The 57,671-nt window shown below is 70.9% G+C and carries 41 protein-coding genes, 2 tRNA genes and 3 pseudogenes; 35 read left to right on the plus strand and 11 right to left on the minus strand.

Going from position 1 to position 57,671, the window contains the following annotated elements:
• Positions 1 to 36: 36 nt before the first annotated feature.
• A complete protein-coding gene (locus tag ACFWR9_RS00005; protein ID WP_383832992.1) occupies positions 37 to 1,494 on the minus strand; it encodes an amino acid permease in 1,458 nt (485 codons plus the stop codon).
• Between the two features lie 207 nt (positions 1,495 to 1,701).
• Between ACFWR9_RS00005 and ACFWR9_RS00010 the strand changes: the two genes are divergently transcribed.
• A complete protein-coding gene (locus ACFWR9_RS00010) occupies positions 1,702 to 2,187 on the plus strand; it encodes a ribose-5-phosphate isomerase (protein ID WP_383832995.1) in 486 nt (161 codons plus the stop codon).
• A 264-nt stretch (positions 2,188 to 2,451) separates the two neighbouring features.
• Positions 2,452 to 3,270, plus strand: coding sequence for an Fpg/Nei family DNA glycosylase (locus tag ACFWR9_RS00015; protein WP_383832997.1), 819 nt, complete (start codon positions 2,452 to 2,454; stop codon positions 3,268 to 3,270).
• 10 nt (positions 3,271 to 3,280) lie between these two features.
• Here the strand turns inward: ACFWR9_RS00015 and ACFWR9_RS00020 are convergent, their stop codons facing one another.
• Positions 3,281 to 4,543 carry a GNAT family N-acetyltransferase gene (locus tag ACFWR9_RS00020; protein ID WP_383833000.1) on the minus strand — a complete coding sequence of 421 codons (1,263 nt, stop codon included), beginning with the start codon at positions 4,541 to 4,543 and terminating at the stop codon, positions 3,281 to 3,283.
• A 163-nt stretch (positions 4,544 to 4,706) separates the two neighbouring features.
• On the opposite strand from ACFWR9_RS00020, the gene ACFWR9_RS00025 reads away from it, so the two are divergent.
• Positions 4,707 to 5,897 (plus strand): PP2C family protein-serine/threonine phosphatase, encoded by a 1,191-nt coding sequence (locus ACFWR9_RS00025; protein ID WP_383833003.1) that lies wholly within the window; start codon positions 4,707 to 4,709, stop codon positions 5,895 to 5,897.
• A gap of 22 nt (positions 5,898 to 5,919) precedes the next feature.
• Positions 5,920 to 6,444: an HD domain-containing protein gene (locus tag ACFWR9_RS00030; RefSeq protein ID WP_383833524.1), complete on the plus strand. Its 525-nt coding sequence runs from the start codon at positions 5,920 to 5,922 to the stop codon at positions 6,442 to 6,444.
• Here ACFWR9_RS00030 and ACFWR9_RS00035 read toward each other — a convergent pair.
• A complete protein-coding gene (locus ACFWR9_RS00035; RefSeq protein WP_383833006.1) occupies positions 6,441 to 7,619 on the minus strand; it encodes an acyltransferase family protein in 1,179 nt (392 codons plus the stop codon). The genes ACFWR9_RS00030 and ACFWR9_RS00035 overlap by 4 nt on opposite strands.
• Before the next feature lie 675 nt (positions 7,620 to 8,294).
• On the opposite strand from ACFWR9_RS00035, the gene ACFWR9_RS00040 reads away from it, so the two are divergent.
• The gene (locus ACFWR9_RS00040; protein ID WP_383833009.1) at positions 8,295 to 8,489 is read left to right on the plus strand and encodes a hypothetical protein; all 195 of its coding nucleotides are present in this window, start codon (positions 8,295 to 8,297) and stop codon (positions 8,487 to 8,489) included.
• Positions 8,490 to 8,607: 118 nt separating this feature from the next.
• Here the strand turns inward: ACFWR9_RS00040 and ACFWR9_RS00045 are convergent.
• Together ACFWR9_RS00045 and ACFWR9_RS00050 are read right to left on the minus strand one after the other, a co-directional pair.
• Positions 8,608 to 8,802, minus strand: a pseudogene (locus tag ACFWR9_RS00045) (hypothetical protein); the annotation flags it as partial.
• A 109-nt stretch (positions 8,803 to 8,911) separates the two neighbouring features.
• Positions 8,912 to 8,985 (minus strand) — tRNA-Gly (locus ACFWR9_RS00050).
• Between the two features lie 163 nt (positions 8,986 to 9,148).
• Between ACFWR9_RS00050 and ACFWR9_RS00055 the strand changes: the two genes are divergently transcribed.
• From ACFWR9_RS00055 to clpX, 5 genes are all read left to right on the plus strand, one after another.
• Positions 9,149 to 9,225: transfer RNA gene (locus ACFWR9_RS00055), tRNA-Pro, on the plus strand.
• 202 nt (positions 9,226 to 9,427) lie between these two features.
• Positions 9,428 to 10,834 carry a trigger factor gene (gene tig, locus ACFWR9_RS00060; protein WP_383833012.1) on the plus strand — a complete coding sequence of 469 codons (1,407 nt, stop codon included), beginning with the start codon at positions 9,428 to 9,430 and terminating at the stop codon, positions 10,832 to 10,834.
• Between the two features lie 353 nt (positions 10,835 to 11,187).
• Positions 11,188 to 11,793 carry an ATP-dependent Clp protease proteolytic subunit gene (locus ACFWR9_RS00065; RefSeq protein WP_383833527.1) on the plus strand — a complete coding sequence of 202 codons (606 nt, stop codon included), beginning with the start codon at positions 11,188 to 11,190 and terminating at the stop codon, positions 11,791 to 11,793.
• A 50-nt stretch (positions 11,794 to 11,843) separates the two neighbouring features.
• Entirely contained in the window at positions 11,844 to 12,524 is a 681-nt protein-coding gene (locus ACFWR9_RS00070; protein WP_122620117.1) for an ATP-dependent Clp protease proteolytic subunit, read from the plus strand.
• A gap of 191 nt (positions 12,525 to 12,715) precedes the next feature.
• Positions 12,716 to 14,002 carry an ATP-dependent Clp protease ATP-binding subunit ClpX gene (gene clpX / locus ACFWR9_RS00075; RefSeq protein WP_122620118.1) on the plus strand — a complete coding sequence of 429 codons (1,287 nt, stop codon included), beginning with the start codon at positions 12,716 to 12,718 and terminating at the stop codon, positions 14,000 to 14,002.
• 75 nt (positions 14,003 to 14,077) lie between these two features.
• Here the strand turns inward: clpX and ACFWR9_RS00080 are convergent, their stop codons facing one another.
• Positions 14,078 to 15,079, minus strand: a complete 1,002-nt coding sequence (locus ACFWR9_RS00080; protein ID WP_383833016.1) for a hypothetical protein — start codon at positions 15,077 to 15,079, stop codon at positions 14,078 to 14,080.
• Between the two features lie 137 nt (positions 15,080 to 15,216).
• Between ACFWR9_RS00080 and ACFWR9_RS00085 the strand changes: the two genes are divergently transcribed.
• The 10 genes from ACFWR9_RS00085 (at position 15,217) to ACFWR9_RS00130 (ending at position 29,422) form a co-directional block, all read left to right on the plus strand.
• On the plus strand, positions 15,217 to 17,868 hold the full coding sequence (locus ACFWR9_RS00085) for a valine--tRNA ligase (RefSeq protein WP_383833019.1): 2,652 nt from the start codon (positions 15,217 to 15,219) through the stop codon (positions 17,866 to 17,868).
• Positions 17,869 to 18,052: 184 nt separating this feature from the next.
• Positions 18,053 to 19,576 carry a bifunctional folylpolyglutamate synthase/dihydrofolate synthase gene (locus ACFWR9_RS00090; RefSeq protein WP_383833022.1) on the plus strand — a complete coding sequence of 508 codons (1,524 nt, stop codon included), beginning with the start codon at positions 18,053 to 18,055 and terminating at the stop codon, positions 19,574 to 19,576.
• 6 nt (positions 19,577 to 19,582) lie between these two features.
• Positions 19,583 to 19,939 (plus strand): DUF4233 domain-containing protein, encoded by a 357-nt coding sequence (locus ACFWR9_RS00095; RefSeq protein WP_376348902.1) that lies wholly within the window; start codon positions 19,583 to 19,585, stop codon positions 19,937 to 19,939.
• A gap of 128 nt (positions 19,940 to 20,067) precedes the next feature.
• Positions 20,068 to 20,481 (plus strand): nucleoside-diphosphate kinase, encoded by a 414-nt coding sequence (ndk, locus tag ACFWR9_RS00100; RefSeq protein ID WP_383833025.1) that lies wholly within the window; start codon positions 20,068 to 20,070, stop codon positions 20,479 to 20,481.
• Positions 20,482 to 20,799: 318 nt separating this feature from the next.
• The gene (locus tag ACFWR9_RS00105; RefSeq protein ID WP_383833027.1) at positions 20,800 to 21,819 is read left to right on the plus strand and encodes a rod shape-determining protein; all 1,020 of its coding nucleotides are present in this window, start codon (positions 20,800 to 20,802) and stop codon (positions 21,817 to 21,819) included.
• A 201-nt stretch (positions 21,820 to 22,020) separates the two neighbouring features.
• Entirely contained in the window at positions 22,021 to 23,094 is a 1,074-nt protein-coding gene (mreC, locus tag ACFWR9_RS00110; protein ID WP_383833030.1) for a rod shape-determining protein MreC, read from the plus strand.
• A 13-nt stretch (positions 23,095 to 23,107) separates the two neighbouring features.
• Positions 23,108 to 23,779, plus strand: coding sequence for a rod shape-determining protein MreD (gene mreD, locus ACFWR9_RS00115; RefSeq protein WP_383833033.1), 672 nt, complete (start codon positions 23,108 to 23,110; stop codon positions 23,777 to 23,779).
• 104 nt (positions 23,780 to 23,883) lie between these two features.
• Positions 23,884 to 26,181 carry a penicillin-binding protein 2 gene (gene mrdA, locus ACFWR9_RS00120; protein ID WP_383833036.1) on the plus strand — a complete coding sequence of 766 codons (2,298 nt, stop codon included), beginning with the start codon at positions 23,884 to 23,886 and terminating at the stop codon, positions 26,179 to 26,181.
• Positions 26,178 to 27,377 carry a rod shape-determining protein RodA gene (gene rodA / locus ACFWR9_RS00125; RefSeq protein ID WP_383833039.1) on the plus strand — a complete coding sequence of 400 codons (1,200 nt, stop codon included), beginning with the start codon at positions 26,178 to 26,180 and terminating at the stop codon, positions 27,375 to 27,377. The genes mrdA and rodA overlap by 4 nt, the downstream gene beginning before the upstream one ends.
• Before the next feature lie 86 nt (positions 27,378 to 27,463).
• Positions 27,464 to 29,422 carry a TIGR03960 family B12-binding radical SAM protein gene (locus tag ACFWR9_RS00130; protein ID WP_383833042.1) on the plus strand — a complete coding sequence of 653 codons (1,959 nt, stop codon included), beginning with the start codon at positions 27,464 to 27,466 and terminating at the stop codon, positions 29,420 to 29,422.
• Positions 29,423 to 29,667: 245 nt separating this feature from the next.
• Here the strand turns inward: ACFWR9_RS00130 and ACFWR9_RS00135 are convergent, their stop codons facing one another.
• Positions 29,668 to 30,261 carry a hypothetical protein gene (locus ACFWR9_RS00135; protein ID WP_383833045.1) on the minus strand — a complete coding sequence of 198 codons (594 nt, stop codon included), beginning with the start codon at positions 30,259 to 30,261 and terminating at the stop codon, positions 29,668 to 29,670.
• Between the two features lie 195 nt (positions 30,262 to 30,456).
• Here ACFWR9_RS00135 and ACFWR9_RS00140 point away from each other — a divergent pair.
• The 8 genes and pseudogenes from ACFWR9_RS00140 to ACFWR9_RS00175 form a co-directional block, all read left to right on the plus strand.
• Positions 30,457 to 30,964, plus strand: a pseudogene (locus tag ACFWR9_RS00140) (IS5 family transposase); the annotation flags it as partial.
• Between the two features lie 366 nt (positions 30,965 to 31,330).
• Positions 31,331 to 31,675: pseudogene (locus ACFWR9_RS00145) on the plus strand (hypothetical protein); the annotation flags it as partial.
• Between the two features lie 48 nt (positions 31,676 to 31,723).
• The gene (locus ACFWR9_RS00150; RefSeq protein ID WP_383833048.1) at positions 31,724 to 32,500 is read left to right on the plus strand and encodes a TIGR03936 family radical SAM-associated protein; all 777 of its coding nucleotides are present in this window, start codon (positions 31,724 to 31,726) and stop codon (positions 32,498 to 32,500) included.
• Between the two features lie 274 nt (positions 32,501 to 32,774).
• On the plus strand, positions 32,775 to 36,779 hold the full coding sequence (locus tag ACFWR9_RS00155; RefSeq protein ID WP_383833051.1) for a ribonuclease E/G: 4,005 nt from the start codon (positions 32,775 to 32,777) through the stop codon (positions 36,777 to 36,779).
• A 273-nt stretch (positions 36,780 to 37,052) separates the two neighbouring features.
• Complete coding sequence (rplU, locus tag ACFWR9_RS00160; protein ID WP_003976204.1) at positions 37,053 to 37,373, plus strand: 50S ribosomal protein L21; 321 nt, start codon at positions 37,053 to 37,055, stop codon at positions 37,371 to 37,373.
• A gap of 14 nt (positions 37,374 to 37,387) precedes the next feature.
• Positions 37,388 to 37,642, plus strand: coding sequence for a 50S ribosomal protein L27 (gene rpmA, locus ACFWR9_RS00165; protein ID WP_003976205.1), 255 nt, complete (start codon positions 37,388 to 37,390; stop codon positions 37,640 to 37,642).
• Positions 37,643 to 37,752: 110 nt separating this feature from the next.
• Positions 37,753 to 39,189, plus strand: a complete 1,437-nt coding sequence (gene obgE, locus ACFWR9_RS00170; RefSeq protein ID WP_383833055.1) for a GTPase ObgE — start codon at positions 37,753 to 37,755, stop codon at positions 39,187 to 39,189.
• A gap of 190 nt (positions 39,190 to 39,379) precedes the next feature.
• Complete coding sequence (locus ACFWR9_RS00175) at positions 39,380 to 41,419, plus strand: glycosyltransferase family 4 protein (RefSeq protein ID WP_383833058.1); 2,040 nt, start codon at positions 39,380 to 39,382, stop codon at positions 41,417 to 41,419.
• A 74-nt stretch (positions 41,420 to 41,493) separates the two neighbouring features.
• Here ACFWR9_RS00175 and ACFWR9_RS00180 read toward each other — a convergent pair whose 3' ends face one another.
• Entirely contained in the window at positions 41,494 to 45,057 is a 3,564-nt protein-coding gene (locus ACFWR9_RS00180; protein WP_383833061.1) for a CDP-glycerol glycerophosphotransferase family protein, read from the minus strand.
• Positions 45,058 to 45,080: 23 nt separating this feature from the next.
• Positions 45,081 to 47,315 (minus strand): CDP-glycerol glycerophosphotransferase family protein, encoded by a 2,235-nt coding sequence (locus ACFWR9_RS00185; protein WP_383833064.1) that lies wholly within the window; start codon positions 47,313 to 47,315, stop codon positions 45,081 to 45,083.
• Between the two features lie 343 nt (positions 47,316 to 47,658).
• On the opposite strand from ACFWR9_RS00185, the gene galE reads away from it, so the two are divergent.
• Entirely contained in the window at positions 47,659 to 48,630 is a 972-nt protein-coding gene (gene galE / locus ACFWR9_RS00190) for a UDP-glucose 4-epimerase GalE (RefSeq protein WP_383833066.1), read from the plus strand.
• A 112-nt stretch (positions 48,631 to 48,742) separates the two neighbouring features.
• Here the strand turns inward: galE and ACFWR9_RS00195 are convergent, their stop codons facing one another.
• On the minus strand, positions 48,743 to 50,896 hold the full coding sequence (locus tag ACFWR9_RS00195; protein ID WP_383833068.1) for a hypothetical protein: 2,154 nt from the start codon (positions 50,894 to 50,896) through the stop codon (positions 48,743 to 48,745).
• 209 nt (positions 50,897 to 51,105) lie between these two features.
• On the opposite strand from ACFWR9_RS00195, the gene proB reads away from it, so the two are divergent.
• The 5 genes from proB (at position 51,106) to ACFWR9_RS00220 (ending at position 56,063) form a co-directional block, all read left to right on the plus strand.
• Positions 51,106 to 52,212: a glutamate 5-kinase gene (gene proB, locus ACFWR9_RS00200; protein ID WP_383833530.1), complete on the plus strand. Its 1,107-nt coding sequence runs from the start codon at positions 51,106 to 51,108 to the stop codon at positions 52,210 to 52,212.
• Positions 52,213 to 52,355: 143 nt separating this feature from the next.
• Entirely contained in the window at positions 52,356 to 52,877 is a 522-nt protein-coding gene (locus tag ACFWR9_RS00205) for a hypothetical protein (protein WP_383833533.1), read from the plus strand.
• An 82-nt stretch (positions 52,878 to 52,959) separates the two neighbouring features.
• Complete coding sequence (locus ACFWR9_RS00210) at positions 52,960 to 54,246, plus strand: glutamate-5-semialdehyde dehydrogenase (protein ID WP_383833071.1); 1,287 nt, start codon at positions 52,960 to 52,962, stop codon at positions 54,244 to 54,246.
• Between the two features lie 79 nt (positions 54,247 to 54,325).
• Complete coding sequence (locus tag ACFWR9_RS00215) at positions 54,326 to 54,895, plus strand: hypothetical protein (protein ID WP_383833074.1); 570 nt, start codon at positions 54,326 to 54,328, stop codon at positions 54,893 to 54,895.
• Between the two features lie 97 nt (positions 54,896 to 54,992).
• Complete coding sequence (locus ACFWR9_RS00220; protein ID WP_383833076.1) at positions 54,993 to 56,063, plus strand: hypothetical protein; 1,071 nt, start codon at positions 54,993 to 54,995, stop codon at positions 56,061 to 56,063.
• A gap of 34 nt (positions 56,064 to 56,097) precedes the next feature.
• Here ACFWR9_RS00220 and ACFWR9_RS00225 read toward each other — a convergent pair whose 3' ends face one another.
• Positions 56,098 to 57,252: a M48 family metallopeptidase gene (locus ACFWR9_RS00225; RefSeq protein WP_383833079.1), complete on the minus strand. Its 1,155-nt coding sequence runs from the start codon at positions 57,250 to 57,252 to the stop codon at positions 56,098 to 56,100.
• Between the two features lie 141 nt (positions 57,253 to 57,393).
• Here ACFWR9_RS00225 and ACFWR9_RS00230 point away from each other — a divergent pair, with 141 nt between their 5' ends.
• Complete coding sequence (locus tag ACFWR9_RS00230; protein WP_181849443.1) at positions 57,394 to 57,555, plus strand: hypothetical protein; 162 nt, start codon at positions 57,394 to 57,396, stop codon at positions 57,553 to 57,555.
• The last annotated feature ends 116 nt before the right edge of the window (positions 57,556 to 57,671 follow it).

Consider the following 57,671-nt stretch of genomic DNA (forward strand, 5'->3'; position numbering starts at 1 on the left):
GGCGAGCCTCTTTCGTGTCCCGGGTTCGGGCGGCGGTCAGCCCTTCTCGGCGACGGCCTTGTCGGCGACGTCCTTCCGCCCGGTGATCCGCTGCTTGACGAGGGCGACGGCGATGACGAGCGCCGCGACGAGCAGCGACAGCAGCACGGTCGTGCGCCCGCTGTTCTCCGTGTCGGTGAGCATGTAGCCGAGCACGAAGACGATGACGGCGGCGGCCACCCAGGTGAGGTAGGGGAACAGCCACATCCGCACCACCAGCTTCTCCGGCGCCTCCGCCTCGATGATCTTCCGCATCCGCAGCTGTGAGAGGCAGATCACCAGCCAGACGAAGAGGGCCACGGCGCCCGAGGAGTTGACGAGGAAGAGGAAGACGGAGTCCGGGAACTCGTAATTGAAGAAGACGGCGACGAATCCGAACACCACGGACACGAGGATCGCCGTCCGCGGCACGCCCTGCGAGGTCGTCCGGGCGAACGGCTTCGGTGCGTCACCGCGTCGGCCGAGCGAGAAGGCCATGCGGGAGGCGGTGTAGAGCCCGGAGTTCAGGCAGGAGAGCACCGAGGTCAGCACGATGAAGTTCATGATCTGACCGGCGTTCGCGATGCCGAGCGAGTCCAGGGCGGCCACGTACGAGCCCTTGTCGATGATCGACTGCGAGTCCCACGGCAGCAGCGCGACCACGACGAAGATGGAGCCCAGGTAGAAGACGCCGATACGCCAGATGATGCTGTTGGTCGCCTTGGTGACGGCGCGCTGCGGGTCCTCGGACTCACCGGCGGCCAGCGTGGGGATCTCGCTGCCCATGAAGGAGAAGACGACGAGCAGTACGCCGGTCAGGATCGCTCCCGCCCCGTTCGGCAGGAACCCGCCGTGCTCCGTCAGGTTGGCCAGCCCCGCCTGGTCGCTGTCGGCGCCGGGCAGCAGGCCGAAGACGGCCAGCCCGCCGACGACGATGAACGCGGCGATGGCGACGACCTTGATCCCCGCGAACCAGAACTCGAACTCGCCGTAGGAGCCGACGGAGACGAGGTTGGTGGCGGTCAGGATGACCATCACGATCAGGGCCCAGCCCCACTGGGGCACGGCCGGTATCCAGCCTTCGAGGATCACGGCCCCGGCGGTCGCCTCCACGGCCAGGACGACGACCCAGAAGAACCAGTAGAGCCAGCCGATGGTGAACCCGGCCCAGGGGCCGATCGCCCGGTCGGCGTGCGCGGAGAAGGAGCCGGAGGTGGGGTTGGCGGCGGACATCTCCCCGAGCATCCGCATCACCAGCACCACGAGCGTGCCGACGAGGGCGTAGGAGAGCAGGATGCCGGGACCCGCGGTGGCGATTCCCGAGCTGGAGCCGACGAAGAGTCCGGCTCCGATGACACCGCCGATGGCGATCATCGACAGGTGGCGGTTCTTGAGCCCTGCCTGAAGCCCGGGCCCGGGTTCTCCGGGCCCCGCGGGCCCGTCCTCGGGCTTGGTCAAGGTCGGCTGCGAAGTCATGGGGGAGGTTTTCCTTTGCGCCGGTCGTGCACTTTCCCGTACGAGCGGTGTACGAGCCGGACCAGTGAAACGGAGGTGAACGGATTGGGGAACCTCTGAATCCGGATCGTTACTTGAGCTTTGCCTGAGGTTCCATAGTTTCACTCGGCGATTTCAAGGCTGACACCCGACAGGCTCCTCCCCTAGGGCGCATGTCACACTCGTCGCATGCGCGTGTATCTCGGCTCGGACCATGCGGGCTTCGAATTCAAGAACCACCTCGTCGAATGGCTCAAGGCGGCGGGCCACGACCCCGTCGACTGCGGCCCGCACATCTACGACGCCCAGGACGACTACCCGCCCTTCTGCCTCCGCGCCGCCGAGCGGACGGCCGCCGAGCCCGGCGCCCTCGGCATCGTGATCGGCGGCTCCGGCAACGGCGAGCAGATCGCCGCGAACAAGGTGAAGGGCGTGCGCGCGGCGCTGGCCTGGAGCGAGGAGACGGCCGCCCTCGGCCGCCAGCACAACGACGCCAACGTCGTCGCGGTCGGCGCCCGCATGCACACGCGGGACGAGGCGACGAAGTTCGTCGAGACCTTCCTCGCCACCCCGTTCTCCGGCGACGAGCGCCACATCCGCCGCATCGACATGCTCTCGTCCTACGAGACCACGGGCGACCTCCCGCCGGTCCCGGCGCACCACCCGCAGCAGTAGCGCGGGGCGCCTCCGGCGGTGCCTTTCCCCGGCGTGTGTGCGTCGGGGCGGGCACGGCCCGGGGTCAAGATGACGCGCGGCTCCGGGGCGCTGGAACGTGCGCCGGGGCGCTGGAACGTGGGGCCCGGGCAGGTGCTCCAGGGGTGCAGGGGACGGAGTCCCCGCCGGGGGCCGGGGCGGAGCCCCGGGGTGAGTCCCGCCTCTCGACCGACCGAGTCGGGTGGGCAGGTGGGCCAAGGCAAGGAAAGGAAAGGAAAGGACACCGTGCCAGAGGGGCACACCATCCACCGGCTGGCCCAGGACTACGCCGCCGCCTTCGCCCGGACGGCAGTCCACGTCACCAGCCCCCAGGGCAAGTTCGCCGACTCCGCCGCCCTCCTCACCGGCACCCCCCTCGCCCGTACCGAGGCCCACGGCAAGCACCTCTTCCTCGGCTTCGGTGCCGCCGAGCCCGCCGACTGGGTCCACATCCACCTCGGCCTCTTCGGCAAGGTCACCTTCGGCGTGATCCCCGCGCCCCCGCCCACGGACACCGTCCGCCTCCGCCTCGCGAACGACACCGCGTACGTCGACCTCCGCGGCCCCACCACCTGCGCCCTGATCACCGACCCGGAGAAACGGGCGATACACGACCGCCTCGGCCCCGACCCCCTGCGCCCGGACGCCGACCCGACCGCCGCCTACCGCCGAGTCTCCCGCAGCCGCACCACCATCGCCGCCCTGCTCATGGACCAGAAGGTCATCGCCGGCGTCGGGAACGTCTACCGCGCCGAGGTCCTCTTCCGCCACGGCATCGACCCGTACCGTCCCGGCAGGGCCATCACCCCCGCCGAGTGGGACACCATCTGGCACGACCTCACCGCCCTCATGCGCGAGGGCGTCCGGAACAACCGCATCGACACCGTCCGGCCCGAGCACACCCCCGAGGCCATGGGCCGCCCGCCCCGCGTCGACGACCACGGCGGCGAGGTCTACGTCTACCGCCGGGCCAGCCTCTCCTGCCATCTCTGCGGCGACGCGATCCGCACCGCGGACCTCGCCGCCCGCAACCTCTTCTGGTGCCCCACCTGCCAGAAGCGGTAGGGCCCCGCCCTCAGAACCCGTACGGCAGCCACGGCACGACGGCCGACCCGAACCCGACCGACGCCTCCGTCAGCGCCCCGGACCGCACCTCCCGCACCCGCCCGGCCGCGGCCAGCGAGGCCAGGCTCACCCCACCGAGGTAGGCCGCCCCCAACTCCCGTACGGACAGGGCGAGATCCGCCGCTTCGGACGTACGCTCGCAGGACGCGCCCTTGCCGTCGCCGCTCAGCCGCCAACGCCCCGCGTTCCAGGGACAGAAGGCGTCCTCGACCTCGAACACCACGTCCACCGGCGCCTGGTAGGTCCGCGCCGCCAGCGCTGCACCCACGTCCACCAGCCGCACGTACAGCGCGTCCCGCAGCGTCGGCCGGCACCGCCGGATGTCCGACACCTGGTACTGCCACGCCTCGTCGACCGGCCGCCCCCGCGCCGCCAGCGTCGAGGTCAGGTCGATGTCGAACAGGAAGCGCCACAGCGCCGCCTCGGTCGCCGCGTCCAGCCCCGCCAGGTCGTCCAGCACCACCGTCCCCTTGGGCCCCGCCGGCTCCCAGTCCGGCCGCACCCGGAACCGCGCGTACCCGGTGACCTCGCCGTCCCGCCGGGCTACCACGCACTGCAGGGGCGAGGCACCCTCCCGGTCCTTCTCCGGATCGAGCAGCGCCAGCCGGTCCCAGCCCGGCAGCCGGGCCAGCATCCCGGGCCGCCCCGGCACCTGCCGGGCGTACACCGCCTCGCACGCGTCGAGCACGTCGGCGGGCGCCGCGTACGCGAGCCGTACGTCATCCGTGCCCGGCGGCACCGACAGCCGGACCCGGTCCGTGTCGATCTCCGCGTTGACCTGGAAGGTCGCCGCGCCGTACCCGAACCGGCCGTAGATCGCCGGTTCGGAGGCGGTCAGTACGGCCAGCGGCTCGCCCCAGGACCGTACGTCGTCCAACTGCCGTCGCATCATCGACGTCAGCACGCCCCGCCGCCGGTGCGTGGCGGCGACGCTCACCATCGTCACGCCGGCCGCGGCCACCGCCGCACCGCCCGGCACGGTCAGCCGGAAGTCGAACGCCCCCGCCGTACCGACGCACGCGTCGCCCTCCCACACACCGATCGAGCGCTCGACCCGCGTCAGCTCCCGGTACATCGCCGTCTCCTCGGCGGATTCCGGGATCCCGCCGAAGGCACGGATCAGCGATCCGTACCAGATGTCCCATTCGTCGCGCCGCAGTACCCGCGGCCCGGTCGCCATGTCGTCGCCGTCGTTGCCCGTGGAGCGTCCCATGCAGCATGCGTACCAGGGCGGGACGGAGCGGAGCGAGGGAATTTCCGCGGGGTTGCGGTGCGAAGGCCGTTCGTGAAGTTCACTGCGAAGTCGGGCCTCGGACGGGGGACAAGTGGGACCTCCCGTGCCAAGCGGCCGGTCCGATGGATAGGGTCCCGAACTAATGACAGCAGGACGACAGCGGCGCGCGGCCGCCGAGACGTTCCCGGCCCGGTGGAAGAAGCAGTGGCACCGGGCCCGCGTCGGCGTGCGCCGGTCCGCCGTCGACTACTTCCGTGGCGACGGCTCGGACTGGATCGCGCTCGCCGGACTGCTGCTCATGATCCCCGTCATCGCGGCCACCACGATGATGAACTCCGTCTGGTGCGCCCCCTCCGCACTGGTCCTGCCGATCGTCGCGGGCGGTCTGCTGCTGCGCCCGGCAAGCCTGCTCGGCCTGTACGCGGCGGCCGCCACGGCGCTGATCGTGGAGTCGGTGCAGCTCGGCCCCTACACCGAGGGCCCCTCCCGGGTCACCCCCGGCGTGGTCCTGGTCGTCGCGGCCTGCGGTTTCTTCGGGCTGCTCGTCGCCCAGTTCCGCAGCCGGGTCGGCGTGCCCTGGCGGCGCGGCGGCACCATGCTCTTCGACCTGCGCGAACGCATCCGCGTCCAGAGCAAGCTGCCCCAGCTGCCGACCGGCTGGCACCGCGAGATGGCGCTGCGCCCGGCCGGCGGCCAGTCCTTCTCCGGCGACTTCGTCGTCGCCGCCCGCACCAACGGCGGCCGGACGCTGGAGGTGGTCCTCACCGACGTCTCCGGCAAGGGCATGGACGCGGCCTCGCGCGCCCTGCTGCTGTCGGGCGCGTTCGGCGGACTGCTGGGCAGCCTGCCCCCGCACGCCTTCCTGCCGGCCGCCAACGGCTATCTGCTGCGCCAGGACTGGGACGAGGGCTTCGCCACCTCCATCCACCTGGTCCTGGACCTCGACTCCGGCGACTACGAGCTGTACTCCGCAGGACATCCGCCGGGCCTCCAGCTCAGCGCCGGCACCGGCCGCTGGGAGGAGAAGTCGGCCGACGGACCGCTGCTTGGCGTGTACGACGGGGCGCAGTTCGACCAGGTGAAGGGCTCGCTGCGTCCCGGAGACGTGCTGATGCTGTTCACTGACGGCCTGGTGGAGACCTCCGACCGCGACATCTCCGAGGGCATCGACCGGCTCACCGGCGAGGCCGACCGCTATGTCGCGGGCGGCTTCCACGGCGCCGCCTGGCATCTGATCGAGGCGGTGGCCAAGGACGTCAACGACGACCGGGCGCTCCTGCTGATCAGCCGGGAGGGCCTGGTGGCCCAGTCCGCGCCGCCGGCCGCCGACTGACACAGTGGGTCCCGTGTCCCACATCTCTTCACCCACACCACCCCCGCCCCAGCCCACTCCGCGGCTCTCCCCGGCCGAGGTCGAGGCCACCGCCCGGGCCGCCCACGCCGGACAGACCGACAAGGCGGGCCGGCCGTACGCCGAACACCTGCGGGCCGTCGCCGAGGGCGTGCGGCGGCGCGGCGGGGACGACGAGCAGATCGCGGCGGCCTGGCTGCACGACGCCGTCGAGGACGACGCGCTCTCCGAGCGATGGCTGCGCGAGGCCGCGCTGAGCCGCCGTACCAAGGACATCGTCCTCGCCCTCACCAGGCGGCCGGGCGAGGCGCCCGAGGCGTACGCGGCACGGATTCTCGCGACGCCCGGCGCGGCCCTCGTCAAGGCGGCGGACCTGGCGCACAACGCCGACCCGGCGCGCCTCGCGGTCCTCGACGAGGCCACCCGCACGCGGCTGACCGAGAAGTACACGCGGATGCGCGCACTCCTCGGCCTGGTCGAACCGGGTGCCTGGGGCGGGGACGGAACGGGCCGCCCGACCCGTCGCTAGACGGAGACCTTCTCGCCGGCCCTGCTCGGCGCGGTCGCCTCGCGCGCGTCGGCCGGCTCGGTCTTCTTCTCCTGCTCCCTGCGTCCACGGGCGGCCGCACCCGGGTCGCGTTTGAACGCCCAGTCCATCTTCGGCTCCACGACGAACCGCAGGGCCCGCTGGACCGGCTTGGTGCAGAACAGGGTGACGACGGTGGCGCCGAGGACGGTGAGTCCGATCTCGCCGAGCGGCTGGTCCAGCAGGGGCTGCTGGAACCAGTCCGTGTAGCTGCCCTCCTTCACCAGGAAGCCGTGCAGCAGGTAGCCGTAGATCGTGCCCGTGCCGAGCGCCGTGAACCACATGCGGCGGCCCGGCACCCAGGCGAAGAAGCAGGCGGTCAGCACGACCGAGCAGCCGAACAGCGCGAGGGTCACGATGGGCCCGGACCACCAGGGAGCGCCCGTGCCCTGCATGGCGGCGTTGCGGTAGAACCAGCCGGTCTCCATGCGCGGCACCGACCACCAGGCGATGGCCACGGCCGCCGCGACGACCGGCACGGCCATGATCCGCACCGAACGGCGGCGCACCAGCTGGAAGTGCTCGGGGCGCAGCACGAGACCCAGCACGAAGCACGGCAGGAACTGCAGCACCCGCTGCATGTTCAGGTCGTTCCCGACGTTGGGCGTCACGGACGCCAGCGCGGCGATGGCGAGCGCGATCGGCAGCGGCCAGCGGACCGTCTGCCAGATCGGCGTGGTCAGCCGCCAGACGAACAGCGCGCACAGGAACCACAGGAGGTAGGTGGGGTCCAGCAGGCTGAAGTCGCTCTGCGGGTCCTCGCTGAAGCGGCGGTGCAGCGTGTACGCGACCTCGAACACGAGATACGGGACGACGACACCGGTGATCAGCCGCTTGACGCGCTTGGGGCTCAGGTCGAAACTGCGCGAGAAGTAGCCGGAGATGACGATGAACGCCGGCATGTGGAACGTGTACAGGACCCGGTAGAGGGTCTCCACGGTCCGGTTCCCGTCCAGGATCTGTCCCCAGGCGTGCCCGATGCCGACCAGCACGATCGCCAGGTACTTGGCGTTGTCGAAGAACGCGTCACGCCGGGGGCCCGGCTGGGGGCGCTGGGTCTGCCGGTCCGGAGGGGACGGCGTTTTCCGGTCACCGTGCGATCGCAGCGAGCCAGTCATGCAACCCCCCGCCGGAAACTCGGCGAGTCGTCACAGGACCTCGCTGCTCTGGTGGGGGACGGGGCAGCGTAGAACATCTGAGGCACCCTAGCGTTCTCCGTGTGATTCCGTAAAACCCTCGACGTCATTCCTGTTATTCGACTCCCGCGTGTCTGTCGGCTGCCCCGCATTTCACGGAACTCGATGGCTCCGTTCGCGTGACGGCCCCCACATCACCGGGTAGGCCCTACGTAGGCAGGGCACGTCGGGGCCCGCCGGGGCATCCCACTTGTCATGACTCGTCATGACTAAGCACCGCATAAGACCGGCGGGCGACTCCGCTGGAATGTCCCCTTCAATGCGCTTACGGGGCCCGCGGGTGATCCTGTGATCTCCCTGTGATGTGCCCGGCACTGTGGCCGCCACGACAATTCGAAATATCTGCGAACGCGATGTGTGGGCATGGAAACGAACTGGGGGGAATTCCCCGTACGGGTGATCTGTCGAATTGCTGTACGGGGTGCGATCGTTGGGTGGGCCCGCCCGTGGGGGCACCGAGTCACCCGGGAGCCGGCCGGACGATGTGTCACCCGCCGCATAGCGGGGCCCGGTTGGTGGCACGATGGTTCTGGCGGGGGTGTGCGGTGCGGCACCTCCGGGCCGGGAGAGCGTGACCGACCGAGGGTGTGATCAGTTGTGGCCATTTCGCTGTCAGTGGTGCTGCTGTTGGCGATCATCCTGGTGGTGCTGCTGCGGGGAGGTTCCATCAAGGCGGGGCCGGCGATCATCGCGGTCCTCTTCGGCTTCTTCCTCGCCTCGACGGGCATGGCCGACGACATCCAGCGGTTCCTGGACTCGATAGCGGACACGATCAACTCGATCCAGTTCTAGGGAGACCGCCTCCGGGCCCGACCTGGCAGGGGCGCGCCGGGGAAGGTCAGGAGGGCTGCCGCTGCCGCGCCACGAACACGGCCGCGACGACCGAGATCACCAGGAAGAACAGGGCGCCCGCGCCGCTCGTATGCAAGGTCGCACGCGCCCGCTCGCCGTCCTGGAGAGAGCGCAGGTGCTGGGCCGCCGGAAGCATCACCAGCGCCGACAGCGCGCCCAGCAGCAGCGCGAGCACCAGCGACACCAGGAGGGACGTACGAGGCCCCAAGCCACCGTTCCGCCGGTGCGCGCCGGCGGCACCCGCGTTCGACATGCCGTCCAGGGCTCTCACCGTCCGTTCCGTCCGCCGAGTCCGGTCGGGACCCCGGAAAGCGATCAGGGCCAGGTGGAGGAATGATCCTCCGACCTGGCCCTGAGCCGTATGGAGCGGGCGACGGGAATCGAACCCGCGTAGCTAGTTTGGAAGACTAGGGCTCTACCATTGAGCTACGCCCGCACAGCACGCGCCGCAGGTCGGTGACCGCGGCACTGAAGGCATCGTAGCGGGTCGTTCCCCCTCACCGCACACCCCTTCCGGTCCGCGCCTGGCCGGGCCGGACGCACCGGAAACTCTGCGGTACCCGGCGCCCGACGGCATGTACCCTACGTGTCGCACCAGACGGGGTGTGGCGCAGCTTGGTAGCGCGTCCGCTTTGGGAGCGGAAGGCCGTGGGTTCAAATCCCGCCACCCCGACCACCTCGGCCGATCACCGTCGAGTTCCACCGATCCTTCCGGACGGGCACGGGTGATCGCCTTTTGGGCCGTGTAGTCGCTGCCGTTACTATGCAAGCTGCACGCCCGTGTGTCTCAGCGTCTGAAGTCTCCGGGCGGCGAAACTTGCCGGACGCCCTCTGGTTCCGGCAGAACCCAAGAAGTCAGCCACCAAGGAGACCGAACCGTGAAGAGCGCCGTGGAGACCCTCAACCCGACCCGGGTTCGGCTCACTGTCGAGGTGCCCTTCGAGGAGCTCAAGGACAGCCTCGACGCGGCGTACAAGAAGATCAACCAGCAGGTCACGGTGAAGGGCTTCCGCAAGGGCAAGATCCCGGCCCGGGTCATCGACCAGCGGTTCGGCCGCGGTGCGGTGCTGGAGGAGGCGGTCAACGACGCGCTTCCCAAGTTCTACACCGACGCGGTCAACGAGGCCGAGCTGAACCCGCTCGGCCAGCCCGAGGTCGACATCACGGAGCTGAAGGACGGCGAGACGCTGAACTTCACCGCCGAGGTCGACATCCGTCCGACCGTCGAGATCCCGGACTACTCCGGCATCGAGGTGGAGGTCGACGCCGTCGACGTCTCCGACGAGGACATCGAGAAGTCGGTGGAGCAGCTGCGTGAGCGCTTCGCCTCCACCTCCCCGGTCGAGCGCGCCGCCGCCGAGGGCGACGTGGTCACCCTCGACCTGCGGGCCGAGGTCGACGGCGAGGTCCTGGAGGACGGCGTCGCCGACGGCGTCTCCTACACGATCGGCTCCGGCGAGCTGCTGGAAGGCATCGACGACGCCGTGACGGGCCTGGAGGCCGGTGGCGAGACCACCTTCACCTCCGAGCTCAAGGGCGGCTCGGCGGCCGGCAAGGAGGCCCGGGTGACCGTCAAGGTCAGCCAGGTCGCCGCGCGTGAGCTGCCCGAGCTGGACGACGACTTCGCGCAGCTCGCGTCGGAGTTCGACACGCTGGAGGAGGTTCGCGCCGACAGCCGCAAGCGCCTCGCCAACATGAAGCAGTACGACCAGGCCACGCAAGCCCAGGAGCGCGTGCTGGACAAGCTGCTCGAACTGGTCGAGGTCCCCGTCCCCGAGAAGCTCCTCGAGGACGAGGTCAACACCCGTAAGCACAACCTCGAGCACCACCAGCTCGGCCAGATGGGTCTCGACCTGGAGAAGTACCTGGAGCTTCAGGGCAAGACCGCCGAGGAGTTCGAGACCGAGACCCGCGAGGCCGCGGTCAAGGGCATCAAGACCCAGTTCGTCCTCGACGAGCTGGTCAAGCAGGAGAAGCTCAACGTCAGCCAGGAAGAGCTGACCGAGCACCTCATGCGCCGCGCCTCCTCCTCCGGCATGTCCCCCGACCAGTTCGCCCAGGCCGTCGTCGAGCAGGGCCAGGTCCCGCTCCTCGTCGGCGAGGTCGCCCGCGGCAAGGCCCTGGCCGCCGTGGTCGAGAAGGCCACGGTCAAGGACACCAACGGCGAGATCGTCGACCTGGACGACGAGGACGAGGAGACGGAGGCCACGGAGGCCGCCGCCGAGTCCACCGAGTCGGGTGACGAGAAGGCCGAGGAGAAGACCGAGGAGAAGACCGAGGGCTGACCCTCGCGCCGTCTCCGACGGATGTGGAAAGGGCCCCGACGCTCAGTGCCGGGGCCTTTTCGCATTACGGCTGGGCAGCGCAGTCAGGGGCGCGGGGCTGTATCGATGTGCGCCTCCGCCGCGCGGGCGCGACCAGCCACCCACGGACCCGCACCCGGCGACGGCCAGGCACCGTCACGGCGCTACGCCCCCGGCGAACACCGCAGGAACCGGGATGGCGCCGCAGGCCCACCGCGTTAGGGTCCATGAATACGAGGGCAGGGGAGTCCCCGAAAGCGGCTCCAGCCCCGCAGGGAAACGTGAGACGGCCCGGCGCCGTCGTAAGACGAGCAGGTGGATACGTGACGAATCTGATGCCCTCAGCCGCCGGCGAGCCCTCGATCGGTGGCGGCCTCGGCGACCAGGTCTACAACCGGCTGCTCGGCGAGCGGATCATCTTCCTCGGCCAGCCGGTCGACGACGACATCGCCAACAAGATCACCGCACAGCTGCTGCTCCTTGCCGCCGACCCGGACAAGGACATCTTCCTGTACATCAACAGCCCGGGCGGTTCGATCACGGCCGGCATGGCGATCTACGACACCATGCAGTACATCAAGAACGACGTGGTGACGATCGCGATGGGCCTCGCGGCCTCCATGGGGCAGTTCCTGCTCAGCGCGGGCACCCCGGGCAAGCGCTTCGCGCTCCCGAACGCCGAGATCCTGATCCACCAGCCGTCCGCCGGCCTCGCCGGTTCGGCCTCGGACATCAAGATCCACGCCGAGCGGCTGCTGCACACCAAGAAGCGCATGGCCGAGCTGACCTCGCAGCACACCGGTCAGACGATCGAGCAGATCACCCGCGACTCGGACCGCGACCGCTGGTTCGACGCCTTCGAGGCCAAGCAGTACGGCCTCGTCGACGACGTGATCACCACGGCCGCCGGCATGCCGGGCGGTGGCGGCACGGGCGCCTGAGCCATCCCCCGCCCCGAGCCGACCGCCTCAGCCCCTTTACAGGAGACACTGTGAACGACTTCCCCGGCAGCGGCCTGTACGACCGCTCGCGTGCCGAGTACACCGGCCCGTCCGCCGAGTCCCGCTACGTGATCCCGCGCTTCGTCGAGCGCACCTCGCAGGGCGTGCGTGAGTACGACCCGTACGCGAAGCTCTTCGAGGAGCGCGTGATCTTCCTCGGCGTCCAGATCGACGACGCCTCCGCCAACGACGTCATGGCGCAGCTGCTGTGCCTGGAGTCGATGGACCCCGACCGGGACATCTCGGTCTACATCAACAGCCCCGGCGGCTCCTTCACGGCGCTCACGGCCATCTACGACACGATGCAGTACGTGAAGCCGGACATCCAGACGGTCTGCATGGGCCAGGCCGCCTCCGCCGCCGCCGTCCTGTTGGCCGCCGGCACCCCGGGCAAGCGCATGGCGCTCCCGAACGCCCGTGTGCTGATCCACCAGCCGTACAGCGAGACCGGCCGCGGTCAGGTCTCCGACCTGGAGATCGCCGCCAACGAAATCCTCCGGATGCGCTCGCAGCTGGAGGAGATGCTGGCCAAGCACTCCACCACGCCGGTCGAGAAGATCCGCGAGGACATCGAGCGCGACAAGATCCTCACGGCCGAGGACGCGCTGAGCTACGGCCTGATCGACCAGATCATCACCACCCGGAAGATGGACAACTCCTCTCTCCGCTAGGCGGGAGGCTGTATCGTCTGCCGCTCCTTGGCACGGTTTGACGCGATTCACGTCAAAGCGAACCGTGCCAAGGGGGGCCCGGACGGGGGGCCCGGCAAGGTACCGTCGGACATAAGGCAGCACCAGGAGTCCGCTGCACGTTGACGTCAGGTCGACGTCCAGGAGTCTCCCAGGCGAAGGGGAAGCACACCGTGGCACGCATCGGTGACGGCGGCGATCTGCTCAAGTGCTCGTTCTGCGGCAAGAGCCAGAAGCAGGTCAAGAAGCTCATCGCAGGGCCCGGTGTCTATATCTGCGACGAGTGCATCGATCTCTGCAACGAGATCATCGAGGAAGAGCTCGCGGAGACCAGCGAGGTGCGCTGGGAGGAGCTTCCGAAGCCCCGCGAGATCTACGAGTTCCTCGAGGGCTACGTGGTCGGCCAGGAGGCGGCCAAGAAGGCCCTCTCCGTCGCGGTGTACAACCACTACAAGCGGGTCCAGGCCGGTGAGAACGGCGGCGCCCAAGGCCGCGAGGACGCCATCGAGTTGGCGAAGTCCAACATCCTCCTGCTGGGCCCCACGGGCTCCGGCAAGACCCTCCTCGCGCAGACCCTGGCGCGCATGCTGAACGTCCCCTTCGCGATCGCCGACGCCACGGCGCTCACCGAGGCGGGGTACGTCGGCGAGGACGTCGAGAACATCCTGCTGAAGCTGATCCAGGCCGCCGACTACGACGTCAAGAAGGCCGAGACCGGGATCATCTACATCGACGAGATCGACAAGGTCGCGCGGAAGAGTGAAAACCCCTCCATCACGCGCGACGTGTCGGGCGAGGGCGTCCAGCAGGCCCTGCTGAAGATCCTGGAGGGCACCACGGCCTCCGTCCCGCCGCAGGGCGGCCGCAAGCACCCCCACCAGGAGTTCATCCAGATCGACACGACGAACGTCCTGTTCATCGTGGGCGGTGCCTTCGCCGGCCTGGAGAAGATCATCGAGGGCCGGGCGGGCGCCAAGGGCATCGGCTTCGGCGCGCAGATCCGCTCCAAGCGGGAGATCGAGTCCAAGGACCAGTTCGAGCAGGTCATGCCGGAGGACCTGGTCAAGTTCGGCATGATCCCCGAGTTCATCGGCCGGCTCCCGGTCATCACCTCGGTCCACAACCTCGACCGCGAGGCCCTGCTCCAGATCCTGGTCGAGCCGCGCAACGCCCTCGTCAAGCAGTACGAGCGCCTCTTCGAACTCGACGGCGTGGAGCTGGACTTCGAGCGCGAGGCCCTGGAGGCCATCGCCGACCAGGCCATCCTCCGCCAGACCGGCGCCCGCGGCCTGCGCGCCATCATGGAGGAGGTCCTCCAGGGCGTGATGTACGAGGTCCCGTCCCGCAAGGACGTCGCCCGCGTCGTCATCACCGCCGACGTGGTCCTCTCCAACGTCAACCCGACGCTGATCCCCCGGGATTCGCGGGGGCGCGGCTCGGGCGAGCAGAAGACGGCGTAACCGCCGTACGTACGACAGACGCCGAAGGGGCCCCGGTCGACTCCCGACCGGGGCCCCTTCAGCTGTCCGCCTGTCTCAGGCCTTGACGCGGATCTCCTCGCGGAGCTTGGTCGTGATGTCCACGGCGACGTCCTTCGTCACGCCCTTGGTGGCGTCACCGGGGGAAACGACCGCGGCGGTGCTGTAGTCGGCCCACGCGCAGATCCAGTCGGTCTTCTCCTTCTTGGTGAGCGGGTTCTTCCCCTCCACCCCCTGGCACTTCATGACCGCCCCGTCGATGTCGACCGACTCGGGCTCCCCGACCACCTTGCCGCCGCCCGTTCCGCTGCCCGACGAAGAGCTCTTCTCGGACTGCTTCTTGAACTCCGCGAAGAACTTGTCGAGAGTCGCGTCGGGGTCGGAGATCTTCCCGTAGCCGCCGAGGAAGGTGATGCCCTTGGCCGTCGCCATCTCACTCGGGTCGGGAGCGGTCTCCGGGTCCGAGGGGTCGTAGTCGCTGAGGTCCGCAGTGGAGTAGAACCCGGATACCCCCTTGCCGTCTTCGATCCCGGTCTTCGCGAGGTCCTTCGCATCGCTCTCGGAGGACGGCGCGGACTCGTCACCGGCACGCGTGTAGTCGCTCAGGACCGTCGTCGGCGTCGTCAGCTTGTGCGCGCCGTCGTCCTCCAGGCCGCCCGCGCCGCCGCCCCCGCCCAGCACGAAGTACGCGCCCACGCCGATCGCCGCCACGACCGCCACCGCGCCGATGATCAGGCCGGTCTTCTTCTTGCCGCCGCCCGGCGCCGGGGGCTGGGGCATGCCGTAGGGCTGCTGGCCGTACGGGGGCTGCTGGCCGTAGGGCGGCTGTTGGCCGTACGGGGGCTGCTGGCCGTAGGGAGGGGTCTGCGGCGGGACGCCGCCCTGCTGGGGCTGCTGCGGGTAGCCGTAGCCCGGCTGCTGCGGCGGGGGCGTCTGCTGGGGGTAGCCGTAGCCGGGCTGAGGGGCCTGCGGCGGCTGCTGGCCGTACGGGCCCGGCTGGCCGTACGGTCCGGGCTGCTGGGGCTGCCCGCCGTACGGGCCCGGCTGGTTGTGACTCATTCCTGGGTTCCCCTCCAGATGCTTACGTGATGCTGACATCCTGACTCAGACCTGGCGTGCGCAGGTCACCGGGGGCCGCACCGTTACAGAAGAAACGCGTTTCGGGACAGGGCCGTGACGCCCTTAAACTGACCCCCGTGACCGAGAACTCTCAGCAGCCGCAGCCAGCACCCAGCACCGAACTGCCGACCCAGTACGCGCCGGCCGATGTAGAGGGGCAGCTGTACGAGCGCTGGGTAGAACGGGGTTACTTCGAGGCCGACGCCAAGAGCGAGAAGCCTCCGTACACCGTCGTCATCCCCCCGCCTAACGTCACCGGCAGCCTGCACCTCGGGCACGCCTTCGAGCACACGCTCATCGACGCCCTGACCCGCCGCAAGCGCATGCAGGGGTACGAGACGCTGTGGCAGCCCGGCATGGACCACGCCGGCATCGCCACGCAGAACGTCGTCGAGCGGGAGCTGGCCAAGGAGGGCAAGTCCCGGTACGACCTCGGCCGTGAGGCGTTCGTCGAGCGCGTCTGGCAGTGGAAGGGCGAGTCCGGCGGTCAGATCAGCGGCCAGATGCGCCGCCTCGGCGACGCCGTCGACTGGTCCCGTGAGCGCTTCACGATGGACGAGGGCCTCTCCCGGGCCGTCCAGACCATCTTCAAGCGGCTCCACGACGAGGAGCTGATCTACCGCGCCGAGCGCATCATCAACTGGTGCCCGCGCTGCCTGACCGCGATCTCCGACATCGAGGTCGAGTACCAGGACGACGACGGCGAGCTGGTCTCCATGAAGTACGGGGACGGGGACGAGACGATCGTCGTCGCCACCACCCGCGCGGAGACGATGCTCGGTGACACGGCCGTCGCCGTCCACCCCGAGGACGAGCGGTACAAGCACCTGATCGGCAAGCTCATCAAGCTGCCGCTCACCGACCGCTCGATCCCCGTCGTCGCCGACGAGCACGTCGACCCCGAGTTCGGCACCGGCGCCGTCAAGGTGACGCCCGCCCACGACCCCAACGACTTCGAGATCGGCCGGCGCCACGACCTGCCCGCCATCGCGGTCATGGACGAGCACGCCGTCATCACCGCCCACGGCCCCTTCCAGGGCCTGGACCGTCTTGAGGCCCGCTCCACCATCGTCGCCGCGCTGCGCGCCGAGGGCCGGATCGTCGCCGAGAAGCGCCCCTACGTCCACAGCGTCGGCCACTGCTCGCGCTGCAAGACCACCATCGAGCCGCGCCTGTCCATGCAGTGGTGGGTCAAGGTCGGCCCGCTGGCCAAGGCGGCCGGCGACGCGGTCCGCGACGGCAAGGTCAAGATCCATCCGCAGGAGATGGAGAAGCGGTACTTCGACTGGGTCGACAACCTCCACGACTGGTGCATCTCGCGCCAGCTGTGGTGGGGCCACCGCATCCCCGTCTGGTACGGGCCGAACGGCGAGGTCGTCTGCGTCGGTCCCGACGAGGAGCCGCCCAGCGGCGAGGGCTGGCGTCAGGACTCCGACGTCCTCGACACCTGGTTCTCGTCCGGCCTGTGGCCGTTCTCCACGCTCGGCTGGCCCGAACAGACCGAGTCGCTCGCGAAGTTCTACCCGAACTCCGTCCTGGTCACCGGCTACGACATCCTCTTCTTCTGGGTCGCCCGGATGATGATGTTCGGCCTCTACGCGATGGACGGCACCCCGCCGTTCCACACCATCGCCCTGCACGGCATGGTCCGTGACCAGAACGGCAAGAAGATGTCCAAGTCCTTCGGGAACGTCGTCAACCCGCTGGACTGGATGGACAAGTACGGCTCGGATGCCTTGAGGTTCACCCTCGCGCGCGGCGCCAACCCGGGCACCGACGTCCCGATCGGCGAGGACTGGGTCCAGGGCTCCCGGAACTTCGCCAACAAGATCTGGAACGCCACCCGCTTCGCGCTGATGAACGGCGCGACGGTGGACGGCCCGCTGCCGGACGCGTCCGCCATGTCCTCGACCGACCGGTGGATCCTCTCCCGCCTCAACACGGTCGTCGCCGAGGTCGACGCGTACTACGAGGACTACCAGTTCGCGAAGTTGTCCGACGCCCTGTTCCACTTCGCCTGGGACGAGGTCTTCGACTGGTACGTCGAGCTGTCCAAGACGACGTTCCAGGCGGGCGGCGAGGCGGCCGAGGTCAGCAAGCGCGTCCTCGGCGAGGTCCTGGACGTCACGCTGCGGCTGCTGCACCCGGTCGTCCCCTTCGTCACGGAGACCCTGTGGACCACCCTCACCGGTGGTGAGTCGGTCGTGATCGCCTCCTGGCCGTCCACTGTGTTTGTTCCTGGGGCTGACGCCCCGGGCGGCTTCCGGGACGCGGACGCCGAGCGGGAGATCGAGACCGTCCAGTCGGTGATCACCGAGGTCCGCCGCTTCCGCGCCGACCAGGGCCTCCAGCCCGGCCAGCGGGTCCCCGCCCGGCTGACGCTCGCGGGCAGCCCCCTCGCGGCCCACGAGGCGGCCGTCCGCCAGCTGCTCCGCCTCCAGCCGGAGGGCGACGCCTTCACGGCGACGGCCACACTCCCGGTCGCGGGCGTCGAGGTCGCCCTCGACCTCTCCGGCGTGATCGACTTCGCGGCCGAGCGCAAGCGGCTCGCGAAGGACCTCGCCGCCGCCGAGAAGGAGAAGGCCCAGGCCAACGCCAAACTCGGCAACGAGGCGTTCCTCGCCAAGGCCCCGGACAACGTGGTGGACAAAATCCGAGGCCGCCTGACCAAGGCCGACGAGGACATCACCCGAATCCAGACCCAACTGGAAAAGCTGCCGCAGGCGTAACGCCATACGTCAATGAAGGCTCCCGGCACCCTCGCAGGCGCCGGGAGCCTTCACGCCCCTTAAGGGGCGCGGGGCTGTATCGATTTGCGGCTCCGCCGCGTGGGCGCGACAAGCCACGACGGGCCGGCACACGCCACGGGACCTCAACCACCCCACCGTCGGCGACCTCCGTAGACTGGGACCCGTGAGTGACAACCCCGGCGAGAACGACCAGCCCGACCCCGCTGACCCCACCGACCCCTTCGAAGAGATCATCGACGCGGAGACCACCCGCGACCCCGACCTCGCCGTCATCGAGGCCGGCAGCCGCACCCTGCGCACCCAGGGCGGCCCCCCGCAGGCCGACGTACCGGGGCGTCCCGAGGACCCCGAGGTGGACAAGGCCCTGCGCGAGGTCGAGGCGGAGCTCGCGACCCGCTGGGGCGAGACCAAGCTGGAGCCGTCCGTCGCCCGGATCGCCGCGCTGATGGACGTACTGGGCGACCCGCAGCGCTCGTACCCCTCCATCCACATCACGGGGACGAACGGCAAGACCTCCACCGCCCGCATGATCGAGGCCCTGCTCGGCGCCTTCGAGCTGCGCACCGGGCGCTACACCTCGCCGCACGTGCAGTCGGTCACCGAGCGGATCAGCCTGGACGGCGCCGCGATCTCCGCCGAGCGGTTCGTCGAGACGTACGAGGACATCAAGCCGTACGTCGAGATGGTCGACGCGCAGCAGGAGTACCGGCTCTCCTTCTTCGAGGTGCTGACCGGCATGGCGTACGCCGCGTTCGCCGACGCGCCCGTGGACGTCGCCGTCGTCGAGGTCGGGATGGGCGGCTCCTGGGACGCGACCAACGTCATCGACGGGGACGTCGCCGTGGTCACCCCCATCGACCTGGACCACACCGACCGCCTGGGCGAGACGCCCGGCGAGATCGCGACCGAGAAGGCCGGCATCGTCAAGCAGGACGCCACCGTGATCCTGGCCCAGCAGCCGGTGGACGCGGCGCAGGTGCTGCTGAAGAAGGCCGTGGACGTCAACGCCACCGTCGCGCGCGAGGGGCTGGAGTTCGGCGTCGTCTCCCGGCAGGTCGCCGTCGGCGGGCAGCTGATGACCCTGCGCGGTCTCGGCGGCGAGTACCCCGAGGTCTACCTGCCGCTGCACGGCGCCCACCAGGCGCACAACGCCGCCGTCGCGCTGGCCGCCGTCGAGGCGTTCTTCGGCGTCGGCGCGCAGCGTCCCGAGCCGCTGGCCGTCGACACCGTCCGCAAGGCGTTCGCCGCCGTCGCCTCGCCCGGGCGGATGGAGGTGGTGCGGCGCTCGCCGACCGTGGTCCTCGACGCCGCGCACAATCCGGCCGGCGCCAGGGTCACCGCGGAGGCCGTCGGGGAGGCGTTCGAGTTCAGCCGGCTCATCGGCGTGGTCGGCGCGAGCGGCGACAAGAACGTACGGGGCTTCCTGGAGGCCTTCGAGCCGGTCTTCGCCGAGATCGTCGTCACCCAGAACTCCAGCCACCGCGCGATGGACGCCGACGAGCTGGCCGGGATCGCCGTCGAGGTGTTCGGCGAGGACCGCGTCCAGGTCGAGCCGCGGCTGCCGGACGCCCTGGAGGCCGCGATCACGCTGGCCGAGGAGGAGGGCGAGTTCGCGGGCGGCGGTGTCCTCGTCACCGGTTCCGTCATCACCGTCGGCGAGGCCCGACTGCTCCTGGGGAGGGGCTGAGAAACCGTGCGTACGCTCTGTGCTTCCACTCTGATCGGCGAGGTCTTCGTGATCGGCTTCGCCGGCCTGGTCGCCATGAAGGACCCGGACCTGTCCACGGGGACGGTGTGGACGGTCAGCGGCATCGCCATGTTCCTGTGCGTGGCGCTGTGCGGAGCGGTGACCCGGCCGGGCGGCGTCGCCCTCGGCTGGGCGCTCCAGATCGCCCTGATCGCCTCCGGCTTCGTCGTGCCGACGATGTTCTTCCTGGGGGCGGTCTTCGCCGCCCTGTGGTGGGCCTCCGTGCACTACGGGCGGAAGATCGACGAGGCCAAGGCGAGATTCGCCGCCCAGGCCGAGGCCGCCGCGCCCGACGCAGCCTGAGCGGGCCTCCGGGGCATCGCCCGTGCGGGCGCCCCGGGAGCCACCTGACGCTGCGTGACCGGCGCGGCGACACGCCCGGTAACCTCAGTCATCACCCGCACAACCGCACACCTCCAAGGGAGCCCCTCGTGACGCAGCGCAGCCTCGTCCTCCTCAAGCCCGACGCCGTCCGTCGTGGCCTGACCGGCGAGATCATCAGCCGTATCGAGCGCAAGGCCGGCTGGCAGATCACCGCGCTGGAACTGCGCACCCTGGACGCCGAGACCCTGGAGCAGCACTACGGCGAGCACAAGGGCAAGCCCTTCTACGAGCCGCTGGTCGCGTTCATGGCGTCCGGCCCGGTCGTCGCCCTGGTCGTCGAGGGCGAGCGGGTCATCGAGGGCGTGCGCGCGCTGGCCGGCCCCACCGACCCGATCGCCGCCGCCCCCGGCTCCATCCGCGGTGACTTCGGTGTCATCGTCCGGGAGAACCTGATCCACGCCTCCGACTCCGAGGAGTCCGCCGAGCGCGAGCTGAAGATCTTCTTCCCGGGCCGGGTCTGAGTCCTCTCCGGGACCGCCGGACACCCTTTTTCTGACAGCACGTCAGTCGAACGGCCCAGGCGGAGCAGGGGGCGGTCGCGTCAAAAGCGGCCGCCCTATGGCATATGCGCGCCTGATCGGGGGAACGGATCCCACCGTTGGCCCGTCTCCACAAGCGAGGCGGTGCGCCATCTGCTGACAATGGCGAAGACCCTCGCGCAGTGTTCGCGAAAGCGCGTCTACGATAGAAGCCTCCACGCGTCACTGCACCCACTTCGCCTACCTGAAAAGCCCTCAAAAGCTCCTGGGAAGGCCAGTCGAATCCTGATGGGGAACTCAATGTCGTTCATCGGCCGTGACATGGCTGTCGACCTCGGGACCGCCAACACGCTGGTGTACGTCAGGGGTCGCGGGATCGTACTCAACGAGCCGTCCGTCGTCGCGATCAACACCAACACCGGTGGCATCCTCGCGGTCGGCGCCGAAGCGAAGAAGATGATCGGGCGCACGCCCGGCAACATCGTTGCCGTGCGTCCGCTGAAGGACGGCGTCATCGCCGACTTCGAGATCACCGAGCGGATGCTCCGCTACTTCATCCTGAAGATCCACAAGCGGCGGTATCTGGCTCGTCCGCGGGTCGTCGTCTGTGTGCCCTCGGGCATCACGGGCGTCGAGCGCCGCGCCGTCATCGAGGCGTCGTCCCAGGCCGGCGCCCGGCAGGTGCACATCATCGAGGAGCCCATGGCCGCGGCCATCGGCTCCGGCCTGCCGGTCCACGAGGCCACGGGCAACATGGTGGTGGACATCGGCGGCGGCACCACGGAGGTCGCGGTCATCTCGCTCGGCGGCATCGTCACGGCCCAGTCCATCCGCGTCGCGGGTGACGAGCTGGACAACGCGATCATCCAGCACGTGAAGAAGGAGTACAGCCTTCTGCTGGGTGAGCGCACGTCCGAACAGATCAAGATCACGATCGGTTCCGCGTACGACCTCGACTCCGACGAGCACACCGAAATCCGCGGCCGGGACCTGGTCTCCGGCCTGCCCAAGACCGTCGTCATCTCCGCCGCCGAAGTGCGCAAGGCGATCGAGGAGCCGGTCAACGCGATCGTCGACGCCGTCAAGACGACCCTCGACAAGTGTCCGCCGGAGCTGTCCGGCGACATCATGGACCGGGGCATCGTCCTGACCGGCGGCGGCGCGCTGCTGCGCGGGCTCGACGAGCGGCTGCGCCGGGAGACCGGAATGCCGATCCACATCGCCGAGGACCCGCTGGACAGCGTGGCGCTCGGCTCCGGCAAGTGCGTCGAGGAGTTCGAGGCGCTCCAGCAGGTGCTGGACGCCTCGCCCCGCAGATGACGTAACACTTCGGTTCCGCCGTACGAGACGATCTCCTCTCGTGCGGCGGATCGTTGATATAGAGGGTTCCAGTACCGGACGTACCTGAAGCGCACGATGCACCGCACGTACCGCGAAGTGCCGAATCACCTGAATTCCTGAACACAGCAACGTAAATTCCGAGATTCCCGAATTTCGACGAGGAAGGCACGGCCGCCGCACGTGAGGGACACGAAAGAGAGCCGGCTGCTCCTGGTACTGCTGATCGCCGTCGCGTTCGCGCTGATCACGGTGGACATCCGCGGTGGGGAGGACTCGCCGGTCGACGGTGCCCGGCAGGCCGCGGCCACCGTCTTCGGCCCGATCGAGAACGGGGTGTCGTCCGCGGTCGACCCGGTCGGCAACGCGGTCTCCGCGATCCGCGACTCCGGCGACCGGCACGACCGCCTCGCCGAGCTGGAGACGCAGAACGCGGCCCTGAAGGCGAAACTCGGAAGCGACGAGCGCGGCCGCAGCCGGCTCAAGCAGTTCGACAAGATGCTCGGGCTGGCCGGCGCCGGTCAGTACGGGATCAAGGGTGCCCAGGTCATCGCCATAGGAGCCGCCCAGGGCTTCTCGTGGACCATCACCATCGACATCGGTGCCAATGACGGCATCAAGCGCGACATGACCGTCCTCAACGGCGACGGCCTCGTCGGACGCGTCACCACCGTCGGCCCGAACACCGCCACCGTACTGCTCGCCAACGACCCGGACTTCACCGTCGGCACCCGGATGGAGTCCGGCGACGAACTCGGCTTCGCCGCCGGCCAGGGCAGCCGCCCGCTGCGGGTCGAGCTCCTCAACGGCAAGGCCGACGTCAAGAAGGGCGACCGGCTGGTCACCTTCGGCTCCCAGGCCGACCGGCCGTTCGTGCCCGGCGTACCCGTCGGCACCGTCTCCCGCGTCGACCCCAACGGCGGCGACCTCACCCGCATCCTCGAAGTCACGCCGTTCGTCAGCTTCACCAAGCTCGACATCATCGGCGTCGTCGTCCAGGCCCCGCAGAAGGACCCGCGGGACACGGTGCTCCCGGAGAAGTCGAAGCCGAAGCCCACCCCGACCGTGACGGTCACCGCGACCCCGTCCGCCGGGGCCGACCCCGAGGGCCAGACGCAGAACGGCCAGGACGAGCAGTCGCAACAGGACGAGCAGTCGCAACAGGACCAGCAGTCGCAACAGGACGAGCAGTCGCAACAGGACCAGCAGTCACAGCAGAACGACCAGACAGAGCAGAACGAGCAGACCGAGCAGTAGGAGTTCTCACCCCATGCGCGTCAACCGGATCCTGCTGTCCGTCGCCCTGGTCGTCGTCGCCCTGGTGCTCCAGGTCAGCGTTCTCGCCCGCCTCCACCTGCCCGGCGCCGTCCCCGACCTGCTGCTGCTCACCGTCCTCGGCCTCGCCCTGGTCTACGGCCATGTCGGCGGCGCCCTCGTCGGCTTCGGCGCCGGACTCCTCGCCGACCTCGCCCCGCCCGCCGACCACGCGGCCGGCCGCTACGCCCTGGTGCTCTGCGTCATCGGCTACCTCGCCGGACTCGCCAAACCGGACAACGGCCGGCTCAGGTCGGCCACCGGCCCCATGGTCGTGGTCGTCGCCGCCGCCGTCGGCACCACCCTGCTCTACGCCGGCGTCGGCGCCCTGGTCGGCGACACCGCCGCCCGCCATGTCGGCCTGCCCAGCCTGCTGTTCACGGCCGCCCTGTACGACCTGCTGCTCGCGCCCTTCGTCGTCCCCGGCATCATGGCGCTCGCCCGGCGCGCCGAGAACGACCCGCTGGCCGACACCAACGCCGCCGCCCAGAGCCCCGACATCTCCTCCGGCTGGCTCTCCGGCGGCACCGGCCTGCGCATCGGCAGACAGCGCGGCGGGCTGCGGATGAAGACCGCGCGGGCACGCGTGGCCCGGGCCGGACGCATCAAGGGGGTCAAGCGGCTGTGACGACGCGCCAGCAGACAGGGAACCAGCACATCGCGAGAGGGCGCCAGAAGTGACCAACGCCCACCCGTCGCCCACCACCACCCTCAACCGAATGGGCTGCGCCCATGACTAACATTCCGGAGACCGGCCGCAGCACCCGCGTCCAGACCCGGCTCGTCGTCATCCAGATCCTCGTCCTCTCCCTCCTCGCCACCCTCGGCGGCCGGCTCTGGTACCTCCAGATCCGCCAGGGCGACGAGTACGCCGAGGAGGCGTCCGGAAACCACGTCCAGCAGGTCGTCCAGCCCGCCACCCGCGGCTCGATCCTGGACGCCCGCGGCGTGGCACTCGCCGACAACGAGACCCGGCTCGTGGTCTCCGCCTCCCGCACCGACCTGCTGAAGATGAAGGACGACGGCAAGGCCGTCCTCACCAAGCTCGCCGGCGTCCTCGGCATGAAGCCCCAGGACGTCATCGACAAGGTCCGGCTGTGCGACGCCGAGACCCCGCAGCCCTGCTGGAACGGCTCGCCCTACCAGCCGATCCCGGTCACCGACGAGGCCACCGTCAAGCAGGCCCTGCAGATCCGCGAGCGCGCCGAGGACTTCCCCGGCATCACCGCCGAGCCCATGGCCGTACGCCGCTACGCCGCCCCCGGCAAGTCCAACACCGCCCAGGTCCTCGGCTACCTCTCGCCGGTCACCGACGAGGAACTGCAGAAGGCCCAGGACACCGACTCGCCCTTCCTGCGCTCCGACCAGGTCGGCCGCTCCGGCCTGGAACGCCAGTACGACAAGGCGCTCCGCGGCAAGGCCGGCGTCACCCGCTACGAGGTCGACAACCTCGGCCGCGTCATCGGCGAGGCCGAGTCCGACCCGGGCACCCCCGGCTCCAACCTCGTCACCAGCATCGACGCCCGCGTCCAGCGGGTCGCCGAGTACGAGCTGAACGAGGCGATGAAGGTCGCCCGCAAGCAGATGGACCGCAACACCAACCGGCTCTACGAGGCCGACGCCGGCGCCGTCGTGGTGATGGAGGCCAAGACCGGCCGTGTCGTCGCCATGGCCTCCAACCCCGACTACGACCCGAACGCCTGGGTCGGCGGCATCTCCCCCAAGGACTACAAGAAGCTCACCGGCAAGGAATCCAACTACCCGCTGCTCAACCGCGCCACCCAGGGCCAGGCGGCCCCCGGCTCCATCTTCAAGGTGGTCTCCTCGGCCGCCGCCGTGAACGCCGGCTACGACTTCGACGGCAGGTACGACTGCTCCAGCGCCTACAACGTCGGCGGCCAGGTCTTCAAGAACTTCGAGTCCGCCAGCTACGGCCCGATCAGCCTCGGCCGCGCCCTGGAGCTGTCCTGCGACACCGTCTTCTACCGCCTGGCCCACCAGGAGTGGAAGAAGGACGGCGGCATGAAGCCCAAGGACCCCAACGACTTCTTCTACAAGGCCGCCCACCAGTTCGGCCTCGGCGAGGAAACCGGCATCGACCTCCCCAACGAGGTCACCGGCCGCGTCCCCGACCGCCAGTGGAAGCAGGACTACTGGGAGGCCAACAAGGACGCCTGGTGCAAGTCCGGCAAGAAGGACGGCTCCTACGTCGAGAAGATCGCGTACGAGAACTGCCTCGAAGGCAACAAGATGCGCGCCGGTGACTCCATCAACTACTCCATCGGCCAGGGCGACACCCTCGTCACCCCCATCCAGATGGCCACCATCTACGCGGCCATCTCCAACGGCGGCACCCTCTACGACCCGAGTATCGGCAAAGCGGTCGTCAGCCCCGACGGCAAGCAGGTCAGCGCGATCGAGCCCGAGGCGCACGGCAAGCTGCCGATAAGCAAGACCAACCTGGCCAAGATGGACGAGGCCCTCGCCGGCGTCGCCAGCCGCGGCACCGCCGCCTGGCGGTTCGCACAGGTCGGATGGCCGCAGGACAAGATCCCGATGCACGCCAAGACCGGTACCGCCGAGGTCTACGGCAAGCAGACCACGTCCTGGTTCGCGACGTACACCGAGGACTACTCGATCGTCATGACGATCTCCCAGGGTGGTACGGGCTCCGGCGCCTCCGGTCCCGCCGTCCGCAACATCTACGACGCCCTGTACGGCGTCTCGGACGACGGCGACATCGACAAGAAGAAGGCGCTGCTGCCCCAGCCGCAGGCGAAGCTCCCGACGGTCAAGGCCGACGGGACCATCCCCGCGCCGAAGATCCCCAAGGACGTCGTCAAGGACCTCCAGCCCGACGAGAAGGCCTCCCCCGAGGAGGAGTACGCCCCCGTCGACGGCCAGGAGCAGGGCGCCACCCCGCCCAACCAGAACACCGAGAACCGCGACACCAGGCGCCGCCGACGGCGCGGCGGCCCGGGCAGGCGCGGCACCGGCGGCGGACACGGAAGCCGGAGGGCCCGCGCATGACCGGCGCCAACAGCTTCCAGGTCTCCGGGTACGGCCCCGAGAAGGCCGGCTGGACCCGGCTCTTCGCCCGGGACTCCATGGCCCGGCGGCTCGACTGGCCGATACTGCTGGCCGCCGTCGCGCTGTCACTGCTGGGCTCGCTGCTCGTCTACTCCGCGACCCGCAACCGCACCGAACTCAACCAGGGCGACCCGTACTACTTCCTGACCCGTCACCTCCTGAACACGGGCATCGGGCTCGCCCTGATGGTCGGCATCGTCTGGCTCGGCCACCGCGCCCTGCGCACCGTCGTGCCGGTCCTGTACGGCGCCTCCGTCTTCCTGATCCTGCTGGTGCTCACCCCGCTCGGCTCGACCATCAACGGCGCCCACTCCTGGATCAAGCTCCCCGGCGGCTTCTCCCTCCAGCCCTCGGAGTTCGTGAAACTCACGATCATCCTCGGCATGGCGATGCTGCTGGCCGCACGCGTCGACGCGGGGGACCGGCAGCACCCGGACCACCGGACCGTGCTCCAGGCCCTGGGCCTGGCCACCGTGCCCATGCTGATCGTGATGCTCATGCCCGACCTCGGGTCGGTCATGGTCATGGTCATCATCGTGCTGGGCGTCCTGCTCGCCTCCGGGTCCAGCAACCGCTGGGTCTTCGGGCTGCTCGGCGCCGGCACGGCCGGGGCGCTCGCCGTGTGGCAGCTCGGCGTCCTCGACGACTACCAGATCGCCCGCTTCGCCGCCTTCGCCAACCCGGCCCTCGACCCCGCCGGCGTCGGTTACAACACCAACCAGGCGCGCATCGCGATCGGCTCCGGCGGACTGACCGGCTCCGGCCTCTTCGAGGGCTCGCAGACCACCGGCAGGTTCGTACCGGAACAGCAGACCGACTTCGTCTTCACGGTCGCCGGCGAGGAACTGGGCTTCCTCGGCGCCGGTCTCATCATCGCCCTGCTCGGCGTCATCCTCTGGCGCGCGTGCAAGATCGCCCGCGGCACCCCCGACCTGTACGGCACGGTCGTCGCCGCCGGGGTCGTCGCCTGGTTCGCCTTCCAGACCTTCGAGAACATCGGCATGACCCTCGGCATCATGCCGGTCACCGGTCTGCCGCTGCCCTTCGTCTCCTACGGCGGCTCTTCCATGTTCGCCGTGTGGATGGCGGTCGGGCTGCTCCAGTCGATCACGGTGCAGAGACCGATGTCCGCCTGAGCCCGGGCCCCTGGTCGGTACGGGGGACCGTCTTCGCCGGGTTAGGCTGGATGGTCCCCCTTGTCAGCACACGAAGGTTCCGTGAGATGCCTGCCGAAGCCGCCGAGTCTGTGAAGTCCGTGTTTCCGCAGCTCGAAGCTCTGCTCCCGCATGTGCAGAAGCCGATCCAGTATGTCGGCGGAGAGCTCAACTCCACGGTCAAGGACTGGGAATCCTGCGACGTCCGCTGGTCCCTGATGTACCCCGACGCCTACGAGGTCGGACTGCCCAACCAGGGCGTCATGATCCTCTACGAGGTACTCAACGAACAGCAGGGCGTCCTCGCCGAGCGCACCTACAGCGTCTGGCCGGACCTGGAGGCGCTGATGCGGGAGCACTCCGTCCCGCAGTTCACCGTCGACAGCCACCGCCCGGTCGGCGCCTTCGACGTCTTCGGCCTCTCCTTCTCCACGGAGCTGGGCTACACGAACATGCTCACGGCCCTGGACCTGGCGGGCATCCCGCTGGAGGCGGCGGACCGCGGCATCGACGACCCGATCGTCCTGGCCGGCGGACACGCGGCCTTCAACCCCGAGCCGATCGCCGACTTCATCGACTGCGCCGTCATCGGCGACGGTGAGCAGGCCGTCCTGGAGATCACCGCGATCATCCGCGCCTGGAAGGCCGAGGGCCGCCCGGGAGGCCGCGAGGAACTCCTCCTGCGCCTGGCGAAGACCGGCGGGGTCTACGTCCCCGGCTTCTACGACGTCGAGTACCTCCCCGACGGCCGCATCGCCCGCGTCGTACCGAACCGCTCGACCGTCCCGTGGCGCGTCTCCAAGCACACGGTGATGGACCTCGACGAGTGGCCCTACCCCAAGCAGCCCCTCGTCCCGCTCGCCGAGACGGTCCACGAGCGGATGTCCGTGGAGATCTTCCGCGGCTGCACCCGCGGCTGCCGCTTCTGCCAGGCCGGCATGATCACCCGCCCGGTGCGCGAGCGCTCCATCACCGGCATCGGCGAGATGGTCGACAAGGGCCTGAAGGCAACGGGCTTCGAGGAGGTCGGTCTCCTCTCCCTCTCCTCCGCGGACCACACCGAGATCGCCGACGTCGCCAAGGGCCTCGCGGACCGGTACACGGAGGACAAGATCGGCCTGTCCCTCCCCTCCACCCGCGTCGACGCCTTCAACATCGACCTGGCCAACGAGCTGACCCGCAACGGCCGCCGGTCCGGCCTGACCTTCGCCCCCGAGGGCGGCTCCGAGCGCATCCGCAAGGTCATCAACAAGATGGTCTCGGAAGAGGACCTGATCCGTACCGTCGCGACGGCCTATGGCAACGGCTGGCGCCAGGTGAAGCTGTACTTCATGTGCGGCCTGCCCACCGAGACCGACGACGACGTCCTCCAGATCGCCGACATGGCGACCAGGGTCATCGCCAAGGGCCGCGAGGTCTCCGGCGCGGGCGACATCCGCTGCACGGTCTCCATCGGCGGCTTCGTCCCCAAGCCGCACACCCCCTTCCAGTGGGCGCCGCAACTCTCCTCCGAGGAGACCGACGCCCGCCTGCAGAAGCTGCGCGACAAGATCCGCGGCGACAAGAAGTACGGCCGCTCCATCGGCTTCCGCTACCACGACGGCAAGCCCGGCATCGTCGAGGGCCTCCTCTCCCGCGGCGACCGCCGCCTCGGCGCCGTCATCCGCGCGGTCTACGACGACGGCGGCCGCTTCGACGGCTGGCGCGAGCACTTCTCGTACGACCGCTGGATGGCCTGCGCCGACAAGGCCCTGGCGCCCACCGACGTCGACGTCGACTGGTACACCACCCGCGAGCGCGGCTACGAGGAGGTCCTCCCCTGGGACCACCTCGACTCCGGCCTCGACAAGGAATGGCTCTGGGAGGACTGGCAGGACGCCCTCGACGAGACCGAGGTCGACGACTGCCGCTGGACACCGTGCTTCGACTGCGGGGTCTGCCCCCAGTTCGACACATGGCCACAAACGGGCCCGACGGGCAAGAAGCTGCTGCCTCTGACCGTCAAGAACGACGCTTCGACCAGCTGAAACGATGAGGAACCGGGGGAGGGCTGACGACATTGAGTCGTTGCGGTGCATCGCCGATTCTGTGGCGGATGTCACAGAACAGGAGATGGCCGCAACGCTCGGCGTACTCGGAGCCTTGAAGCTGCGGTGGCTGCCCGCTCAGGTGGCGACGAGAACACCGCTGCCGCCGCGCAAAGGGACGCAGGGCATCAGTTCTGAGGTGGAGTGGGTCTGAAGGTCTTCGGCCTCTTAGAGCTGCTCGACGCTCATGCCGCGGCAGGCGTGTCGGTTCTGCGGCGGCGCTTGCTGTACGCGAAGGTCAGCACGGCCAGGAGCGGTCCCCAAAGGATCAATGGTGTGTAGCAGATGTAGAACCAGGCGGCTTCCCAGCCGCCGGCCTCTCCGGGGAAGTCGTCAGGCAGGTCGTCGCCTCGGATCGTGGTGCCCTGGATCTCGTTGACGAGGGCCAGGATGGTGAACATGAGCGTGAGGACCGTGGCTCCGATGGCGGCCGGGATGATCGCGGCTTTCGTCGGGACCCGGCGGCCACGAAGGCCGGGGACCCAGCGCGGGAACACCTCACCCCAGCGGGCGATCAGCCCCACCGCGGTGAAGGCGAGAAGTTCGGAGACGATCGACAGGGAAGGGATATACATCCGCTCCCCGGGGCTGATCCCGTCGTCGAACGCCGCCGGGAGGCGCCACAGGCTCGATGGCAGGACCACGAGGGGCACCGCGTATGCGGTGAGTTGCAGGCGTCGGGACACACCGGCGACGGGTTCGTGGGCGGTGCGCCAGGCGGCGCGAAGCCGACCGGTCCGAGCCGCAACGGAGTCTTCGGCGTGTGCGAGGGGCGGCATGTATGGTCCTCGGTTTCGGCAGGCTGGCTGACCCGTTCGCTTATGACGATCGCAGTCACGAGGGGCGCGGCGGATCGCTCCGCAGATTGAACTCAGCTACGCCTCCGGGCTGATGGGGGTGCGACCGTAGATGGATGGCAGGTAGATCGACGCTGATGGCCGTGCCCTTGCGGCGAGTTGAGCGTTCGCCAGGGCATGGGATCGTCGCCGTGGGTCGTGTCGGACGGACTGTGGGCGAGGATTGAACCGTTGCTGCCCGGCAAGGAGCGGCGGTTTCGGTACCCGGGACGCAGGGCGTTGCCGGATCGGCAGGTGCTGTGCGGGATCCTGTTCGTGCTGTTCAACGACATCTCCTGGGAACGTCTGCCCAAAGAGCTGAGCTTCGGCTCCGGCATGACTTGCTGGCGCCGGTAGCGGGACTGGAACGACGCCGGAGTGTGGCAACAACTGCACGAAGCACTGCTTGCCGAGCTCAACGCCGCCGCGAAGCTGGACTGGTCACGGGCGGTGGTGGACAGCAGCCACGTGCGGGCCATAAAGGGCGATCCACACCGGCCCGTCGCCGGTCGACCGGGGCAGGGCCGGCTCGAAACACCACCTGATCACCGACGGCCACGGCACCCCGCTCGCGGTCATCCTCACCGGCGGCAATCGCAACGACGTCACCCAGCTCCTACCGCTGCTGGACGCAGTCCCGCCCGTCGGCCCGACCGGCAAGAAACTGCTGCCGCTGACGGTCAAGACGCCCGAGCCCAGCGGACACGCTCACTGATGCCCGAGTGGCTCCCTCGGCTCGCGGAAGGCCGTCCCACTTCCTGACGTGGCGATATTCGCTACGGAGGAGGCGGACATGCCATCGAATGAGCCGCCTGCGGAAGGATCTCCGGCGAGTGGCCCGCAGTGGGGGAGCCGGGCCGATGCTCCCCCTCCTGGGCCGCCGCCCGCACGACGGCGGAGCCGTGGCTGTCTGTGGGGATGCGCCGGCGCCTTGGCCGCGGTGGTTGTCATCGTCGTCATCGCGCTGGTGGCCGCGCTCGGGGACGGCGACGACGGCGACCGAGCGGATCTCGTCGCGGGGTACGTCTCGCGCGCCCTCGGGCGGTTCCTCGGCACCCTCTGGCGGTGGATCGTGGCCGAACCGGCCCGCTGGGCGTACCGGAGCGTGCTCACCCCGCTGGGGCACGCCGTGCGGGACACCGTCCTGCGGCCCCTCGCCGACGCCGGACGCGCCGCCGGGCGGGCCACCCGGCAGGCCCTCGCCGCCGCCCGGCTCACCGTGCGGCAGACCCGCGCCGACATACGCCGCGCGCTCTTCGGGGCGCCGGCCAAGCCGTGGCCGGTCGACCGCCGGGAACCATCCGTCGCCGAGGCACGTACTCTTGGTAGTAGTACGACCGCTCTCACGAAGGACTGAACGACACTGGGCAAGCGACAGCCCGAAGGCCCGCCGCCCGTACCCGCGGTGCAGCGCATCCGACTGCGCTACACCAAGCGCGGCCGCCTCCGGTTCACCAGCCACCGTGACTTCCAGCGTGCCTTCGAGCGCGCGCTGCGCCGCGCCGAGGTGCCCATGGCGTACTCGGCGGGGTTCACGCCCCACCCGAAGGTGTCGTACGCCAATGCCGCACCCACCGGCACGGGCAGTGAGGCGGAGTATCTGGAGATCGCGCTCACCACGGCGCGTGACCCGGAGCAGCTCAGGGTGGTTCTCGACGCGTCGCTGCCCGCCGGGCTCGACGTCGTCGACGCGGTCGAGGCCCGGACCTCCGGGCTCGCCGACCGGCTGACGGCATCGGTGTGGGAGCTGCGGCTGGACGGGGTGGAGCCCGCGGACGCCGAGCGCGCCGTGACGGCCTTCAACTCGGCCCCGGCCGTGGAGGTCCAGCGCCGGACCAAGAACGGCGTCCGTACCTTCGACGCCCGCTCCGCGGTCGCGAGCCTGGAGAGTGCCACCAGGCACGGTTCACCGGCTGATAGGCCGACCGACCAGCCCTGTGCGATACTGCGGCTGGTTGTTCGGCACGTGACGCCTGCCGTACGACCCGACGACGTCCTGTCCGGTCTTCGCGCCGTGGCCGACCTGGCGCCGCCGGTCCCCGCAGCGGTGACCAGGCTGGCGCAGGGGCTGTTCGATGAAGAGACCGGTGCGGTGACCGACCCGCTCGCGCCCGACCGCGAGGCAGAAGCGCCCGAGCCGCAACCGGCCGCCGCTTCCGCCGCCGCGAAGGCGCCCGCGTAGGGAAGGTTCCGCGTAGGGACGGACGTCGTAGCGTCGCCCTCGAACTCGGGAGCCACCTGGGTCGGGCAGCGCACCGACCACAAGACTTTCGCCAGGCCGTACCCGACAAGGGGTGCGGAACCGGTGAGACAAGACACGGAGAGCTTCCGAGCGGCGCCCGCGCCCCGGACGGCGGCGACCGCGCATCGCGCGAGCCGCGGACGTCACCGGCGGTCGATCAGATCGATGCCGGACCAGGCGCGGCGCCCGGGAGCCTGACGGGAGAAACCCCCGCATGCTCGAACCGACCGAACCCACCGAGTCGTCGACCACCTCGACCGACTCCGAGTCGAACACCCCGAGCGACACCCTGCCGCCGCGTCGTCGGCGCAGGGCCGCTTCCCGCCCCGCGGGTCCGCCGTCCGGCGGCTCCGACGCGCCGGCCGAGACGGTCGCGCCCGCCGCGGTGACCGCCGCGACCGACGAGGCGGAAGAGACCGAAGAGACCGAAGGGACGGAGACCGCACAGGCCGCCGCCCCGGCCCCCGAGGCCGCCCCCGCCCGGCCGCGGCGCCGTGCGGTCCGCCGCGCCTCCGCGCCCGCCGGACCCCTGACGTCGACGGAGGCGGCCGAGACCGTCGTCGCGGCGCCCTCCGGTGCCGAGGCGCCCGTCGCCGCGCCCGAGCCGGTCGCCGAGGCCGGCGAGGTCACCGAGGACCCCGCGCCGCGCCGCAGCCGCCGCCGTGCCACGCGCAGCGTCACCACGCCCCCCGAGCCTGCCGCCACCGAGGCCGCCACAGCCACCCCCGTCGCGGCCGCCGAGCCCGCCCCCGCTCCCGCCGCCGGGGCGGAGGCCGAGGACGCCGCGCCCAAGGGCCGCACCCGCCGTCGTGCCACGCGCCGCGTGACCGCCCCGGCCGAGGCGCCCGCCGAGGCCGCCGCCGAGGTGAGCGAACCCACCCCCGAGCCCGTCCGTGAGGCAGCCCCCGAGGCCGCCGCGCCCGCCGAGCCCGTCGAGGACGCCGCTCCGCGTCGGGCGCGCCGCCGGTCCACCCGTAAGGCCGCCACCGGTTTCGCCGCGCCGGCGCAGACCGCCGCCGCCTCCGACGACGCCGACGCGCCCAAGCGCCCGTCCCGGCCCGCCGTCGCCGTGTTCCAGGCGCCCGTGTTCGCCGAGCCGCAGTTCCAGACGCCCGAGCGGGCCGCCGCCGAAGCCGCCGCCGAGGCGGCCGGTGCCGAACCGGCGAAGCCCGCCAAGGCCACCGAGGCGGCAGAGGAGCAGCCCGAGGAGCAGTCCGCCGGGTCGCGTCGCCGTCGCCGCCGTAAGGGCGCCGCCGAGGAGGGCACCGAGGACCGGACCCCCGCCGCCGCCGCGCGGGACGAGCGGGAGGCCGACATCCGCGCCGAGGCCGACACCGAGGCCGACGCCGACGCCGACGCCGACGAGTCGGGCGAGGACCACGACGACGCCGACGGCTCCGAGGAGTCCGGCTCACGCCGCCGCCGGCGCCGGGGCGGCCGTCGTCGTCGCCGCGGCGACTCCGCCGACGGCGACCTGAACGACGGCGAGAGCGAGCAGACCGCCGCCGATCAGGCCGATCGGGCCGACCAGGACACCGCTGACACCGCCGAGCAGGCCGAGGAGGACGCCGAGGAGAGCGCGGAGTCCGCCGGTGACGGTGGCGGCTCCAGCAGCAGCCGGCGTCGTCGCCGCCGTCGCCGCCGGGCCGGGGACGGCTCCGGGGACGGCGACGCGTCCACCGACGACCCCGAGCGCACCGTCGTCAAGGTCCGCGAGCCCCGCCCGCCGCGGGAGAAGGGCGAGCCCTCCGACGAGGTGCAGTCCATCAAGGGCTCGACCCGCCTGGAGGCCAAGAAGCAGCGCCGCCGCGAGGGCCGCGAGCAGGGCCGCCGGCGCGTGCCGATCATCACCGAGGCCGAGTTCCTGGCCCGCCGCGAGGCCGTCGAGCGCGTCATGTGCGTGCGCCAGCACGGCGAGCGCACGCAGATCGGCGTCCTGGAGGACGGCGTGCTCGTCGAGCACTACGTCAACAAGGAGCAGGCCACCTCGTACGTCGGCAACGTCTACCTCGGCAAGGTGCAGAACGTGCTGCCGTCGATGGAGGCCGCCTTCATCGACATCGGCAAGGGCCGCAACGCCGTCCTGTACGCCGGTGAGGTCAACTTCGAGGCGCTGGGCATGGCGAACGGCCCGCGGCGTATCGAGTCCGCCCTCAAGTCCGGCCAGTCGGTCCTGGTGCAGGTCACCAAGGACCCGATCGGCCACAAGGGCGCCCGCCTGACCAGTCAGGTCTCGCTGCCCGGCCGCTACCTGGTCTACGTGCCCGAGGGCTCGATGACCGGCATCAGCCGCAAGCTGCCCGACACCGAGCGGTCCCGGCTGAAGACCATCCTCAAGAAGATCGTCCCCGAGGACGCGGGCGTCATCGTGCGCACCGCCGCCGAGGGCGCCAGCGAGGACGAGCTGCGCCGCGACGTCGAGCGGCTCCAGGCGCAGTGGGAGGACATCCAGAAGAAGGCCAAGAGCGGCAACGCGCCCACGCTGCTCTACGGCGAGCCGGACATGACCGTCCGGGTCGTGCGCGACATCTTCAACGAGGACTTCACCAAGGTCGTCGTCAGCGGTGACGACGCCTGGCAGACCATCCACGGCTACGTGTCCCACGTGGCGCCGGACCTCGCCGACCGGCTGTCCAAGTGGACCAGCGAGGTCGACGTCTTCGCGACGTACCGGATCGACGAGCAGCTCGCCAAGGCGCTGGACCGCAAGGTCTGGCTGCCCAGCGGCGGTTCGCTGGTGATCGACCGGACCGAGGCGATGATCGTCGTCGACGTCAACACCGGCAAGTTCACCGGCCAGGGCGGCAACCTGGAGGAGACGGTCACCAGGAACAACCTGGAGGCGGCCGAGGAGATCGTGCGCCAGCTCCGGCTGCGCGACCTCGGCGGCATCATCGTCATCGACTTCATCGACATGGTGCTGGAGTCCAACCGGGACCTGGTGCTGCGGCGCCTCCTTGAGTGCCTGGGCCGGGACCGTACGAAGCACCAGGTCGCCGAGGTGACCTCGCTGGGTCTGGTGCAGATGACCCGCAAGCGGGTCGGCCAGGGTCTCCTGGAGTCGTTCTCGGAGACCTGCGTCCACTGCAACGGCCGCGGTGTCATCGTCCACCTCGACCAGCCGACCGCCGCCGGTGGTGGCGGTGGCGGGAGCAAGCGCCGCAAGCGGGCGCGGGCCGGGGCCGACCAGCCGCACGAGCACGAGGCCGTGGCCGGTGTCGAGACCGGTCCGACGGCGGAGCAGGAGGCGGACACCGAGTCCGAGTCCGAGGTCGCCGCGGAGGTCGCCGAGCCGGTCGCCCTCCCGGCGCCCGACTTCGTCCCGGACGAGGAGCTGTACAGCAGCGCCGCCGAGGCCGAGGCCGCCGCCACGCGCGGTCGTGGCCGGCGTCGCGCGAGCCGTCGGGCGTCGGCCCCGGCGGGCGCGCCGAAGGCCGGGAAGGGCGAGGCCGCGCGCGCCGAGGCCCCGACCGCGCAGGACGTCACGGTGCAGGAGGAGGTCGAGCGTCCGGTGCGGCGCGAGTCCGCCGCCGAGGTGCTGGCCGAGCCCGCCGCCGTCGAGGACGCGGTCGCCGGCGGCCACCTCACGGCTCCCGCCGAGGCACCGGCACCCGCCGCCGAGGAGGCCGCGCCCAAGGGCCGTACCCGCCGTCGGGCCACCCGGAAGGTGTCCGCACCGGCCGGTTCGCCCGCGGGTGCGGAGGCCGCCGTGCTGACGGTGCCCGAGACCGCGCCGTCCGCACCGGCCCCGCAGGCCGAGCAGGCGCCTCAGGCACCCGCCGAGGCCGCCGCGGAGCCCGCCGCCGAGGAAGCCGTCCCGGCCCGTCCGCGCCGCCGGGCGGTGCGCAAGTCCACCGCGCCCACCGCGTCCGAGGAGGCGGCCGTCATGGTCGTCCCGTCGGCCGGGCCGGAGGAGGAGCCGGCCGAGCAGGCCGCACCGTCCGCCGAGGCCGCCGAGGCCGCCGAGGCCGCCGAGGAGGCCGCCCCGGCCAAGAAGGCGGCGGCCCGCAAGACGGCCAAGAAGGCGACGGCGAAGAAGGCGGCCACCAAGAAGACCGCGGCCAAGAAGACGACGACCGCGAAGAAGGCCACGGCCAAGAAGGCGGCCAAGACGACGACCGCCAAGAAGACCACGGCCAAGAAGACGGCGTCGAAGAAGACCGCGGCCGCCGCCCAGCAGGCACCGTCCTCGGTCACGGCCGCCACCGACGAGGGCTGATCCGGCACCCGTCGCAGAACCTGTGGCCCCGTCCGCCCGGCATCCGGGCGGGCGGGGCCATGGTACGTACGGGGCGCGGGGCCCGGTTTGACCCCTGTCGTGCGGCCCCGTAATCTTGACCGTCGGCGTGTCGAGTGACACGTCACATCCCCGTAAACCTCTTTCCTTTCGGGTGCGGGCCCTCGGCGGGCCCCGGTCGGAAGAGGCTGTCCGTGTGTCACCGGGTGGCTGGACTGCGGGGGTGCCGTTTCCGAGCGAGAGAGTGAGATCCGCGTGTACGCCATCGTGCGCAGCGGTGGTCGCCAGCACAAGGTTGCTGTCGGCGACATCGTTGAGGTTGACAAGATTTCCACCGGCAAGGTCGGCGACACGGTCGAGCTCTCGACCCTGCTCGTCGTCGACGGCGACGCTGTGACCAGCGACCCGTGGGTGCTGGCCGGCATCAAGGTCCAGGCCGAGATCGTGGACCACCACAAGGGCCAGAAGATCGACATTCTGCGCTACAAGAACAAGACCGGCTACCGCCGTCGTCAGGGCCACCGCCAGCAGTACACGGCGATCAAGGTCACTGAGATCCCCGCGGCTGCGAAGTAAGGGACTGAGGAGACATGGCACACAAGAAGGGCGCATCGTCCACCCGGAACGGTCGCGACTCGAATGCCCAGCGGCTCGGCGTGAAGCGCTTCGGCGGTCAGGCCGTCAACGCGGGTGAGATCCTGGTCCGTCAGCGTGGCACCCACTTCCACCCGGGCGCCGGCGTCGGCCGCGGTGGCGACGACACGCTGTTCGCGCTGCAGGCCGGTGCGGTGCAGTTCGGCACCCACCGTGGCCGCAAGGTCGTGAACATCGTCCCGGTCGCCTGACCGGACACTTTCGCGAGGCGGGCCTCACTTCCCCGAGGGGAAGCGGGTCCGCCTTTCGCGTGTTACCCAAGAGACATCCCCGCAGTAAGCAGTAACTGGAGGCACATCCCATGACCACCTTCGTGGACCGCGTCGAGCTGCACGTCGCCGCGGGTAACGGAGGCCACGGCTGTGCCTCCGTCCACCGTGAGAAGTTCAAGCCGCTCGGCGGCCCGGACGGCGGCAACGGCGGCCGGGGCGGCGACGTCATCCTCACCGTGGACCAGTCCGTGACCACGCTCCTCGACTACCACCACTCGCCGCACCGCAAGGCCACCAACGCCAAGCCCGGCGAGGGCGGCAACCGCTCCGGCAAGGACGGCCAGGACCTGGTCCTGCCCGTGCCCGACGGCACCGTGATCCTCGACGGGGCGGGCAACGTCCTCGCCGACCTGGTCGGCCACGGCACCTCCTACGTCGCCGCGCAGGGCGGCCGGGGCGGCCTCGGCAACGCGGCGCTGGCCTCCGCGCGGCGCAAGGCGCCCGGCTTCGCGCTGCTCGGCGAGCCCGGCGACCTCCAGGACATCCACCTGGAGCTGAAGACCGTCGCCGACGTGGCGCTGGTCGGCTACCCGAGCGCCGGCAAGTCCTCGCTGATCTCCGTACTGAGCGCGGCCAAGCCGAAGATCGCCGACTACCCCTTCACGACGCTCGTCCCGAACCTGGGCGTGGTGACGGCCGGCGAGACCGTCTACACCATCGCGGACGTCCCCGGCCTCATCCCCGGCGCCAGCCAGGGCAAGGGCCTCGGCCTGGAGTTCCTGCGGCACGTGGAGCGGTGCAGCGTGCTGGTGCACGTCCTGGACACGGCGACGCTGGAGTCCGAGCGCGACCCGCTCTCCGACCTGGACGTCATCGAGGCCGAGCTGCGCGCGTACGGCGGCCTGGACAACCGGCCCCGGATCGTCGTCCTCAACAAGATCGACGTACCCGACGGCAAGGACCTCGCCGAGATGGTCCGCCCGGACCTGGAGGAGCGCGGCTACCGCGTCTTCGAGGCGTCCGCGGTGGCCCACATGGGCCTGCGGGAGCTGTCCTTCGCGCTGGCCGGGCTGGTGGCCGGGGCGCGTGCCGCCCGGCCCAAGGAGGAGGCCACGCGGATCGTCATCCGGCCCAAGGCCGTGGACGACGCCGGCTTCACCGTCACCCGCGAGGAGGACGGCCTGTTCCGGGTGCGGGGCGAGAAGCCCGAACGCTGGGTGCGCCAGACCGACTTCAACAACGACGAGGCCGTCGGCTACCTCTCCGACCGGCTCAACCGCCTCGGCGTCGAGGAGCGGCTGATGAAGGCGGGCGCCCGCAACGGCGACGGCGTGGCGATCGGCCCCGAGGACAACGCGGTCGTCTTCGACTGGGAGCCGTCGGTGACGGCCGGCGCCGAGATGCTCGGCCGCCGTGGCGAGGACCACCGCTTCGAGGAGCCCCGGCCGGCCGCCCAGCGCCGCCGCGACCGGGACGCCGAACGAGACGACGCGGAGCGGGAGTTCGACGGCTTCGAACCGTTCTGAGTCCGCCCTCTGGAACCGCGGCCCCGCGGACGGCATCTTGCTGTCCGCAGGGTTACACAGGTGTGGCGGGACCGTGATCCGCTGTCGAACAGTCATGTGTACTTTGTGAGGAGGATGTGGCCACTGTGCGTGGCCCGGGGCGGGGAAACGGACTGACCATCCGTTCCCGGAAGCAGAGAGAAGCAGCAAAGTGAAGATCGCATTTCTCGTTCGGGACCTCTGCCACATGGGGGGCGTGGTCAGCGCGACGCAGAACCTCGCCGGGGCGTTGGCCGAACGGCACGACGTCGAGATCGTGGCGCTGCGCAAGGTGCGGGACGAGTCCTACTTCCCGCTGGACCCGCGGGTGTCCGTCCGGGTGCTCAGCGACATGCGACCGGACTCCCCGGTCTCCGACGTGGACAACCCGCTGTCCGACAAGTTCCCGCTGATCTACCCGCTCAACGCCGGTGCCAAGACGCCGGTCGTGAGCCGGCTCGCGGAACTGCGGCTGCTGGAGTACTTCGACACCACCGACGCCGACGTGATCGTCAGCTCAAGCCCGCGCAACACGATCATGCTGGCGCAGGCCCGCGGTGACTACCTGAAGGTCACTCAGGAGCACTCGATGCCCGCCATCTACGCCACGGACATCAAGGAACGCCTCTTCCCGGCCTACCGGTACCTGCACGCCCTGACGGCGCTCACCCCGGAGGAGGTCGCCGCCATCGCCCGGCAGGTGCCCGCGGTGCGCAACCGCCTGGCGGTGATGCCCAACTGCGTGCCCGCCTCCACCATCCGGGCCACCGGCACCAACAAGGTGGTGGTCTCGGCCGGTCACCTGACCGACAACAAGAACCACGCCCTGCTGATCGAGGCCTTCGCCCGGGTCCACGCCGACGCGCCGGACTGGACGCTGCGCATCTACGGCCACGGCGCCGAGAAGAAGAAGCTGCGCGCCCGCATCGAGGAACTGGGGCTGTCCAACAGCATCCTGCTGATGGGCCAGACCTCGCCCGTCACCCCGGAGTTCGGCAAGGGCTCGATCTTCGTCCTGCCCTCCAAGCGCGAGGCGTTCGGCAACGTCGTCGTGGAGGCGATGGCCGCCGGGCTCCCCGTCGTCGCCACGGACGCCGACCACGGGCCGCGCAACATCCTCACCGACGGCGAGGACGGCATGATCGTCCCGCGCGGCGACGTCGACGCGATGGCCGAGGCGATCCGCAGCCTGGTCCAGGACGACGGACTGCGGCTGAAGATGTCCGCCGCGGGCATCCGCAACGCCGAGCGCTTCCACGAGCGGGCCAGCCGCGAGCGCTTCGAGGCCATCCTCCAGGAGGCCTTCGCCCGCAAGGAACTGCCCCGCCACGCCACGGCCCGCGTGGACCGGCGGGGCTCGGTGCACGTTGCCGTGGGCACGCTGCCGCCGAGCGCCGGGCAGGCCGACCTCGTCCTGCGCAAGGGCGGGGCCGGCACCGAGGAGCACCGCTTCCCGTTCTCCGCCGCCGGGGACGCCGTCGTGCCCTGGGACGCCGGGGTGCCGCACGGCACCTGGGAGCTGACGCTGGCCACCCGCGAGGGCGGCCGCGAGGTGGCGCTGGGCACCGACGGCTACGGCTGCGACACCCGGGACCTGCTCGCCGTGGAGCTGCCGCGCCCGCAGGGTCCGTCGCTGGCGCTGCTGCTGCCGCACATGCACGAGGACGGCGGGCTGCGGCTGCGCAGCGCCCTGCGCGACGCCCACGCCGAGGTCGGCCCGGTCAGGGTCGACGAGCGGGCCATCGCCGTACAGGCGGAGCTGTGGGGCGCCGAGGCCGCCGCGGGCGCCGTGGTGGAGGCCGTGCACCGCAGGGACAAGGAGCGGGTGCTGACCTTCCCGCTGCGCGCCGAGGGCGACGGCCGGGTCGCGGTCGACATCGACTGCGCGGCGCTGGTGCGGGCGCACACCGAGGCCGACGAGCCGGAGGTCATCTGGGACTTCTTCCTGCGCACGGCGGCCGACGCGCCCCGTGTGCAGCTGGCCAAGCTGGCCACCGACGTCCTGGCCCCGATCAACGTGTTCACCTTCCCGCGTCCGGTGCTCAGCGAGGCCGCGGCGGCGGCGCCGACCGTGCTGACCCGGGCGGTCCGCAAGTCCCGCAGGGCCCTGGGCCAGACGCCCGCGCCGCTGCCGCCCACCCGGCGGCGCACGGAGCTGCGGCCCTACTTCACCGCCGCGTGCCAGTTCGCGGTCAAGACCGTGCGGCTCTGACCCCGTACACGGCGAAAGGGCGGGGCCGGAGGAGACGATCCTCCGGCCCCCGCCCTTTCGCGTGTTCCGCGCGGTCAGCTCTCCCGCGCCTGCTCCAGCATCCGGTCGACGACCCGCGCGGAGGCGCTGCCGTCGTCCAGGTCGCAGAACAGGTGGTGGAAGCGGTCGAACCGCTCCTGGTACTCCGCCTGGACCTGGTCGATGTCCCGGATCGCGTCGACCAGCTCCTTGGAGTTGCCGATCAGCGGACCGGGGGAGTCCTCCTCGAAGTCGAAGTAGAACCCGCGCAGCGTGTCCCGGTAGTGCTCCAGGTCGTACGTGAAGAACAGCATCGGCCGCTTCAGGTGCGCGTAGTCGAACATCACCGACGAGTAGTCCGTGATCATGATGTCCGCCGCGAGGTACAGGTCCGCGATGTCGGGGTACTCCGAGGCGTCCCACACGAACCCGTTGCCCGCGCCCGGCACCGCGTCCACCACGTTGGAGTGGCGGCGGATCAGCAGCACGTGGTCGTCGCCGAGGCGGCGCTGGGCGTCCTCCAGGTCGATGCGCAGGTCGAACAGGTACTGCCCGGCGCTGTGCGACTGGTCGTCCCGCCAGGTCGGCGCGTACAGGACGACCTTCTTGCCCTCGGGCAGGCCGAGGGCCTTCCTGACCCGGGCCGCGATCGCGTCCTGGTCGGGCGAGTACAGGTAGTCGTTGCGGGGGTAGCCCGCCTCCTGGATCTCACCTTCGTAGGAGAACGCCCGCTTCAGGATCGGCGTGCTGAAGCGGTTGGAGGACACCAGCAGGCTCCACTGCTTCGCCTCCAGCGCCAGCTTCTCCTGGTAGCGCCGGTCGAAGTGCAGTGTGTCGATGTCGTGCCCGATCTTCTTCAGCATCGTGCCGTGCCACGTCTGCACGATGGACTGACCCGGGCGGCGCACGATCCAGTCGGGGAGGTGCGCGTTGGTGACGATGTAGCGGCTGGAGGCCAGCGCCTCGTACCACTCACGGCCCCACATGCGGACCGTCTCGACGCCCTCGGGCAGCGCCACCTGGCCGTCCCGGACCGCCCACAGGTGCTTCAGGTCCGCGCCGCGCCGCACCAGCTCCTCGTACATCGCGCGCGGGCTGTCGGAGAACTGCTTGCCGTTGTAGCTCAGGTAGAAGACCTGGTTCTTGAGCGGCTGCTGCGACAGCGGCTCGTACACCTCGCTGCGCAGCTCCCGCTGGCGGTACGGGCCGCGCTCCAGGTCGCTCAGCTCGGAGCGGGCGTTGAGCTGCGGGAAGTCGCCCCAGCGGTTCTCCAGCCAGTAGCGGCGGCCGCCCAGTTCGGCCTGGACCGGGAACGAGTCGGCGGCCAGCCGGTCGACCACGAAGGGCACGTCGGGCGTGCCCTCCTCGTCGGGCCGCAGGAAGAGGTTCCAGCGGCCGGCGCGCAGCGGGACACTGCCGTCGCCGCCGAGGCTGGAGGGGTCGAAGGAGACCTCGAAGCGGCCGTCGTCGAGCCAGTGGGTCTCGACGAAGCGCTCCTCGTAGCGGTTGCGCGGCTTGAGCAGGAAGCGGGAGCCGGTCAGCCGCGGGTCGGCGTGGCCGGTGAGGGCGATCCGGCCGTCGCGCACGGTCGCGGTGTCGATCAGGGCGCGGCGGGTGCGGCCGGAGAACTTCAGGAAGCCGGTGTGCCCCGCCACCACGGCCAGCTGCACCAGGCGCGACTGGTCGCCGAGGGACGCGGGCAGCGGGAACTCGACGTCGGACAGCCCCTCCTGCATCACGGTGCCGAAGCGGCGCTCCTTGCCCCGCGGGTCGGTCGCGACCAGCACCGTGGACCAGGTCCGCTTCTCCGGCTGCGCCATCTCGTCGACGCCCTCGTGGAAGACCAGCGCGACGTCGGCCACCGGCACCTGGACCGAGAACGACTGCGCGCCGCCCTCGCGGGTCACCGTGACGGGGTACTCGAGGGTCTCGGCGCCCTTCTGGTTCTTGACCCGCAGGACCACCTGCTCGTCCGCCGTGAGCGGCTCGCGGATCTCACCGGTGACCTTGATCCGGTCGTCCTCCAGGGTGCGTCCGGTGATCAGGGCGCGCACCTTCTCGATACGCAGCTTCAGCGCGCCGCGCTCGATGGAGGGCAGCAGCCGGAAGTCCGGGCTCAGCCAGTGGTACGGGGGGAAGTTGCAGGCCGCGCCGCCGCTGGAGTGGACGGCGTTGCGCCGTACCAGGCCGGAGGCGAAGATGCCCAGGCCCACGTGCCACACGGCCTCCTGCCAGTCGCCGCCCTTGCGGAGCCTGGCGGGGTCGAGGGTGACCTCCCAGCCGGCCCAGTCGTAGTTGTAGCGGTCCTGGCCGGAGTCGGTGGTGACCTCGGGGCGCGGCACGTTGCGGGCCGGCAGCAGGATGCGGCGGCGGGAGCGGTCCTTGCGCAGCTGGAGCACCTTGACCGACGCCTTGCGCGAGGCCAGGTCGATCTTGTCGATCCAGGCGTTGCCCGAGAGCACGAGCTTGTCGCCGGACCAGCTCACGTCCTGGAGCGGGGCGCGCATGGTGAGGTGCTGGTCGATGCGCAGCGCCTCCTTGGGCAGGTGCAGATCGGCACCTTCCAGGGAGGGGAACGAGGCGTACTTGCGCAGCAGGCCGCTGACCTCGGGCGTCTCCCGGCGGCGCTGGCCGGCCAGCAGGGCGATCAGCTCCTCCATCTGGTGCTTGCGCACCAGCAGCCACTGCACGCGCAGTTCGGCCGGGAGGTCCATGACGACCTTGGGGTCGATGCTGTCGAGGAAGCGGTTGGCCGAGCGCAGGAACTCGGTGCGGTACTCCTCGTCGCCGTCCGGCACCACGTTGAGGAACAGCCGCAGGTCGTCCCGCAGGACGCGGGTGTCGTACTCGCGCTTGAGGCGGGCGAAGGTCTCGCCGGGCCGGTCGGCGAGGAAGGCGCTGATCTCCATCACGGAGGTGGTCCGGTCGCGCACGCCCGCCGGGTCGGTGCGGCGCTGGGTGATCGACGGGGCGGACTCGCCCTCGCGCAGCCGCCAGTAGTAGCAGGGCTCCGAGATGACGTCGACGCTCTCGGCCAGGTAGTGGGCCCGCATGGTGACCGGGGTGTCCTCGTACAGCCGGCCCTCGGGGAAGGCGAAGCCGTTCTTCTCCCAGAAGGTGCGGCGGAACACCTTGTTGCAGGCGATGCGGTCGGCGACCAGCTTGGCGTACCGGGATATGTGGGTGCGCACCCGGGCCTCGCCGGCCAGCATCCGCATCAGCGGCACCTGCCAGGACTTCTCGCCCTTGAGGTGGAAGACGTTGCCCGTGGCGAAGTCCGAGCCGCTCTCGTCGAGGCTGCCGACCATGAGCCGGTAGGCGTCCGGCGGGATCAGGTCGTCGCTGTCGACGAAGGTCAGGAACTCCGACTCCGGCGCGAGGTGCGTCATGCCGGTGTTGCGGGCGGCGCCGAGGCCGCCGTTCTCCTTGCGTATGAGCTTGAAGCGCGGGTCGCGGGAGGCGTACTCCTCGGCGATGGCGGCGGAGCCGTCGGGTGAACCGTCGTCCACCATCAGGACCTCGAAGTCGCGGAAGGTCTGCGCCGCGAGCGAGTCGAGACAGGCGGGGAGGTAACGCTCCACGTCGTAGATGGGGACGATGACACTGAGCCGAGGGGCCATGGCTTGGTGATCTCCTTTCGGGGTCAGGCCCGCTCGACCAGTTCGAGCGCCTGGGCGGGGGTCGGGGCGTGGTGGCGTTCGCCGAACGGGACGACGGGCAGCGGGCTCTCTTCACCGAGGAAGACGCGTCGTACGACACGTTCGGCTGCGTGTCCGTCGTCGAATTCGCAGAAACGCCGGCGGAAGACGTCCCGGCGCTCGGTCGTTTCCCGGCTGTCGTACGCGCCGGAGGCGAGCAGTCGCAGCAGTTCCGTCTGCGTGGTGGCCACCGCGCCGGGCGGTTCCTGGAGCAGGTCGAAGTAGGTGCCGCGCACCGCGGAGTAGACGTCCCAGTCGGGGACGTAGCTGATGATCGGGCGGTCGAGCACCGCGTAGTCGAACATCGCCGAGGAGTAGTCCGTGATCAGCGCGTCGGCGGCGAGGTACAGGTCCTCCACCCGGCCGTGCCCGGACACGTCGACGATCCGGCCGGTGCGGCGCAGCTCGGCGATGTGCGGGGAGGAGTTGCCGTAGAAGTAGTGGCCGCGCACCAGCAGGGTCGCGTCCGGTCCCAGTTCGCGGGCGAACCGGCCCAGGTCCAGCGGCGGCGTGAAGCCCGGCTGGTACTCGCGGTGCGTCGGCATGTACAGGAACGCCTTGGCGCCGTCGGCAAGGCCCAGCGCCGCACGGGCCGCGCGCACGTCCTCGGACGTGGCGTTCACGAGGGCGTCGTTGCGCGGGTAGCCGGTCTCCAGCGTGGTGTACGAGCAGGGGTAGACCCGCTCCCAGACCATGGTGGAGAACTGGTTGGAGCTGATGCTGTAGTCCCAGCGGTCGCACCGCTCCAGGAGCTTCTCGAAGTCCATGTCGGTGGAGGCCGGGTACTTGCGCTGGTCCAGGCCCATGGTCTTCAGCGGCGTGCCGTGATGGGTCTGCACGTGGATCTGGCCCTCGCGCTTGACCACGGAGTCGGCGAAGTTCACGTTGTTCACGAGGTACTTGGCGCGGGCCAGGGCCGCCCAGTACTCGCGGGAGCCCACCCGGACGACCTTCACGCCCTTGGGCGCCAGGTGCGCGTTCTCCGCGCGCACCGCCCACACGCGGCGCATCCCGGGGGCCAGCCGGGCCAGTTCGGCGTCGATGGCGGCGGGGTTGCAGGAGACGCTGCGGCTCCAGTAGGCGGAGAACAGCACCAGGTTGTCGTCCAGCGGCAGCCTGAGCTGCGACTGGTAGAAGGCGCCCATCGCGCCGCGCTTGGAGCGGTTGAGCGCGGTGCGGGTGCGGGTCTTGACCCGCTGGCGGAACTTCACCGCAGCCAGCGCGCTCACCATGGTCGTGTACGCGTCGCGCTCCAGCATCCCGTACTTGTGGCCGCGGCCGCCGGCCGGACGGGTGTAGCCCTTGGGCACGCGGGCCCGGTAGTCGGCGGAGGCGCGGTGGAAGAACTCCGCCCGCGCGTCCTGCGGCAGGCGGCCCGGCCGCTCCAGGATGGTCAGGTAGTGGTCGGCCATCTTGCGGAACAACGGGCCGCGCCACTCGGTGAGTTCCTCGTGCGCGTCCAGGTAGTCGAAGACCCGCTGGTACTGGTCGAAGACGTCGAAGTGCTTGCGGCTGACCGTCTTGAGGATGTTGCCGCCCTCGCGCCGCTGCCGGTAGTGCACGCAGACACGGTCCAGTACGGCGATCCGCTCGGCGCTGATCATGGAGCAGAACGTCCAGGGGGCGTCCTCGTAGTACCCGGGCGGGAAGGTGAGCCCGGCCCGGGTGACGAAGTCGCGGCGGTACGCCTTGTTCCACACGATCTGGAGCAGGTCGAGCAACCGGGGCCGCTCGGAGAGGGGGAAGGCGTCCGGGCCCTCCTCCTTGAGCAGGTCGGCCCGCAGGTTCGGGCGGACCTGGCCGTCCCAGTAGGTACGGGCGTAGTCGAAGACCAGGATCTCGGGATTGCCGGTGGCCTCCAGCCGGTCGGCAATGGCCGACAACGCGCCGTCGGACAGTGTGTCGTCACTGTCCAGGAACAACACGTAATCACCACTGGCCTTTTCCAGACCGGCGTTGCGCGCGCGCCCCAGGCCCACGTTTTCCGTGAGGTGAATCACATGAATCCGGGAGTCCCGTTTCGCGTACTCGTCGAGAATGGCACCGGACCCGTCCGGCGAGCAGTCGTCGACCGCGATGATCTCGAAGTCCGTGCAGTCCTGCCCGAGTACGGAGTCAAGGCACTCGGGCAGATAGCCCTGCACCTTGTACACGGGGACAACGAGAGAGAGTTTGGGCATCCTTACAACCTGTTCCGAGAACTGACCACGGGACCGCGGGCTGGGACCGGAACGCGCTCCGGGCGCCATCGGGCCTGGAGCGCGCCGCCGCATCAGCGTAAAGGATTCACGCGGAGTTTCCGTGGGCACGGTAGCCGGACACTCTGTGCCCTGCCACAGCGGGAAATGGCCGGGATCGGCGGCTCGAATCGGCCGTCGGGAAGCGGCCGGAGAACTTCCTCACATTCGGCCCCCCTGTCCTCTTTACCGACTTCCGTCGTATTCCGCCCCATGTGCCCGACTCGATTTTCCGGGGCCCACGGACGAGTCTGCACCCAGTGACGAAGACCTGGGAGGCATGAGGATGAGCTGGCTGGTCACGGGTGGAGCCGGGTACATCGGCGCGCATGTGGTGCGCGCCCTCGTCGACGGCGGTGAACGCGTCGTCGTGTACGACGACCTGTCCACCGGCAGCACCGACCGCGTCCCCGACGGAGTCCCGCTGGTGGTCGGCAGCGTGCTCGACGCAGCCCTCCTGGAGGGCGTGATTCGTGACCATGCTGTGACAGGTGTGGTGCACATCGCGGGCAAGAAGCAGGTCGCGGAGTCGGTGGAGCGGCCACTCCACTACTACCGGGAGAACGTCACGGGCCTGGCGACCCTCCTGGAGGCCATGACGTCCACCGGCGTCGGCCGCCTCGTCTTCTCCTCCTCCGCCGCCGTCTACGGCATGCCCGATGTGGACCTCGTCACGGAGGACACCCCGTGCCTGCCGCTGAGCCCCTACGGCGAGACGAAGCTGGCCGGCGAGTGGCTGATCAACGCCGCCGCCCGGGCCCACGGCATCCGCGCCGCCTCACTGCGCTACTTCAACGTCGCCGGCGCGGCCGCCCCCGAGCTGTCCGACTCCGGTGTCTTCAACCTCATCCCCATGGTCTTCGAACGCCTGGAGGCGGGCGACGCCCCGCGTGTCTTCGGCGACGACTACGCCACCCCCGACGGCACCTGCGTACGGGACTACATCCACGTCGAGGACATCGCCTCCGCCCACCTCGCGGCCGCGCGGCGCCTGACGGACGCCCCGGAGGGGACGGCGCTCACCCTCAACGTGGGGCGCGGTGAGGGCAGTTCGGTGCGCGAGATGGTGGACCGCATCCTCAAGGTCGCCGGCCGGCAGGACATCGCCCCGCGGGTGAGCGCCCGCCGCCCCGGCGACGCGGCCCGCGTGGTGGCCTCCGCCGACCGCGCCCGCCAGGAACTGGGCTGGTCGGCCCGCCACGACCTGGACGCCATGATCGACTCCGCCTGGCAGGGCCGGCGCCACCGGCACGGCTGACATCCGGCTGCCGCGCGGCAGCGCCCAGGCGCGGCGGCGCTCAGGCGTGGCCCCGAGGCGGCGCTCAGGCGCGACCCCGGGGCGGCGCTCGGGCCCGGCCGCGCGGCGGCGCTCAGGCGCGGCCCCGCGGCTCAGGGCCGGCCGACGCCGTGGGCAGCGGGGCGGGCCCGCGCCGGGGACCGGGGAGGGGCAGCTCCGTGGCGAGGCGCTCCGCCATGCGGGCCCGGTGCTCCCCGGCCGTCGTGCACAGCGACCGGACGGCCGCCGCGAAGCGCTCCTGGGGCGGCGGCCCCGCCGGGCCCAGCAGCCGCAGGGCCAACGCGGCCCGCTCCCCGGCCAGTTCGTCCAGCTCCGGATGGCGGACCGCGTCCAGCAGCGCCGGCACCCCGGCCGCGTCCGGCGTCAGCACGGTCGCCGCCACCACCGTCGGGAACGACTTGCGGAACACGTCCTCGGCCAGCCCGCTGGTGTTGGCCACCGCGTACGGCTTGCCGCTCGCCAGGAAGTCGCTGATCACGCTGGAGACATCACTGATCAGCAGGTCCGCCCGGTTGAAGCAGGCGTACAGCGGCGGCCGGACGTCCGTGACCACCTGGTGCCCCCACCCGGGCAGCGACGCCCAGTACGCTTCCTCCCAGGCGGCCGTCGCCCGCGCCACCGCCTCCGCCCGACCTGGCTCCGGCGCCGGACGGCGCAGCATCCGCTCCGTCTGGTCGGCGGCCGGCCGGAAACCGGGCGCGGTGAGCCGGTCCAGCTCCGCGGTCCGCCGGGCCAGCTCGGCGGAGGCGGACGGCGCCGGACGGGGCCCGCCCCGCTCCCGGTTCGCCGCCCGCACCAGCTCCCGCACGCGCAGATCGGCCGCCCGGGCCCGCGGATCCACCGACCCCGTCAGCGGATGCGGCTTGTACAGCAGCCGTACCGCCGGGTCCGCGAGCAGCGCCCGGGCCAGGTGCTCGCCCGCCTCGACCACCGACGTGTTGCCGGGGTTGCCGTCCCAGCCCTCCCAGGTCGGCGCGTACAGCACGGTCGTGAACGCCCCCGGCGCGGGCGGCCCGGCGTGCGGCCGTACGCCGCCGAGCTGCGGGCGGCCGATCTCCATCACGTCCTTGTCCTCGACACCGACCTCCGCCAGCGCGTACCGCTCGCGCGCCGCGGGACCGGCCACCCACACCTCGTCGTACGCCTTCGCGTACGGGTTGCAGGAGGACAGCTTGTCGCTCTCCCCGTGGTTGACGAAGGCGTGCTTGATGGTGGGGATGCGCAGCACCTGTGAGGTCTTCCCGGAGTTCGAGGGGTGCAGGAGGACGCGGAGGGTGGAGTGCTCCAGGCGCATCAGCGTGGACACCTTCGGCAGGCACACCACCGGGATGTCGGTCGCCGCGATCCGCTGCACCATGAACCGCTCCCGCAGCACGATCACCGGCCGCCCCTCCAGCCGCGCCAGCGGCTCCAGCCACATGTTGGCCTGGTACGCCGAGGACGCCCCGCCCGAGAAGTACAGGCCGGCCGTCGGCCGGTACTCCGCCAGCCACGCCTCGAACCAGTCGAGCACCTCCTGCTCACCCGCGGGCCGGCGACCCGGCAGCAGCCGCGTCAGCAGCGCGCACAGGCCGGCCAGTGCCAGCGTCAGGGACAGCCCGAGGCCCGCCGCGCCCCACACCGGCGCGTCCGTGACCGCCGTGGCCAGCAGCCCGGCCGACGCCGGCAGCCCGAAGACCGCCAGCCGGTGCCCGGGGCGGCGCAGCAGCAGCGGGGGCGCCGGTGTCAGCCGCAGCGCCGAGGCGTCGATGTTCCGGGTCACCACGGGCAGCGTCCGGGTGCGGCGGACCAGGACGGACACGGCCTGGACCGCCCAGTGCAGCCCGTAGAAGACGAGCAGCGCGGCGACCAGCGGGGCGTACGCCCCCTCCCGGTGCTGCTCGCCCAGCCGCAGCAGTCCGACCACGAGCAGCAGGTCCCGCAGCACGTGCCGGACCGTGACGTCGGCGTGCGACTTGGCGAACAGCGACACCATGCCCCGCTGCCACCGGTACAGCACCCCCTCGGCGGCCAGCGAACCGGCGGTCGCGGCCAGCAGCAGCGGCACGTGCGGCAGCAGCGCGCCCACCGCCTGCGCGGTGAAGGCGGCCGCCAGGACGCCCGGGACGAGCAGCTTCACTACCGTCCGCCGGCCGGGCAGGCGCAGGCGGTGGAGGCGGGAGGGGCCGGGGAGGCGGGGGCGGGGCAGAGAGAGGGGCACTGCGGTCGCTCCAGGCTTGTCGCGCATCGGACATCCGGGTTAACGCCGGGCGGCCTCCCGACGACACGCGCGTGTTGACGCCACCCCCCGCGCGCAGGACGTCCCCTCGCTCCGTCCGCAGCCTGGACCGTGGCGCGGGGCGGGTGCCCCTTCGCGTAGATTGCCTGGGCGAGCGCGGGGTTCGCGCGCGTCGAACGGGAGAGGCGGACGGCACCGTGGCAGGGGCAAGGCAGGCCGTGGGCGAGGCCCGCAGGATCGTCGTCAAGGTCGGCTCCTCCTCGCTGACCACCTCCGCGGGCGGCCTGGACGCCGACCGGGTCGACGCGCTCGTCGATGTCTTGGCCAAGGTCCGCAGCGGTGGGGAGCGTGAGATCGTCCTCGTCTCCTCCGGCGCCATCGCAGCGGGGCTCGCCCCGCTGGGCCTGCGCCGCCGCCCCCGGGACCTGGCCCGCCAGCAGGCCGCCGCCAGCGTCGGCCAGGGCCTGCTGGTCGCCCGCTACACCGCCTCCTTCGCCCGTTACGGCGTCCGCGTCGGCCAGGTGCTGCTGACCAGCGACGACATGAGCCGCCGCGCGCACCACCGCAACGCCTCCCGCACCCTCGACAAGCTGCTGGCGATGGGCGCCTTCCCGATCGTCAACGAGAACGACACCGTCGCCACCGACGAGATCCGCTTCGGCGACAACGACCGGCTCGCCGCCCTCGTCGCCCACCTGGTCCGGGCCGACCTGCTGGTCCTGCTGTCCGACGTGGACGGCGTCTACGACGGCGACCCGAGCAGGCCCGGCACCTCCCGGATCGCCGAGGTGCACGCCCCCGCCGACCTCGCGGAGATCGAGATCGGCAGCGCCGGCAAGGCGGGCGTCGGCACCGGCGGCATGGTCACCAAGGTCGAGGCGGCCCGGATCGCCGCCGCGGCCGGCATCCCGGTGGTGCTGACCAGCGCGGTCCACGCCGCCGACGCCCTGGCCGGCGGCGACACCGGTACCTACTTCCACGCCACCGGCAGGCGCTTCGCCGACCGGCTGCTGTGGCTCCAGCACGCCTCCACCCCGCGCGGGGCGCTCGTCCTCGACGACGGGGCGGTGCGCGCGGTCGTCGAGGGCCGCAAGTCGCTGCTCCCGGCCGGGATCGCCGGCGCCGAGGGCGAGTTCGCCGCGGGCGACCCCGTCGAGCTGCGGGACGGCACCGGACGGGCGGTGGCGCGGGGCCTGGTCAACTTCGACGCCAAGGAGATCCCGCGGCTGATCGGCCGCTCCACCCGGGAGCTGGCGCGCGAGCTGGGACCGGCGTACGAACGTGAGGTCGTACACAGGGACGATCTGGTGATCCTGCACCCGTAATAGGCCGAAACGTCCCCGAATCGGTGGTGGACGTTCCGCAAAATCGCCCCGCGATCCCGCCCGGCCTGCTCAACTTTCCTCGGGGACGAACCCGGCCGACCGCCGGGCCAGCCGTGTGTGTGAAGGAGGCCGTCGTGAGCGGAGTGCGCCCTGGACCGGCGGCGTCCCGCGGTGGTACCGCCTCCCGCGGCGGCTCGGTCTCCCGCGGCGGCACGGGCGCCCGTCCCGGCGGCTCCCGCAACGGTGCCCGCGCGCCCGGCGACGAACGCGCCCTGACCAGCGTCGCGGCCGGCGACCGGTTCCGGGGCGAGGACCCCGGGCACACCCCGCGCCTGTGGCACGTCACCCTCAGCGTCTCCGGCGCCCGCGCCCCCCTCACCGAGGTGCGGCGCGCCCTCGAACAGCTCGCGCACGACCATCCCTTCCTGCTGACCAGCAGGTACGCCGACGACCACGCGGAGATCCGGTACTGGGAGGAGGCCCGCGACCTGCACGACGCCGCCGCCGTCGCCCTGCGCCTGTGGGGCGAGCACCGGCAGACCGCGGGCCTGCCGCCGTGGGAGATCGTCGGCCTGGAGGTCATCGACCGGGCCACCTACCATCAGCGCATCGCGGCGGGGTACGGCCCGGCCCCGGCGACCCCGGTCGGGGTCCACCCCTTTTAGTGGGGTTCCGTACCGTCCGTTGCAAGTCTCGGGGTTTGGGACAACTGGTGGACGCCCCCGTTCGGCCTACTACGCTGCCCTCATGACCACGCTCTCGCCGTACGACTCGATGTCCCCGGTCACCCGGGCCGCCTACCGGGCCAAGTCCGCCGCGGCCGACCTCGCGCCGTTGCCGCGGGCCGTCAAGGACGACGCGCTGCTCGCCGTCGCGGACGCGCTGGAGGTCCGGACCAGCGAGATCGTCGAGGCCAACGCCCAGGACGTGGCCAAGGCCCGCGCGGCCGGGACCAGCGAGGCCATTATCGACCGGCTCACCCTGACCCCGGAGCGGGTCCGCGCCATCGCCTCCGACGTGCGCGACGTCGCCGCGCTGCCCGACCCGGTCGGCGAGGTCGTGCGCGGCTCCACCCTTCCCAACGGCATCGACCTGCGTCAGGTCCGGGTGCCGCTCGGCGTGGTCGGCATCATCTACGAGGGCCGGCCCAACGTGACCGTCGACGCCGCCGCCCTGTGCCTCAAGTCCGGCAACGCGGTGCTCCTGCGGGGCTCGTCCTCGGCCTACCAGTCCAACACCGCCCTGGTCCGGGTGGTCCGCGACGCCGTGGGCGGGGCCGGGCTGCCCGCCGACGCGGTCCAGCTGGTGCCCGGCGAGAGCCGCGAGAGCGTGCGCGAGCTGATGCGGGCCCGCGGGCTGGTCGACGTCCTCATCCCGCGCGGCGGCGCCTCGCTGATCAACACCGTCGTCCAGGAGTCCACCGTGCCCGTCATCGAGACCGGCACCGGCAACTGCCACGTCTACGTCGACGCGCGGGCCGACCTCGACACGGCCGTCGACATCCTGGTCAACTCCAAGGCGCAGCGGGTCGGCGTCTGCAACGCCGCCGAGACCCTCCTGGTCCACCAGGACATCGCCGCCGACTTCCTGCCCCGCGCCCTGGACGCCCTCGCGGAGGCCGGGGTCACCGTGCACGCCGACGAGCGCGTGATGGCGTACGCCGAGGACTCCAAGGTGACGGCCGTCGAGGCCACACCGGAGGACTGGGAGACGGAGTACCTGTCGTACGACATCGCCGCGGCGGTCGTCGACTCCCTCGACAAGGCCGTCGAGCACATCCGGCTGTGGACCTCCGGCCACACCGAGGCCATCGTGACGACCTCGCAGCAGGCCGCCCGCCGGTTCACCCAGTTGGTCGACTCCACGACGGTCGCGGTGAACGCCTCCACCCGCTTCACCGACGGCGGCCAGTTCGGCTTCGGCGCCGAGATCGGCATCTCCACCCAGAAGCTGCACGCCAGGGGGCCGATGGGGCTGCCGGAGCTGACCAGCACCAAGTACATCGTCACCGGCGACGGGCACGTACGGCGCTGACGCGATCGGGGCATCCCACCCAACGGACGAATTTCCCGGCCGTCTGCCCAAATCGACCCCCCAGGTCTACTCTGGATCCGTGCCGGAGGACGTGGGGGGTACGCCGTTTCCCGACGGCTGGGAGCCCGACGACGAACACGACCGCGGGGTGTCGGACGAAGAGTTCGCCTCCGTGGTCTTCGACGAGGCCTTCGTACGGGCGGCCGCGGTGCACGAGCCGACCGCCGTCGAGCGCCTCCTGGCCGCCGCACAGGCCAGAGCCGAGGCCACCGAGGCCGAAGCGGCCCGCCGCGGCCGCACCAGAGCCGAGCGCTACGACGACGGGTACGGCGATTTCGGCCATGATCCCGACCTCGACGACCCGGACGACGACCGCGACCTCCTGGACCGCCCGTACGGCGCACCTCCCGCGTACGGCAAGCAGGTCCGCTGGCACCGGCCCGTCGCCTGGATGCTCGCCCTCGTGATGGGCGTGGGCATGGTCGCGCTGGCCTTCGTGGCCGTCTACCGGGGAGCCTCCTCGGGCAGCGGCACACAGCAGGTGCCGCCACCCGCGTCGACCGGGCCCGAACAGGGCGGCACCGTGACCCCCTCGGCCTCCGCCGACTACTCCCAGCCGGCCGTCCCGGTGCTTCCGCGCAGCCCCTGACCTGCTCTCCTGACCTGCTCTCCGGCGGCCGGAAGCCGGCCCAACTTGACCTGCACCGGCGCGTTTACGCGACCTTCCGCCGACCTACTCTGAAGGTATGGCAGGGCTTGGCGATCCGCCCGGAGGGACGCCCGAGGGTGCCCCCGGCGGCGGAGAGGACGAATACCGATCCGTCGTCTTCGACGAGTCGTTCGTCCGCGCTGCCCGGCTCCAGGAGTTCTCCGCCCAGGAACGCATCACCGACCACGCCCCCGCCGTCCGCCGCCGCCCGCCGCTGCGCCGGGCCGGTTTCTCCCGGCAGGCGCTCGTCCTCGTCGTCCTGATCGCCGTCGCCTTCGGCACCGCCATCTACATGGGCGTACGGCACCCGTACCAGAACCCCTCCGCGCAGCGGGCCGCCGAACCGGTGCGGATGACGGTCGTGCCGCTCGCACCCCAGGGCCGGGTGCCCGGCGCGGACGACGCCGGCTTCCTCTACGAGCACAGTCCCGCCGCGCAGTTCCGCACCGCCGCCGAGGGCGTCCCGCTGCCGGGGGCCCGGCGCACGGCGCACTTCTCCGAGGACCAGGTGCTGAACGCGCTGACCACCGCCAAGAACTACATCGTCCGCTCGGCGCTGGACCCGGACGTGCTCGGCGGCCGGGAAGTGCGCTCGGTGCGGGTGCTGCTCGACCCTGACCAGCTCCACCAGTTCGACGAGAGCTTCGAGCGGCCCACCGCGGACGGACGGCACGCGCCCACCGGGTGGCTGGTGCGCTTCGACCCCGCCCGGGCCGAGCTGGCCGACTCCGGGATCCGGGTGAACGGCAGCCTGCGGGCCGTGGAGACCGACGCGTCCACGCTGGAGGTCACCGCCGACCACACCATGGTCTACGCGCTGCGGGCCGCCGGTGACCAGCGGGCCGGGACGTCGCTCTTCACCGTCCGGCGCGAGCTGCACTTCCGCTACGACCGGGAGGACCTGCGGCTGCACCAGACGCAGCTGGTCGCCTCCTACGTCCAGGCCGGGCCGCTCTCCTGCACCGAGGACTCGGCGAACCACCTGCGGCCGCTGCTCGCCGGGCAGACGGCCAGGACCGGCGCCCCGGCCGGCACCGACCCGTACACCTCGGACAGCGCCACGGCCCTGTGCGGCACCCTCGCGGCGAGCGCCCAGCCCAAGGTGTGACGCCCCCGGGGCGCCCGGAGTGGCGCGCCGGGGCTCAGGCGCCGTCGCGCGGCGGGCGGTCGTCCGGGTTCTCCGGGCCGTCGGTGCCTGCCGGGCCCTCGGAGGACCCCTCGGAGGACCCGTTCGCGTCCCCGGGCGGCCGCGGCTGGGAGGACGTGAAGCCGCCGAAGCCCCGCCGCATCCGGTCGCCGAGGTCACCGGCGCCGCCCGCGATGTCGTTGACCAGCTTCATCAGCGGGTCCTTGGAGCCGCGCACATGCGTCGCGTAGTGGGACGCCGACTCCCGGAAGGAGTCCCGGACCGAGGTGTCCTTGTCCTCGTCGCGCCGCGGGTAGTGGCCGTCCATGATCCGCTGGAAGTCCCGGGAGGCCGCCCACTTCTTGAGCTCGGCCGCCCGCACCGTGGTGAACGGATGAGTACGGGGCAGCACGTTCAGGATCTTCAGCACGGAGTCGCGCAGGTCGCCCCCGGCCTCGTACTCGTCGGCCTGCTCCAGGAACGCGTCCACGTTCATCTCGTGCAGGTGGTTGCCGCCCGCGATCTTCATCAGGCCGCGCATGGACGCCTGGATGTCCTGGCCCACCAGGAGACCCGCGCGGTCGGCGGACAGCTCCGACTTGCGGAACCACTCGCGCAGCGCGGTCACGATCGCCATGATCGCCACGTTGCCCAGCGGGATCCAGGCGACCCGGACGGCGAGGGAGGTCAGGAAGAGCAGGATGGTCCGGTAGACCGAGTGCCCGGACAGCGCGTGCCCGACCTCGTGCCCGACCACCGCCCGCATCTCCTCCTCGTCGAGCAGCTCGACGAGGCCCGTGGTGACGACGATGATCGGCTCGTCCAGGCCGATGCACATCGCGTTCGGCACCGGGTCCTGGTTGACGTACATCGGCGGGACCTTCTCCAGGTCCAGGATGTAGCAGGCGTCGCGCAGCATGACGTTCAGATGGTTGAACTGCCGGTCCGAGACGCGCACCGAGTCGGACAGGAACAGCAGCCGCAGACTCCGCTCGGGCAGCAGGCCGCTCAGCGCCTTGAAGACCGTGTCGAAACCGCTCAGCTTGCGCAGCGCCACCAGTGCGCTGCGGTCGGCCGGATGCTCGTACGCACGCGAGGAGATCCCCGGGAAGCGCCTGCGCTGCCGGCTCGGCACGTGCTCGTGCCCGTTGTCCTGATGGCCGTCGGACATGTCTTCCCCCATGTGCGTGTGTGTGGCCTGTGCGTGTGTCTGGCCTTTGCGAACCCTTGTGCGGTCCTTTGCACCCCCGGAGCCGGGCCCAGCCTAGGCGGAGATACCGTGGACGGGCAGTACGTCGAAGGAGTCCACGCCATGCAGCACATCCCCCACGCCGACTGGCTCGCCGGAGCCGCGACCGCCGCCGAGCAGCAGGGGCCGGGGAATCTGCTCCGGATCGTCCTGATCGTCATGGTCCTGGGGTGTGTGCTGACCGCGTGGTTCCTGCTGCGGGGGTACAAGCGGAAGGACGACTGAGGCGATCCGAAGGTTCCCCGGAACCCTGCGGCCCGGCACCATCGGCGGAGTCGGCGTGATCGCCCGGGAGCGGCCCGCATACGATGAGCGGACGTCTTGTCCCGCCCACACCGGAT

It is taken from the genome of Streptomyces sp. NPDC058534, from assembly GCF_042717365.1.
Taxonomy (GTDB): domain Bacteria; phylum Actinomycetota; class Actinomycetes; order Streptomycetales; family Streptomycetaceae; genus Streptomyces.

Bases quoted from the DNA above. Each gene is read 5' to 3' on its own strand.
- ACFWR9_RS00080 (WP_383833016.1), bottom strand. From the start codon at position 15,079: ATGAGTCACAACCAGCCGGGCCCGTACGGCGGGCAGCCCCAGCAGCCC.
- ACFWR9_RS00230 (WP_181849443.1), top strand. From the start codon at position 57,394: ATGCAGCACATCCCCCACGCCGACTGGCTCGCCGGAGCCGCGACCGCC.
- ACFWR9_RS00220 (WP_383833076.1), top strand. From the start codon at position 54,993: ATGGCAGGGCTTGGCGATCCGCCCGGAGGGACGCCCGAGGGTGCCCCC.
- ACFWR9_RS00025 (WP_383833003.1), top strand. From the start codon at position 4,707: ATGACAGCAGGACGACAGCGGCGCGCGGCCGCCGAGACGTTCCCGGCC.
- ACFWR9_RS00105 (WP_383833027.1), top strand. From the start codon at position 20,800: ATGTCGTTCATCGGCCGTGACATGGCTGTCGACCTCGGGACCGCCAAC.
- ACFWR9_RS00135 (WP_383833045.1), bottom strand. From the start codon at position 30,261: ATGCCGCCCCTCGCACACGCCGAAGACTCCGTTGCGGCTCGGACCGGT.
- ACFWR9_RS00010 (WP_383832995.1), top strand. From the start codon at position 1,702: ATGCGCGTGTATCTCGGCTCGGACCATGCGGGCTTCGAATTCAAGAAC.
- ACFWR9_RS00185 (WP_383833064.1), bottom strand. From the start codon at position 47,315: ATGCCCAAACTCTCTCTCGTTGTCCCCGTGTACAAGGTGCAGGGCTAT.
- galE (WP_383833066.1), top strand. From the start codon at position 47,659: ATGAGCTGGCTGGTCACGGGTGGAGCCGGGTACATCGGCGCGCATGTG.
- ACFWR9_RS00155 (WP_383833051.1), top strand. From the start codon at position 32,775: ATGCTCGAACCGACCGAACCCACCGAGTCGTCGACCACCTCGACCGAC.
- ACFWR9_RS00180 (WP_383833061.1), bottom strand. From the start codon at position 45,057: ATGGCCCCTCGGCTCAGTGTCATCGTCCCCATCTACGACGTGGAGCGT.
- ACFWR9_RS00130 (WP_383833042.1), top strand. From the start codon at position 27,464: ATGCCTGCCGAAGCCGCCGAGTCTGTGAAGTCCGTGTTTCCGCAGCTC.
- ACFWR9_RS00005 (WP_383832992.1), bottom strand. From the start codon at position 1,494: ATGACTTCGCAGCCGACCTTGACCAAGCCCGAGGACGGGCCCGCGGGG.
- rodA (WP_383833039.1), top strand. From the start codon at position 26,178: ATGACCGGCGCCAACAGCTTCCAGGTCTCCGGGTACGGCCCCGAGAAG.
- mreD (WP_383833033.1), top strand. From the start codon at position 23,108: ATGCGCGTCAACCGGATCCTGCTGTCCGTCGCCCTGGTCGTCGTCGCC.
- ACFWR9_RS00035 (WP_383833006.1), bottom strand. From the start codon at position 7,619: ATGACTGGCTCGCTGCGATCGCACGGTGACCGGAAAACGCCGTCCCCT.
- mrdA (WP_383833036.1), top strand. From the start codon at position 23,884: ATGACTAACATTCCGGAGACCGGCCGCAGCACCCGCGTCCAGACCCGG.
- ACFWR9_RS00210 (WP_383833071.1), top strand. From the start codon at position 52,960: ATGACCACGCTCTCGCCGTACGACTCGATGTCCCCGGTCACCCGGGCC.
- ACFWR9_RS00195 (WP_383833068.1), bottom strand. From the start codon at position 50,896: ATGCGCGACAAGCCTGGAGCGACCGCAGTGCCCCTCTCTCTGCCCCGC.
- obgE (WP_383833055.1), top strand. From the start codon at position 37,753: ATGACCACCTTCGTGGACCGCGTCGAGCTGCACGTCGCCGCGGGTAAC.
- ACFWR9_RS00065 (WP_383833527.1), top strand. From the start codon at position 11,188: ATGCCCTCAGCCGCCGGCGAGCCCTCGATCGGTGGCGGCCTCGGCGAC.
- ACFWR9_RS00020 (WP_383833000.1), bottom strand. From the start codon at position 4,543: ATGGGACGCTCCACGGGCAACGACGGCGACGACATGGCGACCGGGCCG.
- ACFWR9_RS00225 (WP_383833079.1), bottom strand. From the start codon at position 57,252: ATGTCCGACGGCCATCAGGACAACGGGCACGAGCACGTGCCGAGCCGG.
- rpmA (WP_003976205.1), top strand. From the start codon at position 37,388: ATGGCACACAAGAAGGGCGCATCGTCCACCCGGAACGGTCGCGACTCG.